The sequence below is a fragment of the Streptomyces griseus subsp. griseus genome, from assembly GCF_003610995.1.
Lineage (GTDB): Bacteria > Actinomycetota > Actinomycetes > Streptomycetales > Streptomycetaceae > Streptomyces.
This window is the reverse complement of the sequence record NZ_CP032543.1, coordinates 3,787,456-3,844,588: the sequence shown is the minus strand read 5'-3', so window position 1 is coordinate 3,844,588 and position 57,133 is coordinate 3,787,456. Positions and strand designations below refer to the sequence as shown.

General features: G+C 69.3%; 53 protein-coding genes and 1 riboswitch (2 of these 54 running past the window's edge). Of the genes, 25 read left to right on the top strand and 28 right to left on the bottom strand.

The window, feature by feature from the left end:
- Positions 1–1,047, bottom strand: the 5' portion of a protein-coding gene (locus D6270_RS17120) for a cytochrome ubiquinol oxidase subunit I (RefSeq protein WP_109164629.1). It extends 465 nt beyond the left edge of the window; only the first 1,047 of its 1,512 coding nucleotides appear in the window; its start codon is at positions 1,045–1,047; its stop codon lies off the left edge, out of view.
- Positions 1,048–1,315: 268 nt separating this feature from the next.
- On the bottom strand, positions 1,316–2,395 hold the full coding sequence (hisC, locus tag D6270_RS17115; protein WP_109164630.1) for a histidinol-phosphate transaminase: 1,080 nt from the start codon (positions 2,393–2,395) through the stop codon (positions 1,316–1,318).
- A gap of 393 nt (positions 2,396–2,788) precedes the next feature.
- Between hisC and D6270_RS17110 the strand changes: the two genes are divergently transcribed.
- The 3 genes from D6270_RS17110 (at position 2,789) to D6270_RS17100 (ending at position 6,233) form a co-directional block, all read left to right on the top strand.
- Positions 2,789–3,901 carry a LacI family DNA-binding transcriptional regulator gene (locus tag D6270_RS17110; RefSeq protein ID WP_076967683.1) on the top strand — a complete coding sequence of 371 codons (1,113 nt, stop codon included), beginning with the start codon at positions 2,789–2,791 and terminating at the stop codon, positions 3,899–3,901.
- Positions 3,902–4,075: 174 nt separating this feature from the next.
- Positions 4,076–5,230 (top strand): metallophosphoesterase, encoded by a 1,155-nt coding sequence (locus D6270_RS17105; protein WP_204117104.1) that lies wholly within the window; start codon positions 4,076–4,078, stop codon positions 5,228–5,230.
- 181 nt (positions 5,231–5,411) lie between these two features.
- Positions 5,412–6,233 carry a hypothetical protein gene (locus D6270_RS17100; RefSeq protein WP_109164631.1) on the top strand — a complete coding sequence of 274 codons (822 nt, stop codon included), beginning with the start codon at positions 5,412–5,414 and terminating at the stop codon, positions 6,231–6,233.
- An 89-nt stretch (positions 6,234–6,322) separates the two neighbouring features.
- Here the strand turns inward: D6270_RS17100 and D6270_RS17095 are convergent, their stop codons facing one another.
- Positions 6,323–6,679, bottom strand: a complete 357-nt coding sequence (locus tag D6270_RS17095) for a DUF805 domain-containing protein (protein WP_109164632.1) — start codon at positions 6,677–6,679, stop codon at positions 6,323–6,325.
- Positions 6,680–6,978: 299 nt separating this feature from the next.
- A complete protein-coding gene (gene thiC, locus D6270_RS17090) occupies positions 6,979–8,781 on the bottom strand; it encodes a phosphomethylpyrimidine synthase ThiC (protein WP_109164633.1) in 1,803 nt (600 codons plus the stop codon).
- Positions 8,774–8,908: riboswitch (TPP riboswitch) on the bottom strand. (Overlaps the previous gene by 8 nt.)
- Before the next feature lie 70 nt (positions 8,909–8,978).
- Between thiC and D6270_RS17085 the strand changes: the two genes are divergently transcribed.
- Positions 8,979–10,322: a YibE/F family protein gene (locus tag D6270_RS17085; RefSeq protein ID WP_109164634.1), complete on the top strand. Its 1,344-nt coding sequence runs from the start codon at positions 8,979–8,981 to the stop codon at positions 10,320–10,322.
- Between the two features lie 30 nt (positions 10,323–10,352).
- Here the strand turns inward: D6270_RS17085 and D6270_RS17080 are convergent, their stop codons facing one another.
- From D6270_RS17080 to D6270_RS17065, 4 genes are all read right to left on the bottom strand, one after another.
- The gene (locus tag D6270_RS17080; RefSeq protein ID WP_015609883.1) at positions 10,353–10,790 is read right to left on the bottom strand and encodes an SsgA family sporulation/cell division regulator; all 438 of its coding nucleotides are present in this window, start codon (positions 10,788–10,790) and stop codon (positions 10,353–10,355) included.
- A gap of 101 nt (positions 10,791–10,891) precedes the next feature.
- Positions 10,892–11,662, bottom strand: a complete 771-nt coding sequence (locus tag D6270_RS17075; RefSeq protein WP_318780023.1) for an IclR family transcriptional regulator — start codon at positions 11,660–11,662, stop codon at positions 10,892–10,894.
- A gap of 269 nt (positions 11,663–11,931) precedes the next feature.
- Positions 11,932–12,144, bottom strand: coding sequence for a DUF5326 family protein (locus D6270_RS17070; protein ID WP_093686876.1), 213 nt, complete (start codon positions 12,142–12,144; stop codon positions 11,932–11,934).
- A 139-nt stretch (positions 12,145–12,283) separates the two neighbouring features.
- Positions 12,284–12,601, bottom strand: coding sequence for a cupin domain-containing protein (locus D6270_RS17065; RefSeq protein ID WP_099173235.1), 318 nt, complete (start codon positions 12,599–12,601; stop codon positions 12,284–12,286).
- A gap of 91 nt (positions 12,602–12,692) precedes the next feature.
- Here D6270_RS17065 and D6270_RS17060 point away from each other — a divergent pair, with 91 nt between their 5' ends.
- The 4 genes from D6270_RS17060 (at position 12,693) to D6270_RS17045 (ending at position 15,776) form a co-directional block, all read left to right on the top strand.
- A complete protein-coding gene (locus D6270_RS17060; protein WP_093686830.1) occupies positions 12,693–13,070 on the top strand; it encodes a phage holin family protein in 378 nt (125 codons plus the stop codon).
- A 49-nt stretch (positions 13,071–13,119) separates the two neighbouring features.
- Complete coding sequence (locus D6270_RS17055; protein WP_109164636.1) at positions 13,120–14,244, top strand: cystathionine gamma-lyase; 1,125 nt, start codon at positions 13,120–13,122, stop codon at positions 14,242–14,244.
- 44 nt (positions 14,245–14,288) lie between these two features.
- Complete coding sequence (locus D6270_RS17050; protein WP_109164637.1) at positions 14,289–14,768, top strand: NUDIX domain-containing protein; 480 nt, start codon at positions 14,289–14,291, stop codon at positions 14,766–14,768.
- 126 nt (positions 14,769–14,894) lie between these two features.
- Entirely contained in the window at positions 14,895–15,776 is an 882-nt protein-coding gene (locus tag D6270_RS17045; protein WP_109164638.1) for a GNAT family N-acetyltransferase, read from the top strand.
- A gap of 80 nt (positions 15,777–15,856) precedes the next feature.
- Here the strand turns inward: D6270_RS17045 and D6270_RS17040 are convergent, their stop codons facing one another.
- Positions 15,857–16,279 (bottom strand): GlcG/HbpS family heme-binding protein, encoded by a 423-nt coding sequence (locus tag D6270_RS17040; protein WP_109164639.1) that lies wholly within the window; start codon positions 16,277–16,279, stop codon positions 15,857–15,859.
- An 80-nt stretch (positions 16,280–16,359) separates the two neighbouring features.
- Positions 16,360–17,571 carry an MFS transporter gene (locus tag D6270_RS17035; RefSeq protein WP_109164640.1) on the bottom strand — a complete coding sequence of 404 codons (1,212 nt, stop codon included), beginning with the start codon at positions 17,569–17,571 and terminating at the stop codon, positions 16,360–16,362.
- 138 nt (positions 17,572–17,709) lie between these two features.
- Between D6270_RS17035 and D6270_RS17030 the strand changes: the two genes are divergently transcribed.
- Both D6270_RS17030 and D6270_RS17025 read left to right on the top strand, forming a co-directional pair.
- Positions 17,710–18,168 carry a MarR family winged helix-turn-helix transcriptional regulator gene (locus tag D6270_RS17030; protein ID WP_109164641.1) on the top strand — a complete coding sequence of 153 codons (459 nt, stop codon included), beginning with the start codon at positions 17,710–17,712 and terminating at the stop codon, positions 18,166–18,168.
- 28 nt (positions 18,169–18,196) lie between these two features.
- Positions 18,197–18,649: a GNAT family N-acetyltransferase gene (locus tag D6270_RS17025; RefSeq protein ID WP_109164642.1), complete on the top strand. Its 453-nt coding sequence runs from the start codon at positions 18,197–18,199 to the stop codon at positions 18,647–18,649.
- Positions 18,650–18,746: 97 nt separating this feature from the next.
- On the opposite strand, the gene D6270_RS17020 is transcribed toward D6270_RS17025, so the two are convergent.
- Positions 18,747–20,126 (bottom strand): serine hydrolase domain-containing protein, encoded by a 1,380-nt coding sequence (locus D6270_RS17020; RefSeq protein WP_109164643.1) that lies wholly within the window; start codon positions 20,124–20,126, stop codon positions 18,747–18,749.
- Positions 20,127–20,427: 301 nt separating this feature from the next.
- Positions 20,428–21,903 (bottom strand): replicative DNA helicase, encoded by a 1,476-nt coding sequence (gene dnaB / locus D6270_RS17010; protein WP_109164644.1) that lies wholly within the window; start codon positions 21,901–21,903, stop codon positions 20,428–20,430.
- A 458-nt stretch (positions 21,904–22,361) separates the two neighbouring features.
- Between dnaB and D6270_RS17005 the strand changes: the two genes are divergently transcribed.
- Positions 22,362–23,699, top strand: coding sequence for an MATE family efflux transporter (locus D6270_RS17005; protein ID WP_109164645.1), 1,338 nt, complete (start codon positions 22,362–22,364; stop codon positions 23,697–23,699).
- Positions 23,700–23,924: 225 nt separating this feature from the next.
- On the opposite strand, the gene rplI is transcribed toward D6270_RS17005, so the two are convergent.
- The 4 genes from rplI to rpsF form a co-directional block, all read right to left on the bottom strand.
- Complete coding sequence (rplI, locus tag D6270_RS17000; RefSeq protein ID WP_018513854.1) at positions 23,925–24,371, bottom strand: 50S ribosomal protein L9; 447 nt, start codon at positions 24,369–24,371, stop codon at positions 23,925–23,927.
- 18 nt (positions 24,372–24,389) lie between these two features.
- Positions 24,390–24,626, bottom strand: coding sequence for a 30S ribosomal protein S18 (gene rpsR / locus D6270_RS16995; protein WP_003967857.1), 237 nt, complete (start codon positions 24,624–24,626; stop codon positions 24,390–24,392).
- A gap of 45 nt (positions 24,627–24,671) precedes the next feature.
- Positions 24,672–25,301: a single-stranded DNA-binding protein gene (locus tag D6270_RS16990; protein ID WP_109164646.1), complete on the bottom strand. Its 630-nt coding sequence runs from the start codon at positions 25,299–25,301 to the stop codon at positions 24,672–24,674.
- 74 nt (positions 25,302–25,375) lie between these two features.
- A complete protein-coding gene (rpsF, locus tag D6270_RS16985) occupies positions 25,376–25,666 on the bottom strand; it encodes a 30S ribosomal protein S6 (protein WP_015609864.1) in 291 nt (96 codons plus the stop codon).
- A 338-nt stretch (positions 25,667–26,004) separates the two neighbouring features.
- On the opposite strand from rpsF, the gene D6270_RS16980 reads away from it, so the two are divergent.
- The 3 genes from D6270_RS16980 to D6270_RS16970 all read left to right on the top strand — a co-directional run bounded on the left by D6270_RS16980 (position 26,005) and on the right by D6270_RS16970 (position 28,720).
- Complete coding sequence (locus tag D6270_RS16980; protein WP_109164647.1) at positions 26,005–26,346, top strand: hypothetical protein; 342 nt, start codon at positions 26,005–26,007, stop codon at positions 26,344–26,346.
- 162 nt (positions 26,347–26,508) lie between these two features.
- Positions 26,509–27,627, top strand: coding sequence for a lipid II:glycine glycyltransferase FemX (locus tag D6270_RS16975; RefSeq protein ID WP_109164648.1), 1,119 nt, complete (start codon positions 26,509–26,511; stop codon positions 27,625–27,627).
- Between the two features lie 61 nt (positions 27,628–27,688).
- Positions 27,689–28,720 (top strand): alanine racemase, encoded by a 1,032-nt coding sequence (locus D6270_RS16970; RefSeq protein ID WP_109164649.1) that lies wholly within the window; start codon positions 27,689–27,691, stop codon positions 28,718–28,720.
- A 15-nt stretch (positions 28,721–28,735) separates the two neighbouring features.
- Here the strand turns inward: D6270_RS16970 and D6270_RS16965 are convergent, their stop codons facing one another.
- Together D6270_RS16965 and D6270_RS16960 are read right to left on the bottom strand one after the other, a co-directional pair.
- Positions 28,736–30,238 carry a glycosyltransferase family 87 protein gene (locus tag D6270_RS16965; RefSeq protein ID WP_109164650.1) on the bottom strand — a complete coding sequence of 501 codons (1,503 nt, stop codon included), beginning with the start codon at positions 30,236–30,238 and terminating at the stop codon, positions 28,736–28,738.
- Between the two features lie 171 nt (positions 30,239–30,409).
- A complete protein-coding gene (locus D6270_RS16960; RefSeq protein WP_204117105.1) occupies positions 30,410–33,112 on the bottom strand; it encodes a transglycosylase domain-containing protein in 2,703 nt (900 codons plus the stop codon).
- Between the two features lie 399 nt (positions 33,113–33,511).
- Between D6270_RS16960 and D6270_RS16955 the strand changes: the two genes are divergently transcribed.
- The 3 genes from D6270_RS16955 to D6270_RS16945 all read left to right on the top strand — a co-directional run bounded on the left by D6270_RS16955 (position 33,512) and on the right by D6270_RS16945 (position 36,729).
- A complete protein-coding gene (locus D6270_RS16955; protein WP_109164651.1) occupies positions 33,512–34,195 on the top strand; it encodes a PadR family transcriptional regulator in 684 nt (227 codons plus the stop codon).
- Positions 34,196–34,254: 59 nt separating this feature from the next.
- Positions 34,255–35,337, top strand: a complete 1,083-nt coding sequence (locus D6270_RS16950) for an inositol-3-phosphate synthase (protein WP_093686807.1) — start codon at positions 34,255–34,257, stop codon at positions 35,335–35,337.
- Positions 35,338–35,460: 123 nt separating this feature from the next.
- A complete protein-coding gene (locus D6270_RS16945; RefSeq protein WP_109164652.1) occupies positions 35,461–36,729 on the top strand; it encodes an MFS transporter in 1,269 nt (422 codons plus the stop codon).
- Positions 36,730–36,830: 101 nt separating this feature from the next.
- Here the strand turns inward: D6270_RS16945 and D6270_RS16940 are convergent, their stop codons facing one another.
- Positions 36,831–38,273, bottom strand: coding sequence for a CCA tRNA nucleotidyltransferase (locus tag D6270_RS16940; RefSeq protein ID WP_109164653.1), 1,443 nt, complete (start codon positions 38,271–38,273; stop codon positions 36,831–36,833).
- A 182-nt stretch (positions 38,274–38,455) separates the two neighbouring features.
- Here D6270_RS16940 and D6270_RS16935 point away from each other — a divergent pair, with 182 nt between their 5' ends.
- The 7 genes from D6270_RS16935 to trxA all read left to right on the top strand — a co-directional run bounded on the left by D6270_RS16935 (position 38,456) and on the right by trxA (position 48,134).
- The gene (locus D6270_RS16935; protein WP_109164654.1) at positions 38,456–40,750 is read left to right on the top strand and encodes a DUF6049 family protein; all 2,295 of its coding nucleotides are present in this window, start codon (positions 38,456–38,458) and stop codon (positions 40,748–40,750) included.
- A gap of 50 nt (positions 40,751–40,800) precedes the next feature.
- Positions 40,801–42,963 carry a murein biosynthesis integral membrane protein MurJ gene (gene murJ, locus D6270_RS16930; RefSeq protein WP_109164655.1) on the top strand — a complete coding sequence of 721 codons (2,163 nt, stop codon included), beginning with the start codon at positions 40,801–40,803 and terminating at the stop codon, positions 42,961–42,963.
- 128 nt (positions 42,964–43,091) lie between these two features.
- Entirely contained in the window at positions 43,092–44,822 is a 1,731-nt protein-coding gene (locus D6270_RS16925) for a protein kinase family protein (RefSeq protein ID WP_109164656.1), read from the top strand.
- A 100-nt stretch (positions 44,823–44,922) separates the two neighbouring features.
- On the top strand, positions 44,923–45,639 hold the full coding sequence (sigM, locus tag D6270_RS16920) for an RNA polymerase sigma factor SigM (RefSeq protein WP_109164657.1): 717 nt from the start codon (positions 44,923–44,925) through the stop codon (positions 45,637–45,639).
- Complete coding sequence (locus D6270_RS16915; protein ID WP_109164658.1) at positions 45,636–46,637, top strand: anti-sigma factor family protein; 1,002 nt, start codon at positions 45,636–45,638, stop codon at positions 46,635–46,637. Before sigM ends, D6270_RS16915 begins: the two co-directional genes overlap by 4 nt.
- A 145-nt stretch (positions 46,638–46,782) precedes the next feature.
- A complete protein-coding gene (trxB, locus tag D6270_RS16910) occupies positions 46,783–47,754 on the top strand; it encodes a thioredoxin-disulfide reductase (protein ID WP_109164659.1) in 972 nt (323 codons plus the stop codon).
- Between the two features lie 44 nt (positions 47,755–47,798).
- Complete coding sequence (trxA, locus tag D6270_RS16905; RefSeq protein WP_018489839.1) at positions 47,799–48,134, top strand: thioredoxin; 336 nt, start codon at positions 47,799–47,801, stop codon at positions 48,132–48,134.
- A gap of 84 nt (positions 48,135–48,218) precedes the next feature.
- Here the strand turns inward: trxA and D6270_RS16900 are convergent, their stop codons facing one another.
- The 9 genes from D6270_RS16900 to rpmH form a co-directional block, all read right to left on the bottom strand.
- On the bottom strand, positions 48,219–48,836 hold the full coding sequence (locus tag D6270_RS16900; protein WP_109164660.1) for a GNAT family N-acetyltransferase: 618 nt from the start codon (positions 48,834–48,836) through the stop codon (positions 48,219–48,221).
- Between the two features lie 322 nt (positions 48,837–49,158).
- Complete coding sequence (locus tag D6270_RS16895; protein WP_109164661.1) at positions 49,159–50,238, bottom strand: ParB/RepB/Spo0J family partition protein; 1,080 nt, start codon at positions 50,236–50,238, stop codon at positions 49,159–49,161.
- Positions 50,235–51,311 (bottom strand): ParA family protein, encoded by a 1,077-nt coding sequence (locus tag D6270_RS16890; protein ID WP_109164662.1) that lies wholly within the window; start codon positions 51,309–51,311, stop codon positions 50,235–50,237. The genes D6270_RS16895 and D6270_RS16890 overlap by 4 nt, the downstream gene beginning before the upstream one ends.
- Positions 51,312–51,628: 317 nt before the next feature.
- Complete coding sequence (gene rsmG / locus D6270_RS16885) at positions 51,629–52,345, bottom strand: 16S rRNA (guanine(527)-N(7))-methyltransferase RsmG (RefSeq protein ID WP_109164663.1); 717 nt, start codon at positions 52,343–52,345, stop codon at positions 51,629–51,631.
- 109 nt (positions 52,346–52,454) lie between these two features.
- On the bottom strand, positions 52,455–52,967 hold the full coding sequence (locus tag D6270_RS16880; protein ID WP_109164664.1) for a Jag family protein: 513 nt from the start codon (positions 52,965–52,967) through the stop codon (positions 52,455–52,457).
- Positions 52,968–52,981: 14 nt separating this feature from the next.
- Positions 52,982–54,241 (bottom strand): membrane protein insertase YidC, encoded by a 1,260-nt coding sequence (yidC, locus tag D6270_RS16875; protein ID WP_109164665.1) that lies wholly within the window; start codon positions 54,239–54,241, stop codon positions 52,982–52,984.
- A gap of 3 nt (positions 54,242–54,244) precedes the next feature.
- On the bottom strand, positions 54,245–54,604 hold the full coding sequence (gene yidD, locus D6270_RS16870) for a membrane protein insertion efficiency factor YidD (protein ID WP_109164666.1): 360 nt from the start codon (positions 54,602–54,604) through the stop codon (positions 54,245–54,247).
- Positions 54,601–54,972, bottom strand: a complete 372-nt coding sequence (gene rnpA / locus D6270_RS16865; RefSeq protein WP_079167220.1) for a ribonuclease P protein component — start codon at positions 54,970–54,972, stop codon at positions 54,601–54,603. Before rnpA ends, yidD begins: the two co-directional genes overlap by 4 nt.
- A gap of 20 nt (positions 54,973–54,992) precedes the next feature.
- Positions 54,993–55,130, bottom strand: a complete 138-nt coding sequence (rpmH, locus tag D6270_RS16860) for a 50S ribosomal protein L34 (RefSeq protein WP_003967884.1) — start codon at positions 55,128–55,130, stop codon at positions 54,993–54,995.
- Between the two features lie 381 nt (positions 55,131–55,511).
- On the opposite strand from rpmH, the gene dnaA reads away from it, so the two are divergent.
- On the top strand, positions 55,512–57,133 hold the 5' portion of the coding sequence (gene dnaA, locus D6270_RS16855; RefSeq protein ID WP_109164667.1) for a chromosomal replication initiator protein DnaA. The gene runs 217 nt beyond the window's last position; the window shows 1,622 of its 1,839 coding nt (coding positions 1–1,622); its start codon is at positions 55,512–55,514; its stop codon lies beyond the right edge, outside the window.

Sequence of the window (57,133 nt, the reverse complement as noted above, 5' to 3'; positions counted from 1 at the left end):
GAGGCCGAAGGAGGCCATCCCGAAGCCGATCATCCAGCGGAAGCTCCAGAACGCGACCGGGATGTTGGGCCGGTAGTCGCCGGGGCCGTACTTCTCCTCCTGGGCCTTGTTGATGTCGTTGATGCCCGGCACGTAGGAGTTCGGGTCGTTGTCGGCGAGGAAGGAAAGCACGCCGGGGAGTGAGATCTCGACGGAGTTGTGGCCCTCGCTGACGTCCCCGTACGCGAAGATCGAGAAGGGGGCGCGCTCCTGGCCGTCCCAGAGCGCCTCGGCGGCGGCCATCTTCATCGGCTGCTGGCGGAACATCACCTTGGCCAGCTGGTCACCGCTGACGGCGGTGAGCAGTCCGGCGATGACGACCGTGACCAGACCCAGCCGCAGCGAGGTCCGCATCACCGGGATGTGCTTCTTGCGCGCCAGGTGGAAGGCGGCGATGCCGACCATGAACGCCCCGCCGACCAGGAAGGCCGCCGTGATGGTGTGGAAGAACTGCGTCACCGCGGTGTCCTGGGTGAGCACCTTCCAGAAGTCGGTGAGCTCGGCGCGGCCGCGCTCCTCGTTGATCCTGTAGCCGACCGGGTGCTGCATCCAGGAGTTGGCCGCCAGGATGAAGTAGGCGGAGAGGATCGTGCCGAGCGAGACCATCCACATGCAGGCGAGGTGGATCTTCTTCGGCAGCCGGTCCCAGCCGAAGATCCACAGGCCGATGAAGGTGGACTCGAAGAAGAAGGCGATCAGCGCTTCGAAGGCGAGCGGGGCGCCGAAGATGTCGCCGACGAAGCGCGAGTAGTCGGACCAGTTCATGCCGAACTGGAACTCCTGGACGATGCCCGTGACCACACCCATGGCGATGTTGATCAGGAACAGCTTCCCCCAGAACTTGGTCGCCCTGAGGTACTTCTCCTTGTTCGTCCGCACCCAGGCGGTCTGCAGGCCGGCGGTGAGCGCGGCGAGCGAGATCGTCAGCGGAACGAAGAGGAAGTGGTAGACGGTGGTGATGCCGAACTGCCATCGCGCCAGGGTCTCCGGCGCCAGAGCGAGGTCCACGTCGTCTTTCTCCTTACGTCGCCGTGGTGACGCCACGTCTCCGTGGCCGCACCGGGCACTCTGCCCCTTTGATTCCACACATCGCGGGACGAATGGGGGCACGCTTGTGAACGCGTTCACATTCACAAGCAATTATGGCGCACGTATTTTCGGGCCGTTCGCCGGGGGTACCCCTTTTCGGTGCGGACGCATAGAGAAGGCCCCGGACCTCGTCGATCGAGGTCCGGGGCCACCCGGCCGTACAGAGGCCGCAGGGTGCGCCGGGGCGCTACAGCTCCGCGCGGAACGCCTCCGCCGCCTTCAGGAAGAGGTCGTTGCCCTCGCTCTCGCCGATCGTGACCCGTACGCCCTCACCCTTGAACGGGCGTACCACCACACCGGCCCGCTCACAGGCGGCAGCGAAGTCGAGGGCCCGCCCACCCAGACGCAGCCAGACGAAGTTGGCCTGCGACTCCGGCACGGTCCAGCCCTGCCGCACCAGCTCCCCGGCCACCCGGCTCCGCTCGGCGACCAGCGAACCGACCCGGCCCAGCAGCTCGTCCTCCGCGCGCAGCGAGGCGACCGCCGCGTCCTGGGCGAGCTGGCTGACGCCGAAGGGGACGGCGGTCTTCCGCAGCGCGGCGGCCACCGGCTCGTGGGCCACGGCGAACCCGACCCGCAGCCCCGCGAGGCCGTACGCCTTCGAGAAGGTCCGCAGCACCGCCACATTGGGCCGGTCCCGGTAGATCTCGATGCCGTCGGGCACATCGGCGTCGCGGATGAACTCCTTGTACGCCTCGTCGAGGACCACCAGCACATCGCCGGGCACCCGGTCCAGGAACCGCTCCAGCTCGGCCCGGCGCACCACAGTCCCGGTGGGGTTGTTCGGGTTGCAGACGAAGATCAGCCGGGTCCGGTCGGTGACCGCCGCGGCCATCGCGTCGAGGTCGTGCACCTCACCGCTGGTCAGCGGGACCTTCACCGAGGTCGCACCGCTCACCTGCGTGATGATCGGGTACGCCTCGAAGGAGCGCCAGGCATAGATGACCTCGTCGCCCGGGCCCGAGGTGGCCTGGAGCAGCTGCTGGGCCACCCCGACAGATCCGGTGCCGGTGGCGAGGTGCGAGAGCGGCACACCGAACCGGTCGGACAGCTCGTTCATCAGCCCGGTGCACGCCATGTCCGGGTAGCGGTTGAAGCTGCCCGCGGCGGCGAGCGCCGACTCCAGGACCCCCGGAAGCGGCGGGTAGGGATTCTCGTTGGAGGACAGCTTGTAGGCGACCGGTCCGCCGGCCGCCGCCGGCCTGCCCGGCACATAGGCGGGAACGCCGTCCAGCTCGGCGCGCAGCTTGGGGCTCGTCTCGCTCACCGCAGGTCCTCCTCGACCGTCCGTACACATCAATACTGCTCACCATATGAGGATTGGGCGCCGCTGCGAATGGGCCGGGCACGGAATCTCCCGCAGTGCCGGGAATGGCCTGTCATCGTGGCCCTTCCCAGGGGGGAGCGTTTTCGGTTGCGGCGCGCGCCCGTGTCTCACGCCGTGGCGCGCGTCCCCCGAAGTGGTGAGTTGAGACCTCTTCGAGACATCGACCATTCAGCAGGCCGCCGGCCACCAACACCTGACACACTAATGTCGAGGCCTTCAACACCCTTTCATTGCAAGGTATTTGACCATTGATGATCATGCAGAAACGTGCCTGTCAATGGGTGCATATGCGACCGGACCGACCGCCCTTCCGAGCCCTACTATCGGCTCGCCATGACAGCAGCAGGGAAGCACCAGGTGAGCCGGACGGAGACCCCCCGGCGCAGCGGCCGGCCAGGACGGGCGGGGATCCGCGACGTGGCCGCCGCGGCCGGAGTCTCGATCACGACCGTCTCCGACGCGCTCAACGGCAAGGGCAGGCTCCCGGACGCCACCCGCAGCCATGTCCGCGAGGTCGCAGAGCGCTTGGGCTACCGCCCCTCCGCAGCGGCCCGAACCCTCCGTACGGGCAAGTCGGGGCTGATCGGCCTGACCGTGACCACGTACGGGGATGAACCTTTCACCTTCACCGAGTTCGCGTACTTCGCGGAGATGGCGAGAGCCGCGACCTCGGCGGCGCTCGCCCGGGGCTACGCCCTGGTCATCCTCCCCGCCACCTCCCGGCACGACGTCTGGTCGAACGTCGCCCTCGACGGGACCGTCGTCATCGACCCCTCCGACCAGGACCCGGTCGTCACCGAACTCGTCCGCCAGGGGCTGCCCGTCGTATCGGACGGCCGCCCGGCCGGGACGCTCCCCGTCACCGCCTGGGTCGACAACGACCACCGGGCCGCCGTACTCGACCTCCTCGACCACCTCGCCGCCGCCGGAGCGCGCCGTATCGGCCTGCTGACCGGCACCACCACCGACACGTACACCCGGCTCTCCACCACCGCCTATCTGCACTGGTGCGAGCGGGTCGGGCAGGACCCCGTGTACGAGTCCTACCCGGCGCACGACCCCTGCGCGGGCGCGGTCGCCGCGGACCGGCTGCTCGCCCGCCCGGACCGACCCGACGCGGTCTACGGGCTCTTCGACCCCAACGGCACCGATCTCCTCGCCGCCGCCCGCCGCTACGGCCTGCGGGTCCCCGAGGACCTGCTGCTGGTCTGCTGCAGCGAGTCCACCGTGTACGCGGCCACCGAACCGCCCATCACGACGCTCTCGCTGAAGCCCCGCCGCATCGGCACGGCCGTCGTCCAGCTCCTCATCGACGCCATCGAAGGCGTCGAACACGACGGGCCGGTCGAGCAGGTGATACCGACGGAGCTCATCGTCCGGACCTCCTCGCAACGCCGTCCACCGCGCACCACGGTCAGCGCGCCACGCTCCCCCAGCAGGGATTGATCGGCTCTTTTCGGACCAATCGGCCGGTGAACCGTACGTGCGCCCGGATTCACCACCCCTGGTGCGTCACACAGATCGATCCGCATTCCTATGATGGGCGCACGACACCGCGGACCACCTCTACCAGGCAAGGCCCGTCAGGTGTACGGCGGCGCGACGGTGGTGGAGGGGTCGATGACTCAGGGGGCCGGTCAGGAACCCGTGGTGCGGACGGCGACGTTGCGTGACTTCAGAGTTCCGCCGTACGCACAGACGCCCGTACCACCGCAGACGCCCGGAGCGGCGCCGCACCCGTCACTGCCCCCGCACGCGCCGGCGCCCGTGCCGCACGCCTCTGTGCCCCCGCACGCCTCCGCACCACCCCACCTGCCGCACCCCGGGAACGCGGCCGTCGGCGACGAACCCCCGGAGGGGTACACCCCCACCGAGCGCGACCTCCCCGTCATCAACCGCGGCGACACCGTCCAGGTGCAGACCGTCCCCGAACCCCGCCCCGACAACGGGGAGGGGCGCGGCCCGCTCTTCGTCGTCGGCGACGTCCACGGCTATCTCGACGAGCTGGTGGCCGCCCTCGCCGCCCAGGGCCTCATCGACGCCGACGGCAACTGGGCCGCGGGCAACGCCCGGCTCTGGTTCCTCGGCGACTTCACCGACCGCGGCCCCGACGGCATCGGGGTCATCGACCTCGTCATGCGGCTCTCGGCGGAGGCTGCGGCGGCGGGCGGCTACTGCAAGGCCCTGATGGGCAATCACGAGCTGCTCCTCATCGGCGCCAAGCGGTTCGCCGACACCCCCGTCAACTCCGGGGCCGGCACCGCCACCTTCCAGGCCGCCTGGCTGCTCAACGGCGGCCAGAAGAACGACATGGACCGCCTCCAGGACGTCCACCTCCAGTGGATGTCCCGACTCGACGCGGTCGTCGAGGAGGACGGGCATCTGCTGATGCACTCCGACACGACGGCCTACCTCGACTACGGCTCCACCATCGAGGACGTCAACGACACGATCACCGCCATCCTCACCCGTAACGACGCCGACGAGTGCTGGGACCTCTTCCGCAAGCTCACCAAGCGGTTCGCCTTCCGCGACGAGGGCGGCGCCGAAGCGGTGCGCGAGCTGCTGGCGACGTACGGCGGACAGCGCGTCGTCCACGGTCACAGCCCCATTCCGTACCTCCTCGGCGAGGTCGGCACGGAGGACGGCGAGGACGGTTCGGGGCCGGTGGTGAACGGTCCGCACGTGTACGCGGACGGGCTCGCCATCGCCATGGACGGCGGAGTGACCATGGCCGGAAAGCTACTGGTCGTCCAACTCCCCCTGCATGACTGAGCCCTGGCCGGGAAGGGGCATCTGGATCGGACCGCGCCGATCATCGGGCCCAATTCCGGAAACACCCTGTCACCACGCGCCGTGAGCGCTCTACCATCGGCTCATCAGTGGCAGGCTCTCCTCCGTTTCCGCCCGATCGCCCGGTCAACGCGGGCTGCCGGGCCCGACGGAGCATCGGGGGATGCAGATGACAAGCGCTCCGCACCTGCAGGCAGAGGACGGTCCCGAGTACGCGCGGATCCTCGGCGACGCACTGCGTCACGCCCATGAGCGCCCGGACCTGGAGGGCGTCGGCGACCGGCTCAACACCGAGCAGCTGCGCACGATGGCGCTCAACGCCACAGCGCTGATAACCGCGGCCGCCGCCACCGAGTACGAGCGCTACGTCAAGGCCCGGGCCGAGCTGCGCGCGGCGAGCGCCACGCTCCCGGAGGGCGAGCGGTACGCGGACGGCTCCGGCGCGGCCGGGCCGGGCGCCGGCATAGGGGCGGTCCTCACGGTCCTCACTCCACTGCTCGCGGGCACCGCCGCCGTCATCTTCCTGCTCGTCGGCTATCTGCTGAAGGCGGTCAGCCCGTCGGTCGCCTTCGGCACCACCCTGGTCGCGGCCGGGTGGTTCTTCGCCGCTGTCGCCGCCGCGGCCATCCTGGTCGCCGCCGTGGGGCTGCTCGTCACCGCCCTGCGCAACGGCTCCACCTCGCGGGCCGCCGAGGACGAGGAGGACGAGCTTCCGGAGGAGGTCGCCCGGGCCCGGGAGGCCTGGCGCCACGCGCTGCTGGAGCGCGGCATCCTGCCGTTCCTGCGGGACGCCCTGGCCGACCCGGCCGCGGGCCCCGCCGCGCGGACCCCGCACCGCTCGCCCCACCGCATCCCGAAGGTCGGCTACAGCAGGCCGGACTTCTCCGGTCCGGAGGACGGTCCGTCGGCCGGACCCCGGCCGACCTTCACGAGCCCCGACTTCACCAGCCCGGACTTCGGCGGGCCGGACCACCGGCCGGAGTAGGGCCCGTTGGGTTCCGGAAACGCCACAGGCCGGGGCGGCGAGTGCCGCGCCCGGCCTGTGCGGTGCTCCGGCCCTGCCGGAGCGGTGGATCAGCCCACCTGCGGGGCGAGCTTCGGGTTGGTGCCGTACTGGTTCGGCTCCTGCTTGCCCTCGGAGGCGAGGAAGACGATCAGGACGATGGCACCGATCAGCGGGATCAGCACGAGCAGCAGCCACCAGCCCGAGCGGCTGGTGTCGTGCAGACGGCGCACGGCGACCGCGAGCGACGGGATGAGGATCGCGAGGGAGTAGATGTAGGAAAGGATCTCCGTGCCGATCAGGCTGGCGATGATCGACAGGACGATGCTGATCACAAAGCTGACCAGCGTGAACATCCAGAACTCCTTGCGGCGCGCGCGCCCGCTGAAGCCTGCGTAGTTCTTGAGTACTGCCAGGTACCAGTCCATGGTGTTTCCCTCCCCGAGGCCCTCGTGCGAGGGCCGCCAAATTTCAGCCAAGCAAGCCGGAAAGTAAGCCACAGATAAGGAACGGGTCAAGCTCAGTTGACGCAGCTGCGAAACGTACATACAGCTGCCACACGACTGTGTCCATACTGTCGCTTAACAAGGTCCGCTATCACACCAGATGATGATCAAGCTCGCAAGATACTCATAGGGGGTGATCTGCGGCGCGAGGTCACCGGCCCGTACGGAGACCGCCCCCGACAACCGCGAACGGTTGCCGGGGGCGGGTGTGAAGGGGCCGTCTACTCGGCGATCGGCAGGTAGACCCGGTTGCCGGACGCTGCGAACTCCTTCGACTTCTCGGCCATGCCCTCCTCGATCTCCTCCTGCGAACCGCCGTGCTGACGGCGGATGTCCTGGGAGATCTTCATCGAGCAGAACTTCGGTCCGCACATGGAGCAGAAGTGCGCTGTCTTCGCCGGCTCGGCGGGCAGCGTCTCGTCGTGGAACTCCCGCGCCGTGTCCGGGTCGAGGGCCAGGTTGAACTGGTCCTCCCACCGGAACTCGAACCGCGCGTCGGAGAGCGCGTCGTCCCACTCCTGAGCGCCCGGGTGCCCCTTGGCGAGGTCGGCCGCGTGCGCGGCGATCTTGTAGGTGATGACCCCGGTCTTCACGTCGTCCCGGTTGGGCAGCCCCAGGTGCTCCTTGGGCGTGACGTAACAGAGCATCGCCGTGCCCCACCAGGCGATCATCGCGGCACCGATGCCCGAGGTGATGTGGTCGTAGGCGGGCGCGACATCCGTGGTCAGCGGACCGAGCGTGTAGAACGGCGCCTCCTCACAGATCTCCTGCTGGAGGTCGATGTTCTCCTTGATCTTGTGCATCGGGACATGCCCGGGGCCCTCGATCATCGTCTGCACGCCGAACCGCTTGGCGATCGTGTTGAGCTCGCCCAGCGTCCGCAGTTCGGCGAACTGCGCCTCGTCGTTGGCGTCCGCGATCGATCCGGGGCGCAGCCCGTCACCGAGGGAGTAGGTGACGTCGTACGTCGCCAGGATCTCGCAGAGCTCCTCGAAGTGCTGGTAGAGGAAAGACTCCTGGTGATGCGCCAGGCACCAGGCCGCCATGATCGACCCACCGCGCGAGACGATGCCGGTCTTACGACGGGCCGTCAGCGGGACGTACGGCAGGCGCACTCCGGCGTGCACCGTCATGTAGTCCACGCCCTGCTCGGCCTGTTCGATGACGGTGTCCTTGTAGATCTCCCAGGTCAGCTCCTCGGCCCGGCCGTCCACCTTCTCCAACGCCTGGTAGAGCGGCACCGTTCCGATCGGCACGGGGGAGTTGCGCAGCACCCACTCACGGGTGGTGTGGATGTTGCGGCCGGTGGAGAGGTCCATGACCGTGTCGGCGCCCCACTTGGTCGCCCAGGTCATCTTGTCGACCTCCTCCTCGATGGAGGAGGTGACGGCCGAGTTGCCGATGTTGGCGTTGACCTTCACCAGGAACCGCTTGCCGATGATCATCGGCTCGATCTCGGGGTGGTTGACGTTGGCCGGCAGCACGGCCCGGCCCGCCGCGATCTCCTCCCGCACGACTTCGGCCTCGACGTTCTCCCGGATGGCGACGTACTCCATCTCCGGGGTGATCTCCCCCCGCCGGGCGTATGCGAGCTGCGTGACGGGCCGTCCGTCGCGGCTGCGGCGCGGCTGACGCGGACGGCCGGGGAAGACGGCGTCGAGGTTGCGCAGCCCGCCGCGCGGCGAGGTGTGCTTGAGCCCGTCGTCCTCGGGGCGGACCGGGCGGCCCGCGTACTCCTCGGTGTCGCCGCGGGCGATGATCCAGTTATCCCGCAGGGGAGCGAGGCCCCGGCGGACATCGGTGTCGATGGCGGGATCGGTGTACGGCCCCGACGTGTCGTACAGCGCCACGTCCTTGCCGTTGGTGAGGTGCACCTGTCGGACCGGCACCCGGAGGTCCGGGCGCGAGCCCTGGACGTACCCCTTGTGCCAGCCGATGGACTTCCCGGCCTCGTCGTCCGGAGTGCCGTCCGGCGTTCCGTCGTTCTGTTTCGAGGCAGGCGTGCGTGCGTCCGCTGTGGTCATGAGACCTACTCCCTACGCCGGCATTACCCGGTAACAGGTTCGGCGGTCGGCGCAGCCATGTCCCGTACGGATGTACGGCGATCAGCGCCCTCTCAGCCCGGTGCTCCGAGCTCCCGCGTGTGCAAAGGTGCCTCCACGCTAGCGTCCTTTCCGGCGAGCTGACCAGAGGGCCCTCCCGTTCTTGCGATGATCGCCCCGTGACCTCCCCCCAAAGCGACCCCGCACCCCAGCCGCCCCAGGGCCACAGCCACGGACATACGCACAGCCATGGTCCCGCCGCCCCGGTCTCCAAGCATCTGCGCAAGGTCATCGCCGCCGTCCTGATCCCGTTCGCCACGGCGGTCGTCGTCGGCCTGATCGCGTTCTGGCCCGGCGGCGTCCCCGCCCACGAGCGCACCGGCGTCGGATTCGACCGGCAGACCCAGGACGGCAAGGTCGTCCAGGTCGTCAAGGTCGACTGCGCCGACGTCAACGCCTCACAGGTACCACCCACCGGTGACACCTCCACCCCCTCGGGCCGCGAGGCCGTCAACGAGCAGCAGGGGGAGTGCGCGAAGGCGACCGTCGAGGTGACCAGCGGCGACGACAAGGGCCGTAAGTTCGTCGAGGTGGTCCAGCCGGACGCGCCCCGCCAACTGCGCGAGGGCCAGGGCGTGGTCGTGGCGTACGCCCCCGACGCGCCCCGCGACCTCCAGTACAGCGTCACCGATGTGAACCGGAAGATCCCGATGACGCTGCTGGCGGCGATCTTCGCCCTGGCGGTGGTCGCGGTGGGCCGGCTGCGCGGGGTGATGGCGCTGGTGGCGCTGGCCGTCTCGTTCGCCGTGCTGACCCTGTTCATCCTGCCGGCGATCCTGCAGGGCTCGAATCCGCTGGTGGTGGCGGTGATCGGGGCCAGCGCCATCATGCTGGCGGCGCTCTACATGTGCCACGGGGTGACGGCCCGTACGTCCGTCGCGGTCATCGGCACGCTGATCTCACTGCTGCTGATCGGGCTGCTCGGCTCGCTGTTCATCGGCTGGGCCGATCTGAGCGGCAACACCGACGACAACACCGGCCTCATCCACGGTCTCTACCCGGACATCGACATGAGCGGTCTGCTGCTGGCCGGTGTCATCATCGGATCGCTCGGGGTACTCGACGATGTGACGGTCACCCAGACCTCCGCCGTCTGGGAATTGCACCAGGCGGACCCGCAGATGGGCTGGCGCGGGCTGTACCGGGCAGGTATCCGCATCGGACGGGACCACATCGCCTCCGTCGTGAACACCCTGGTGCTGGCGTACGCGGGCGCGGCGCTGCCCCTGCTACTGCTCTTCTCCATCGCCCAGTCCAGTGTGGGCACGGTGGCCAACAGCGAGCTGGTCGCCGAGGAGATCGTCCGGACGCTGGTCGGTTCGATCGGTCTGGTCGCCTCGGTGCCGGTGACGACGGTGCTCGCCGCGCTGGTGGTCTCCGCCGACCGTCCGGGCGCCTCCACCCCCTCATCCACGGCCGCCGCCCCCGCACGGACCGGCAGGGGGCGCCGGCGTAAGGCGTGAGAGGCGCGAGGCGGGGCTGTACGGGCCGGCTCAGCCCGCGTTCTGCTCCTCGGCGAGGATGCGGCCGAGCGCCTCCTCCAGGTTCCCGTCGAAGTCACCCAGCGTGTGCTCCTGACCGAGGGGCACCAGCTTGTCGGTCCGGTCGAGAAACGCCACCAGTGGTGCCGTGCCGGCCCGGAACAGCGCGCGGTCCGCGCCGACCTGAAGACGGATGTGCACATCGCCGAGCCCCTCGGGCTCGGTCGGCCCGATGTGCACATCGCCGTCGCCGCTCGGGCTGTTGAGCCCGTCCAGCAGCAGCTCGCGGCCGAATGCCCAGGTCACAGGGGCATCGCCGGGCAGATGGAACGTCATCCGGATGGCGTAGGGATCAGCCACCTCGTACCGGAGCTCCACCGGAATACGGAACGAGAGCTCCTCGGAGACGAGGAAGCTCATCATGACCTCTGCTTGAACCGACTCGCGCATCGTCCAACCCCGGAGTAGATGAAACTGGCCAGGAATGATCCCCCATGGCCCTATTGACGCCATCGTGGTGCACGCGATAGCAGATCACAAGGAGTGATTTTTCAGATACTGATAGAGAACACGAACGAACGCAAGAGGCTCGCCACTTCGCCACGTAGCTGTTCGACTGCGGGCAGCAACCGTTCCTCCCGGTCCAGGGGTACGGAAATGGCCATCGCCGCAATGGTGGCACCGGCTGTGACGGGAATGGCGGCGCAGACGGTACCCAGTGCGTACTCCTGGCGTTCGATGACCGGTTCACCCCGCCGCAGGGTCCGGAGCCGCTCAAGAAGCGCCGCGCGATCTCGCACTGAGTAACGAGTGAGGGGCCGTACGGGGTGCCGGTCGAGGTGGTCCTCGCGGTCCTTCTCGTCCAGCTGGCCGAGAAGACACTGCCCGATCGCGTGCGCGTGGCCGGTCTCCCGGAAGGAGGCCCACTCGTCGACCGCCGGGGCGTCGGGGGCGTCCGCGACCGCGATGAGCTCGATCTCGCCGTCGCGGTAGACCGCGCAGTACACCGGGACCCCGAGGGCGTCCCGCCAGTGCGCGAGGGAGTCGGGGACGGAGGCGGGGCGGCGTCTGGAGGCCCGAGCGGAGGTCAGGTTCTCGGCGGCCGCACCGAAGAGGAAGACACCGTTCTCCCGGCGGAGATAGCCCTCGTGGGTGAGCGTGCGCAACAGGTGGTACGCGGTCGGCAGCGGTAGGCCTGCCTCACGTGCGAGTTGCTTGGCGGGCGCCCCGTCCCGATGGGTGCCCACAGCCTCCAGCAGCCTCAACGCCCGCTGAACCGAACCGATCAACGTCGGAACAGCGGTACTCGATGCCGTGGTCAAAGGTCACCCCCAGGCATGGTGACGGGCCGTCAGCCCTCCCGTGGAGGCCGCCCCCACGGGGCTGCCGCACCAACGACCGGACTGTCGTACAAACCACTGGTCACTCGGTCGGTTCGGTGACAGAAGGTCACATTCCAGATGGCGGCAGCGTTATGTCACTGTATCGGCCGCCTCCGGCAGGAGGGTGTTTTCCTCCGGGACTTAGCTCTGCTGGGCTAATCCGCAGGCCTGTGCGTGCCCCCGCCCCACACCGGCCCGCGGGGCCTCTCCTACCAATCACCACGCGAGGACGAGGAGGATGTGAACTTGCGTACGACGAAGATCAGACCGCCGACCAGCACGACGAAGACCAGCACCTTGAAGAGCAGGCTGATCACGAAGCCGATCACACTGGCGATCAGACCGCCGAACACGAAGATCGCGATGACGGGCACCGCGATCCACTTCACCCACCAGGGCATCCCCGCGTATATCTCCCGCACGGCCATCGCCATCTACCTCGTCTCTCTGGGTTCCTGCCTCGATGCTAAGCGCGCGCCGGGACCCGACAGGGACCTCGCAGCCCTTGAAGACCCCTGATCGAACCCTTAGGGAACCCGGGGCCCCGAGGCGCCGGAACCCTCAGCCCTCCGGAGGCGAGAAGACGACCATCACCCGCAGGTCCTCGGTGATGTGGTGGAACTTGTGGGCCGCCCCGGCCGGCACATAGACGACGCTCCCCCGGCCGACCTGAGTCGTCTCCGTCCCCACCGTGATCGACGCCCGGCCGCTGACGACGAAGTACACCTCGTCCTGCTGGTGCGGCTGCTGCGGATCGAGTGCCCCCGCGTCCAGCGCGTACAGGCCGACGGACATGTTCCGCTCCCGCACGAACTGCAGGTAGGCGCCGTCGTTGGCGGCTCGTTCCGCCTCCAGCTCGTCCAGTCTGAATGCCTTCATGGCCCGTCCGCCCCTAGTGACCCGTACTACCGGTTCCGTGTGCGCCGTCGGTGTCTGTCAACCACCGATCATGTCTGCCACGATCAGACACATGAAGAATTTCGTAGTCAAGACGATCGCCAACGCGGGTGCGCTGGCCGTGGCCATCTGGCTGATCGGGAACATCACGCTGGAGGGCGGCTCCACCGGCCGCAAGATCCTCACCCTGATCCTGGTCGCGCTGATCTTCGGTGTGGTGAACTTCCTGGTCAAGCCGGTCGTCCAGCTTCTGACCTTCCCGCTGTTCATCCTCACGCTCGGGCTGATCACCCTGGTGGTCAACGCGCTGATGCTGCTGCTGACCTCCTGGCTGGCCGGCGTCTTCGATCTCAGTTTCCATGTCGAGGGCTTCTGGACCGCGGTGCTCGGCGCCCTGATCATCTCGGTCGTCTCCTGGGCCCTCAACATGGTCCTGCCGGACGAGGACTGACTGCGGCCTTTCCCCGGACCGCCCGACCACAGACGAATCACGGAGCAGCATGAGCACCATGGGCGACGGAACGCGCGCGGTACGCGCCGGACTTCCCGAACCGGAGCAGTACGAACCGACCCTGCCCGGGCCGGTCTTCGCCGCGCACTTCCACCTCTCCGGCGACCCGGTGGGCCCTTATACCTACGGCCGGGACACCAACCCGACGTGGACCCATCTGGAACGGGCCATCGGCGAGCTGGAGGCACCCGGTGAGGACGTGAGCACCACCGTCTTCGCCTCGGGCATGGCGGCGATCACCGCCGTGCTGCTCTCGCAGGTCCGCACCGGGGACACCGTCGTGCTGCCGGACGACGGCTACCAGGCGCTGCCGCTCGTACGGGAGCAGCTGACGGCCTTCGGCGTCGAGGTCCGGACCGCGCCGACCGGCGGCGACGCCCAGCTGGCGCTCCTGGAGGGCGCGAAGCTGCTGTGGATCGAGAGCCCCTCCAACCCGGGCCTGGACGTCTGCGACATCCGCCGGCTCGTGGCCGCCGCACACGAGGCGGGTGCGCTGGTCGCCGTCGACAACACCCTGGCGACCCCGATCGGCCAGCGCCCGCTGGAGCTCGGCGCGGACTTCTCGGTGGCCAGTGACACCAAGGGCATGACCGGGCACGGCGACATCCTGCTGGGCCATGTCACCTGCCGTGACCCCGGACTGACCGCCAACGTACGCCGCTGGCGCAAGGTGGCCGGTGCGATTCCGGGCCCGATGGAGGCCTGGCTCGCCCACCGCTCGCTCTCCACGCTCCAACTGCGGATCGACCGGCAGTGCACCACGGCCCTGGCCCTCGCCGAGGCACTGGCCAAGCGGGCCGAGGTCACCGGGCTGCGGTATCCGGGGCTGCCCACCGACCCGTCGTACGGGACCGCCGTGGGCCAGATGCGGCGCTTCGGTTCGGTGGTGTCGTTCGAGCTGGCCGACCGGGAGACGGCGGAGCGCTTCCTCGCCGCGCTGCGGCTGGTCGACGACGCGACGAGTTTCGGGGGCGTACGTTCCACCGCCGAGCGCCGGGGCCGTTGGGGCGGCGACGCCGTTCCGGAGGGGTTCATCCGCTTCTCGGTCGGCGCGGAGGACCCGGAGGACCTGCTGGCGGACGTGGCGCGGGCGCTGGACGAAGCGGTCCGGTAGGCCGGAGGAGTTTCAGACGGGCGCGTGCGGGCCACTCTCTTGCCATGACCGAACGTCCTGTGGTCAAGCGCACCGCACGCGCCATCCTCCTCGACGGCGACGACCTCGTCCTCATCAAGCGCACCAAGCCGGGGGTCGATCCGTACTGGCTCACGCCCGGCGGCGGGGTGGAGCCGGAGGACGCCACCGTCGTCGAGGCCCTGCACCGGGAGGTCGACGAGGAGCTCGGCGCCAAGATCGTCGATGTGGTGCCCTGCTTCGTCGACACCGTGGAGCACATCGCGGACGGGGGCGTCACGGGGGTGAAGGTCCAGCACTTCTTCGTCTGCCGGCTCGCGTCGATGGACATCACCCAGCGGCACGGCCCGGAGATCGACGAGCCTCTCGGGGAGTACGAGATCGTACGGGTGCCGTTCAGCCGGGTCGGGATCGCCGCCGTGCATCTCGTACCGCTCTCCCTGCGCCACTATCTGGACGGCAACATCGAGGGCGTACGGGCGATGCACGCCCCCGACCTGAGCTGACGGCCCCGGACTCGGCCGCGGCCACGCTCCATGTTTCACGTGAAACCGAGCGGCGGACGCTTCGGTTCTCGGCCAGTTCCGGGAAACCGCTGGACGGGCGATCACCGGGTCGGACAGCCTGACCCCATGCACAGCCCATCACCCCTGCCCCTCGTCGACCTGCCCGTACGGCGCCTCACGCGGGGAGATCTGGTCTCCTGCGCCGACCTCTCCGAAGACCGGGGCTGGCCGCGCGACGAGCACCGATGGGGGCTGCTCCTCTCCGCGGGTACGGGATACGGGATCGCGGAACCCGACGGGAGGGGCCTGGTAGCGGCCTGTGTGGTGATGCCGTACGGGCCCCGCCTGGCGACCGTCGGCATGCTGCTCGTCGCCGGACGCCACGCCCGTCAGGGGATCGCGCGGCGGCTCATGCGCCATGTGATGGAGGAGGCCGGGCCGACCCCGCTCGCGCTGTACGCCACACCCGAGGGGCAGCCGCTCTACGAGAAGCTCGGCTTCGCCCATGTGGGCGGCGCCCAGCGGGTGCTGGGCCGGTTCCGGGCGGGGGACGGGGCTGCGGCGGCTCCGGAGCCGGCCGTGGCCACCCGCCCGGCGGCCGCAGATGATCTTCAGGCGATGGTCCGCCTCGACCTGCCGGTCTTCGGTATCGACCGTACGCACCTCATCGCCCGGCTCCCGGCCTTCTCCGACCGGCTTCAGGTCGCGGAGGAGAACGGCGAGCTGACCGGTTACGCGGCCCTCTGGCCGAGCGGTGAGGCCCATGTCGTCGGCCCGCTGGTGGCGCGGGACACGGCCACCGCCAAGGCCCTCGTCACCGCGCTGGCGGCCACGACGGACCGGCCGTTGCGGACCGATGTGGACGCGCGCCACGAGGAGCTGCTCGGCTGGCTGGTGGAGCGCGGCCTGGAGCCGGGCTCCCGGACCTCGGTGATGACGTACGGCATCGACGACCTCCCGGGCGACGCCTCCCGCAGGTTCGCCCCGCTGACCATCGCGACGGGCTGACGCGCGGCAGCCGCACCGCCGGATCGGGGGGTGCGGCTGCGCTGCGGTCCTTCTTCAGCCCAGGACTCCGGTTCTCCGTCTCAGACGAGCGCGTCGGCCGCGGCCGACGCGAACCCGTGGTCCTGCTCCGGCGCTCCGCCGCCGACGCCGATGGCCCCGATCAGCCGGCCGTCACGGTGCAGCGGGAGGCCGCCGGCGATGAAGAGGAGCGGGCGGTCCAGTGCGGTCGGCAGGGTATGGAAGAGCCCGCCGGGCCGCACCGCGTCGACCAGGTCCGCGGTGGGGGCGTCGAGTTGCAGCGCGGTGAACGCCTTACAGGTGCTGGTCTCTCCGGCGATGAGGACCGCCCGGTCGTCACGCCGGAAGGCCAGCAGGTGGCCGCCCGCGTCCACGACACTCACGGCGACGGCGGCCCCGGCCCCCTCGGCGGCGCTGCGGGCCGCTGTGACGAGGGCCTCGGCGTCCTGGATGGTCAGCGGGGCGACAGCGGTGGTGGTGCTCATGGAACTGCTCCTCATTCGTTGCTCGGTGCGGTGGGAGGGGGTGGTGGGTGGTGCGGTGAAGGGAGGCCCTGGGGTGGGGCTCAGTGCCGGGCCGGGGCGGTGACCGGCGCTGGGGTGCTCCCGGCGACGATGCGGCCTCCGGCGGTGGCGCCACGGCGCTCCAGCAGGCTGGAGACCACGGCCAGGACCAGGGCGGAGGCGGCGAGGGCCGCGCCGGCCCAGTTGGGGGCGGTGTAGCCGAGACCGGCGGCGATCACGAGGCCGCCGAGCCAGGCGGCGAGGGCGTTGCCGAGGTTGAAGGCCCCGATGTTGACGGCGGAGGCCAGGGTGGGGGCGCCCGCCGCCTGGTCGAGGACCCGCTTCTGCAACGGGGGCACGGTCGCGAAGCCCAGGGCGCCGATGAGGACGATGGTGATGGCCGCGGTCGCCTTGTTGTGGGCGGTCACGGTGAACAGGGCCAGGACGAGGGCGAGCGCGCCGAGCGAGACGTACAGCATCGGCATCAGATGACGGTCGGCGAACCGTCCGCCGACCAGGTTGCCGCCCACCATGCCGAGGCCGAAGAGGACCAGCAGCCAGGTGACGGAGGAGGCCGAGTAGCCGGCGACCTCGGTCATCATCGGGGTGATGTAGGTGATCGCGGCGAAGACTCCGCCGAAGCCCAGGACGGTCATGGCCATCGCGAGGAGGACCTGGACGTTGCGGAACGCGGCCAGTTCGTGGCGGATCCGGACGCCTTCGGGCCTGGGCTGCTCGGGGACGAGCCTGGCGACGCCGAGGAGTCCGATCACGCCCAGCAGCGCCACGATGACGAACGTGGTGCGCCAGCCGGCGGACTGCCCGATGTAGGTGCCGAGCGGGACGCCGACGACGTTGGCGACGGTGAGCCCGGTGAACATCATGGCGATGGCACCGGCCTTCTTCTGCGGGGCGACCAGATCGGCGGCGACCACCGAGCCGATGCCGAAGAAGGCGCCGTGCGCGAGGGAGGCCACCACCCGGCCGGCGAGCATGACGCCGAAGACGGGGGCGAGGGCGGACACCAGGTTGCCCACGATGAACAGCCCCATCAGGAGCATCAGCATCCGCTTACGGGTGACCCGGGTGCCCAGGAGGGTCATCAGCGGGGCACCGAGGACGACTCCGAGCGCGTAGCCCGTCACCAGGAAGCCTGCGGTCGGGATCGAGACCTGGAAGTCCGCGGCCACCTCGGGGAGCAACCCCATGATCACGAACTCGGTCGTCCCGATCCCGAATGCCCCGATGGCCAGGGCCAGGAGCGCGAGCGGCATGGGTTTCACCTTCCTGAAGATTGCGTCTGCGCCTTACGAGCGTCGACAATAATTGCATGCGCTGGTTAATTGCAAACGCGGGCTATTGCAGGCGTCCCCTATCCTGGAACCACGCAGCTCCGGCCCGGAGGAGAGACCATGACCGCGACCGACCCCGCTCTGACCGCCCTCGCCCAGAGCTGGTGCGCCCTCTCCCTGCTCCACGGGAAGATCGAGGCCCGCATCGAGCGCGCCCTCCAGTCGGGCCACGGGCTCAGCGCGCGCGAATACTCGCTCCTCGATGTGCTGAGCCGACAGCACAGCGGCCCCGGCGGCCATCTCCAGATGAAGCAGGTCGCCGACGCCGTGGTCCTCAGCCAGAGCGCCACCACCCGGCTGGTCACCAGGCTGGAGGACCGGGGGCTGCTGACCCGGTACCTGTGCGACACCGACCGCCGGGGCATCTACACCGATGTCACCGAGACGGGCCTCGCCCTGCTCGCGGAGGCCCGGCCGACCAACGACAGCGCCCTGAGGGCGGCGTTGGACGAGGCCTCGGAGAACCCCGAGCTCGCGCCCTTGGTCCGGGCCGTGGAAGAGCTGAAGGTCCCGGTCTGACCGCCGAGGAGCGCGTAATCTGCCGATCATGAGTGATCTTGAGATACGCCCCGTTGCCGAGACCGACCTCGACGCCGTGGTGGCCATGCTGGCCGACGACCCACTCGGCGCGCAGCGCGAGTCGCCGGACGACCTCGCCCCGTACCGCGCGGCGCTCCGGCGGCTGGCCGACGACCCGAACCAGCATGTCGTCGTCGCCGTCCGCGAGGGCCGTGTGGTCGGGACCCTCCAGCTGACCGTGGTGCCCGGGCTGTCCCGGCGCGGTGCCATCCGGTCGATCATCGAGGCCGTCCGCATCCACGCCGACGAGCGGGGCAGCGGCCTCGGCACACAGCTGATCCAGTGGGCGGTCGACGAATCCCGCCGTCAGGACTGCCAGTTGGTGCAGCTGACCTCGGACGCCACCCGTAAGGACGCGCACCGCTTCTACGAGCGGCTCGGGTTCACGGCCAGCCACGTGGGCTTCAAGCTCGCGCTCTGAAGGGCTCTTTGAAGGGCTTCCCTTCCGAACGGCAACGGGCGGTGGGGTGGGTGTTTCACGTGAAACACCCACCCCACCGCCCGTCACGGCTCAGGCGTCAGCCGCCGAGCCCCCGCCAGCCCGCCGGGTCCAGCCCCCCGGGAACGTCCGCTCCCGCCTCATAGGGCTCACGGGTGAAGACGAACGAGCCGAGGTCGAGGTGGTCGACCGAACCGTCCTCCCTCCGTACGACACTCAGCGTCTCCCCCGCGTAGTAGTCGTCCAGCCCCGTCCAGGTGCCGTCCGGCCGGGGAACGAAGGCGGCTCCGCGCCCGGCGCCGCCCAGTGGCCTGAGATCAAGGCTCCGGCCGCCGGTCAGCCTCAGCGTGAACGTGTGGGTCCCCCAGTGCCAGATCCCGGTCAGGGCCAGCAGCTCCTCGTCGGCCTCGGGAAGCGGGCACCAGGGCTCCGGGATCCGCGGCTCCGCGTCCGCGACGATGCTCAGGAGTTCGGCCGCCACCGTGGCGACCGGCAGCCCGGAGGTGGCATTGGCGAGGGCGACCGCGGCGACGTCGTCCTCCTCACTGAACCAGAGGCCGGCGACGAACCCGGGCAGCGAACCCGCGTGCCCGAAGAGGACACGGCTGTCGGCCTTCACGATCTGGAGGCCGAGGCCGTATCCGTTGCCCCCGGCCTCGGCGGCGGGTACGGCGGGCGTCCTCATCTCCCGTACGGAGGCAGCCGACAGAACCCGGTCGTCGCCCTCGGCCAGGAAGGCGGCGAACCGCATCAGGTCGGCAGCGGTCGACCAGAGCTGACCGGCGGGCGCCATCAGTCCGAGGTCCTCGGCGGGCTCGCTCAGCACCACGTCGGCCCACGGATGGACGGCCCAGCCCTCCGCGTACGGAGCGACCGGACCGCCCGTCGTACGGTGCATCCCCAGCGGCTCCAGGACCTCGCGGCGCAGCGCCTCCTCCCAGGAGACCCCCCGCACGGCTTCGACCAGCGAACCGAGCAGGGAGTACCCCGGGTTGGAGTAGTGGAAGCGGTGGCCCGCCGGGTGCATCTGCGGCTGCTCACCGAGCACATCGGCCAGCTCGGGACGTAGCGTCCCCGGGGTCCTCTCCCACCAGGGGGCGGGCGCCTCGGCACCAAGTCCCGCGCTGTGGCCGAGCAGCTGGAACACGGTCGCCCCGCCCGCACCGGTGCCGGGAAGGTGCTTCTCCAACTGGTCGTCCAGGTCGATCAGCCCCTCGTCGCGCAGCCGCAGGACCAGAACAGCCGTGAACGTCTTGGTGATCGACCCGATCCGGTACTGCCTGTCGGCATCCGGGGCCCGCCCCTCCAGGCCCGTACGCCCCCCGCTCCACAGGATCCGGCCCTTCCGCTGCACCGCGCCCACGAGCGAGGGCGCACGCCCCTCCCGCTGTGCGGTGGCGAGACGGTGGAGGAGGGCACGGCGGGTGCCGGGGAGCAGTTCTTCACTGGGAGAAGTCATGGACAACCCATACCTGACGGGCTGCCACCTGACGAGAGGATTACCGGGCGCGACGCGCACTCCCCACGCGTTGTTCGGCGAGGTCCAGCCGATCCTCCCCCTCCGCCGCGGTGAAGTGACTGACGGCCCGGTCGATGGCGCCGGTGATCGGTCCACCTGCCGCCAGAACGTTGCCGGGAAGGAAGTCCATGCGCGCGGCGTCGTGCCCGGCCAGGCGAAGGCGCTCGGCAGGAGCCCAACTCTGGGGTGGAGAAGTCGCCAGGCCGAGTATTTCCCAGGGCGGAGCGGCCCTGCGGGGCCCTCAGGTCTGCGCCATGTCCACGAAACGCGAGTAGTGGCCCTGGAAGGCCACGGTGATGGTGGCCGTCGGGCCGTTTCGGTGCTTGCCGACGATGATGTCGGCCTCGCCCGCGCGCGGGGACTCCTTCTCGTACGCGTCCTCGCGGTGGAGCAGGATGACCATGTCCGCGTCCTGCTCGATGGAGCCGGACTCACGCAGGTCGGAGACCATCGGCTTCTTGTCCGTGCGCTGCTCGGGGCCACGGTTCAGCTGCGAGAGCGCGATCACCGGGACCTCCAGCTCCTTGGCCAGGAGCTTCAGGTTTCGGGACATGTCCGAGACCTCCTGCTGGCGGCTCTCGGACCGCTTCGACCCACCGGCCTGCATCAGCTGCAGATAGTCGATGATCACGAGCTTGATGTCGTTGCGCTGCTTGAGCCGGCGGCACTTCGCGCGGATCTCCATCATCGACAGGTTGGGGGAGTCGTCGATGTAGAGCGGGGCGGCCGAGACCTCGGGCATCCGGCGGGCGAGCCGTGTCCAGTCCTCGTCCGTCATCGTGCCGGACCGCATGTGGTGCAGGGCCACCCGCGCCTCGGCCGACAGCAGGCGCATCGCGATCTCGTTGCGCCCCATCTCGAGGGAGAAGATGACGCTGGGCAGGTTGTTCTTGATCGACGCGGCGCGTGCGAAGTCCAGCGCCAGCGTGGACTTGCCCATGGCCGGGCGGGCCGCGATGACGATCATCTGGCCGGGGTGCATGCCGTTCGTCAGGGCGTCGAGGTCCGTGAACCCCGTCGGGACACCCGTCATCTCACCGCTGCGCGAGCCGATGGCCTCGATCTCGTCGAGTGCGCCCTCCATGATGTCGCCGAGAGGGAGGTAGTCCTCGCTGGTGCGCTGCTCGGTGACCGCGTAGATCTCGGCCTGCGCGGAGTTGACGATCTCGTCGACGTCCCCGTCCGCCGCGTATCCCATCTGCGTGATCTTCGTGCCGGCCTCCACGAGCCGCCGGAGGACCGCCCGCTCGTGGACGATCTCCGCGTAGAAGGAGGCGTTGGCCGCGGTCGGGACGGACTGCACCAGGGTGTGCAGGTACGGCGCCCCGCCGACCTTGGTGATCTCCCCGCGCTTGACCAGCTCGGCGGCGACCGTGATCGGGTCGGCCGGCTCGCCCTTGGCGTAGAGGTCGAGGATCGCCGTGAAGACGGTCTCGTGCGCCGGGCGGTAGAAGTCGTGCCCCTTGATGACCTCGACGACCTCGGCGATGGCGTCCTTGGACAGCAGCATGCCGCCCAGGACCGACTGCTCCGCGTCCAGGTCCTGGGGCGGCACCCGTTCGAAGGAGGGGGAGCCGCCCCAGCCCTCGTCCGAGCCCCGGTCGTGCCGGTCCTCGCGGCCCCCCTTGCGCTCCCCGCGACGCTGGCGGGAGGCGGGCAGACGGTCGCCGGGACCAGCCTCGGTCCAGGGGTCGTCCAAAGGCTCGGGAATGCTCACCGGGCCCACCTCCTCCCGTCCGCTTCGCGGACCTAGCCGTGCCACTCTTTCTTACGGCACGGCACCGACAAACAAGTCGCCCGACTCCGCTTCCGGCGCGTCTGGTTCTGCTGATTCCGGTGCCGGAACGGAGTGCGGGCGCCGGACCACGGTAGGCCTGTCTCCACCGTCAGCCAATCTGGTTATCCACAGGGCATGTGGATGAAGGGCCAGATGCTGTGGAGAACTCCTCAGAACCTGTGCACGGACCGGGGGACAGCACTGTGGACAAACTCATAGCAGGATCCCCATCACCCGCTTGACCTGCATGTTCTCCGTCCACTGACTGTGGGGGAGAAAAACTTTCACCCCGATTTCAAGATCACTGCGAACAGCGCCCGGATGAGCGCCCCATGGGAGCTCAAGTAAGGGACAGTAGGCCATTGCATCTCTTACCTGTGGAAGATTAGATTGACCCCATGACCCCGGCCCCCACCACCCCCCGAACAGGCCGCCGACGGCACGACCGCGAGATCATCGCCCTCGCCGTACCCGCGTTCGGCGCGCTGGTCGCCGAGCCCCTGTTCGTGATGGTCGACAGCGCCATCGTCGGCCACCTCGGCACCCCGCAACTGGCCGGTCTCGGGATCGCCGCGGCCCTGCTGATGACCGCCGTGAGCATCTTCGTCTTCCTCGCCTACGCCACCACGGCAGCCGTCGCCCGACGCGTCGGAGCCGGCGATCTGCCCGCCGCGATCCGCCAGGGCATGGACGGGATCTGGCTCGCCCTGCTCCTCGGTGGCGTCGTCGTGGCGCTCGCCATCCCCTCGGCCCCCTGGCTCGTCGACGTCTTCGGCGCCTCCGATACCGCCGCCCCGTACGCCATCACCTATCTACGGATCTCCAGCTTCGGCATCCCGGCGATGCTCGTCGTCCTCGCCGCCACCGGCGTACTGCGCGGGCTCCAGGACACCCGTACCCCGCTGTACGTCGCCATCGGCGGTTTCACGGCCAACGGCATCCTCAACGTGGTCCTCGTCTACGGGGCCGGGCTCGGCATCGCCGGTTCCGCCTGGGGCACGGTGATCGCCCAGGTGGGCATGGCCGTCGCCTATCTGATCGTGGTCGTGCGCGGAGCCCGTAGACACGGCGCCTCCCTGCGCCCCGACGCCGCCGGCATCAGGGCCAGCGCCCGCGCGGGCGTGCCGCTCCTGGTCCGGACACTCTCGCTCCGGGCCGTCCTCATGATCGCTACCGCCGTGGCCGCCCGGCTCGGGGACGTCGACATCGCCGCGCACCAGATCATCCTCTCCCTCTGGAGCCTGACCGCGTTCGCCCTCGACGCCATCGCGATCGCGGGGCAGGCGATCATCGGCCGCTACCTGGGGGCGGATGACGAGGAGGGGGCGCGCGAGGCGTGCCGTCGCATGGTCGAGTGGGGCATCGGCTGCGGCATCGCGCTCGGGGTGCTGATCATGCTGGCCCGGCCCCTCTTCATCCCGCTCTTCACCAGCGATCCGGCGGTGAAGGACACCCTGCTCCCCGCCCTTCTGGTCGTGGCCGTCTCGCAGCCGATCGCCGGAGTGGTCTTCGTCCTGGATGGCGTACTGATGGGCGCGGGAGACGGACGCTATCTCGCGTGGGCCATGCTCGCGACGCTGGCCGTCTTCGCTCCCGTCGCGCTCCTGGTGCCTTCCCTGGGCGGTGGCCTCACCGCACTCTGGTGGGCGATGACGCTGATGATGGGCGTCCGGCTGATCACCCTCTGGGTGCGCACCCGCTCCGGCCGGTGGATCGTCACCGGAGCGACCCGCTGAGCCGCGGCCTCCACGGACCGTTTCACGTGAAACGGAAACGGTCCGCCCGAGCCTGAGCCCAACCATGACGCGAACCACGAGCCCGACCGACGAAGCGAACCATCCGCGCTGTTTCACGTGAAACACGTCGTCCTGTTTCACGTGAAACGGGCCCACACCCCCGCATTCAGCAAAGGGCCGCATCCCCAACGGGATGCGGCCCTTCACCTCTGCCTAGCTCTGCCCTTAGGCAGCAACGACCTCGACGGCCAGCTTCGCAGCGACCTCGGGGTGCAGACGGACGGACACCTGGTGTCCGCCCAGCGTCTTGATCGGCGAACCGAGCTCGACGCGACGCTTGTCGACGTCCGGACCACCGGCGGCCTTGATCGCCGAAGCGACGTCAGCCGGGGTGACCGAGCCGAAGAGACGGCCGGCGTCGCCGGAGCGAACAGCCAGACGGACCTTCACGCCCTCGAGCTTGGCCTTGATCTCGTTGGCCTGCTCGATCGTCGCAATCTCGTGGATCTTGCGGGCGCGGCGGATCTGCGCCACGTCCTTCTCGCCGCCCTTGGTCCAGCGGATGGCGAAGCCACGCGGAACCAGGTAGTTGCGGGCGTACCCGTCCTTGACGTCGACGACGTCGCCGGCGGTGCCGAGGCCGGAGACCTCGTGGGTGAGGATGATCTTCATGCTGTTGTCACCCTTCCCTTATCGCGCGGTGGACGTGTAGGGCAGCAGCGCCATCTCACGGCTGTTCTTGACAGCCGTGGCGACGTCACGCTGGTGCTGCGTGCAGTTGCCGGTGACGCGGCGGGCACGGATCTTGCCGCGGTCGGAAATGAACTTCCGCAGCATGTTCGTGTCCTTGTAGTCCACGTACTGGGTCTTGTCCTTGCAGAACGCGCAGACCTTCTTCTTAGGCTTGCGCACAGGCGGCTTCGCCATGGTGTTTCTCCTGTGTGATCAAGAAGTGGGGGTACGAGCCCGCCCCTAGAAGGGGGGCTCGTCCGAGTAGCCGCCGCCGGAACCACCGGAGCCGCCGGAGCCACCGGGGCTTCCGCCCCAGCCGCCTCCGCCGCCCTGCTGGCCCCCGCCCTGCGGGCCGCCTGACGGCGCGCCGGTCGCCCACGGGTCGTCGGCGGGAGCACCGCCGCCGCCCTGCTGGCCACCGCCACCGGAGCCGCCGCCCCAGTTGCCGCCACCCTGCTGGCCGCCACCGCCGCCGTATCCGCCCTGGCCGCCCTGACCGCCGCGACCGGTGGTCTTGGTGACCTTGGCCGTGGCGTTCTTGAGGCTGGGGCCGACTTCCTCGACGTCCAGCTCGTAGACCGTGCGCTTGACGCCCTCACGGTCCTCGTAGGACCGCTGCTTCAGCCGGCCCTGCACGACGACGCGCATGCCTCGCTGGAGCGACTCCGCGACGTTCTCCGCCGCCTGACGCCAGACCGAGCAGGTGAGGAACAGGCCTTCGCCGTCCTTCCACTCATTGGTCTGCCGGTCGAAGATGCGGGGAGTGGACGCGACACGGAACTTCGCGACCGCCGCACCGGACGGGGTGAAGCGCAGCTCGGGGTCGTCGACGAGATTGCCGACGACCGTGATGACGGTCTCGCCTGCCATGGGTGAACCTCTCGGCGGGGATTGCTTCTGGCTGCTTGCTGCTACTCGGACCCGAAAACCGCTGAGCTAGGAGCTCAGTGGATCTCGGGACGGAGGACCTTGGTCCGGAGGACCGACTCGTTCAGGTTCATCTGGCGGTCGAGCTCCTTGACGACCGCAGGCTCGGCCTGCAGGTCGATGACCGAGTAGATGCCCTCGGGCTTCTTCTTGATCTCGTAAGCGAGCCGACGACGGCCCCAGGTGTCGACCTTCTCCACCTTTCCGTTGCCCTCACGGACGACGGAGAGGAAGTTCTCGATCAGCGGGGAGACTGCTCGCTCCTCGAGATCGGGGTCGAGGATGACCATCACCTCGTAGTGACGCATGTGGAACCCACCTCCTTTGGACTCAGCGGCCACGGTCGTTCCGTGGCAGGAGGGTCGTGATGCGTATGCGCAACGGTGTCTCCGAGGAGAACACCCGGCACTGACAATCCGCTCCCGGGAAGATTCCTTGGGGAGGGGTTCGCCGCGCTGGCCTGGGCAGACACCGGTGCAGACCGTACAGACTACCTGTAGACCGGCTTCCGGTTGAAATCCGGAGGTCAGCGAGCACATCCGGTCCGGATTCGGAGGGCGGATCCGAAGCCTCGGAGGCACAATCGAGACAGATGCGGTGTGAGAGGCGCTACATTCCACCGCCCGTCCGGCCAGGAGGTCCATCCATGGCACAGACCATTCGTCCCGCCGGCTCCCGCTCCACGACCGGCCGCCCCGCCACCGGCTCGCTCTTCGCGACGGACGGCAGGCCGCACCCCGTACAGGACGTCCTGATGCTGGTGACCGGGGTGCTCGGCGTCCTCGCCTTCGTGACGGCGATGTTCCACAACCTGCACCTGATCAGCTCGTGGGCGGGGCTGGTCGGGATCGTCACCGGCCTCTACGGCCAGTTCATCTCGAAGACCACCTGGGAGAGGTTCGGCCTGATCATGGGGATCGGCGCCTCCGCAGTCGGTTTCTACCTCGGCATGGCGCACGGCGGCCTCTTCGGCGGCGTCATCACCTGACCGGCGCAGGACTCGGTGCGGCCGTCCACGGGGCCGCACCGGTCCGTCGCGGGCGTTCCGGCCCTACGCGGCCAGGCCGGGTGCCCCTCGGTCACAGTAGGCTTCGGCGCGAGAGCCGGAGCCCCTGACCGATGGGGACACACCTGCCGAGGAGCGCCCCGCATGAGCCTGACCCTGAGGACCATCAGCCGAGAGCAGCATCTGGCGTACATCCAGAGCCTGTCCTCGGCCAGTCACTGCCAGGTCCCGGCGTGGGCTGACGTGAAGACCGAATGGCGCTCGGAGAGCCTGGGCTGGTTCGACAAGAGCGGCGAGATCGTCGGCGCCGGCCTCGTCCTGTACCGCCAGCTGCCGAAGATCAAGCGCTACCTGGCGTACCTCCCCGAGGGCCCGGTCATCAACTGGTACGCGCCCAACCTGAGCGACTGGCTCGAGCCGATGCTCGCCCACCTCAAGCAGCAGGGCGCCTTCTCCGTGAAGATGGGCCCGCCGGTGGTCATCCGGCGCTGGGACTCGGCGGCCATCAAGTCCGGCATCCAGGACCCGGACGTCAAGCGCCTGCGCGACGTCGAGGCCACCCACATCGAGCCGCGCGCCTTCGAGGTCGCGGACCGGCTGCGGAAGATGGGCTGGCAGCAGGGCGAGGACGGCGGCGCCGGATTCGGCGACGTACAGCCGCGTTACGTCTTCCAGGTACCGCTGGCCAACCGCTCCCTGGAGGACGTCCTCAAGGGCTTCAACCAGCTGTGGCGCCGCAACATCAAGAAGGCCGACAAGGCCGGTGTCGAGGTCGTCCAGGGCGGCTACGAGGACCTGGCCGAGTGGCAGCGGCTGTACGAGATCACGGCCGTGCGCGACCACTTCCGCCCGCGCCCCCTCTCCTACTTCCAGCGCATGTGGACGGTCCTCAACTCCGAGGATCCCAACCGGATGCGGCTCTACTTCGCCCGGCACAACGGCGTGAACCTCTCCGCCGCCACGATGCTCGTCGTCGGCGGGCACGTCTGGTACTCCTACGGCGCCTCCGACAACATCGGGCGCGAGGTCCGGCCCTCCAACGCCATGCAGTGGCGGATGCTCCGCGACAGCTACGCGATGGGCGCCACCGTCTACGACCTGCGCGGCATCAGCGACTCGCTGGACGAGAACGACCACCTCTTCGGCCTGATCCAGTTCAAGGTCGGCACCGGCGGCGAGGCGGTCGAGTACGTCGGCGAGTGGGACTTCCCGCTGAACAAGGTGCTCCACAAGGCGCTCGACATCTACATGTCGCGCCGCTGACGCGCTGCACGACAGCACCACCCACCGCATCCACAGCCACCAGAAAGGTTCCGGGCCGGCCATGGCGCTCTCCCTCTACGTCGACACCGCGCGCTGGCGGGCGCACCAGAAGTCCGTGATCGACCAGTTCCCCGGGCTCGTACCGGTCTGCAAGGGCAACGGTTACGGTTTCGGCCACGAGCGGCTCGCCGACGAGACGATCCGCTTCGGCTCCGACACCCTCGCCGTCGGCACCACCTACGAGGCCGCCACGATCAAGGACTGGTTCAGCGGCGATCTGCTCGTTCTGACCCCGTTCCGGCGGGGCGAGGAGCCGGTCCCGCTGCCGGACCGCGTCATCCGGTCCGTCTCCTCCGTCGACGGGGTGCACGCCCTGGTGGGCGCCCGGGTCGTCATCGAGTGCATGAGCTCCATGAAGCGCCACGGCGTCAAGGAGGAGGAGCTCGGGCTGCTGCACGCGGCGATCGAGGACGTACGGCTCGAAGGCTTCGCGCTGCACCTGCCGCTGGACCGCACCGACGGCTCGGACGCCGTCGAGGAGGTCATAGGGTGGATGGACCGGCTGCGCGCGGCCCGGCTGCCGCTGCACACGATGTTCGTCAGCCATCTGCGCGCCGAGGAGCTGGCCCGGCTCCAGCAGCAGTTCCCGCAGACCCGTTTCCGCGCCCGTATCGGGACCCGGCTCTGGCTCGGTGACCACGAGGCCACGGAGTACCGGGGCGCCGTCCTGGACGTCACGCCGGTGGTCAAGGGCGACCGGTTCGGCTACCGCCAACAGAAGGCCGCGTCCGACGGCTGGCTGGTCGTCGTCGCGGGCGGTACGTCCCACGGGGTCGGCCTGGAGGCACCCAAGGCGCTGCACGGGGTGATGCCGCGGGCCAAGGGCGTCGCGCGCGCCGGTCTGGCCACGGTCAACCGGAACCTGTCGCCGTTCGTCTGGGCGGGCAAGCAGCGGTGGTTCGCCGAGCCGCCGCACATGCAGGTGTCGATCCTGTTCGTGCCCTCGGACGCGCAGGAGCCGCGGGTCGGTGACGAGCTGGTCGCCCATCTGCGCCACACGACCACGCAGCCCGACCGGCTCGTCGACCACTGACCGACCCGCCGCGGGTCACCGCTCCCGGGCCGCGCCCCACTCCACCTGAGTTCCCGTGACCGTCGGGGCCGCGTGCCCGGAGGGCCGGGCGTCGGGCGCGAACACGAACGCGTCCGGCGCCCCGTCGAGGACTCCGCCCGACGGGTCGTCCGACCCGTCCTCGCGCACCGGGTCCTTCTCCGGCAGCAGGATGTCCCGTACGACCAGGGCGCACAGGTACAGCGTGCCCAGCAGGTGCAGGGCGATCGCGAGGTGGTACCCCTCCTGCGGCAGCCCCTGGTGCTTGTCCCCGCCGCTGGTGTACGCGAGGTAGAACCAGATCCCCAGGAAGTACATGACCTCGCAGGCCTGCCAGATGAGGAAGTCGCGCCAGCGCGGCCTGGCCAGCACGGCGAGCGGGATCAGCCAGAGCACGTACTGCGGTGAGTAGACCTTGTTCGTCAGGACGAAGGCGGCCACCACCAGGAACGCCAGCTGGGCGAAGCGCGGCCGGCGGGCGGCGGTGAGTGCCAGGCCGGCGATGCCCGCGCAGAACACGACCATTAGGACCACGGACGCGGTGTTCACCGTCTCCACGTCGATGGGCTTCCCGGTGCGCTGGGTGATGATCAGCCAGAACGAGCCGAAGTCGATGGGCCGCTCCTGGCTGAAGGTGTAGAACTTCCGCCACCCCTCGGGGGCGTAGAGCATCACCGGCAGGTTCACCGCCAGCCAGGCCGCCCCCGCACCGAGCAGGGCCGTGCCGTACTCGCGCCACCGGCCCGCCCGCCAGCAGAGCACCAGGAGCGGGCCGAGCAGCAGGACGGGGTAGAGCTTGGCGGCCGTCGCGAGGCCGATGAGGATGCCGAACGCGAGCACCCGGCCCCGCGACCACATGAGCATCGCCGCGGCCGTCAGGGCGACGGCCAGCAGGTCCCAGTTGATGGTGGCGGTGAGGGCGAACGCGGGGGCCAGGGCGACCAGCAGGCCGTCCCAGGGGCGCCGCCGGTGGGTGCGTACGGTGCACACGGCGATGACCACCGCGCAGATCATCAGCATGCCCGCATTGACCATCCAGTACATCTGCTCGCGCTGCTGGATGGGGTCGCTGTCCGGCGTGAGGGTCAGCCAGGAGGCGACCTGCATGAAGACCCCGGTCAGTACGGGGTACTCCAGGTACTGCATGTCGCCGCTCAGCCGGTCGAAGTACGGGATCAGCCCGTCGGCGAAACCGCGTCCCAGGAAGAGGTGCGGGATGTCGGAGTAGCAGGCGTGCGTGTACTGCGAGGTGGCTCCGCGGAACCAGGCCCACTCGTAGCAGGGGATCTTCTGGACCATGCCGAGGGCGAACATCCCGATCATGGTCAGGACGACGACGCGTACGGGTGTCAGCGGACCGTCGCCGAGCCGGGCCCAGCGCCCCACCCGGCCGCCGAACAGTTCGCTGCCAGCCGCCGCGACCTCGTCCTGATCCGTGGGCCGCACGACGGGCCGCTCCTGCTGCTGCACGCTCGTGTCCTCTGCACTGGGGCTTGGCATGCCGCACATCCTGCCGTACGGGGCTGTGGCCCGGGCATGGACCGGCCCGGGACACGTCAGGAGGGCTCACGTCTCCCCGAACGCGGCGAGGGCCGCCGCACCCCGTCCGGGTGTCGGCGGCCCTCGTCCTGCGGGCGTCCAGGGCCGGTCACGGCCCCTGCTGCGGTGCGGCTATCCGCCGGTGGTGCCGCTCCAGAACCCGCCACCACCGCTGTTGTTGCCGCCGTTCCCACCGGTGGCACCTTCGGTGGTGCCTTCGGTGGTGCCGGTATTCGCCCCGCCGTCCGCTCCCGCGTTCGCACCGCCATCGGCACCGGCGTTGGCTCCTCCGCCGTCCGCTCCCGCGTTCGCACCGCCGTCCGCGCCGGCGTTGGCCGCACCGCCGTTGGGGTTCTGGCAGTTCCAGTCCCAGGCCTCACAGGTCTTGCTCGGTGTGGGCGAGGGCGTGGTGGGCGTCGGGGACGGCGTCGGCGGCTCCGGCTCCTCGCTGGTGGGCGTCGGAGAAGGCGTCGGGCTGGGCGTCGGGCTCGGGCTGGCCGCGCCACCGCCCCAGACGGTCTCACCGATGGGCTGCGGCTCCGGGAACGAGAGGACCTTCTTCCCCTTCATCGCCGCGGTCATGTAGTCGTGCCAGATGGACGCCGGGAACGAGTTTCCGTGGATCTTCTTCTCGCCGCCGGTGCCGAACATCTTCTCGAACTGGCGCTTCTTGTTGGTCTCGTCGTCGTCCAGGCGGAACATGCTGATCGCCGTCGAGAGCTGCGGGGTGTAGCCGACGAACCAGGCGGACTTGTTGCCGTCCGTCGTACCCGTCTTCCCCGCCGCCTCACGTCCTTCGAGTCGCGCGGGCTTGCCCGTACCGTTCTCCACCACGTTCTTCAGCACGTCCGTGACGTTGTCCGCGATCAGCGGGGAGAAGGCGCGCTTGGCCTGCTTCTTGTGCTGGAAGACGACCTTGCCCTCGTACTTCACCTCTCTGACCGAGTACGTGGGGTTCTGCTGGCCGCTCGTGGCGAAGGTGGCGTAGGCGCCCGCCATCCGGATGGCGCTGGGCGAGGACGTTCCGATGGAGAACGACGGAACGGTGGCGTCCGCCATCATGTCGTCGTCCTTGAGACCGGCGGCGACGGCGGCTTCCTTGACCTTGTCCGTCCCGACGTCCATACCGAGCTGGACGAAGGGGGAGTTGGCCGACTGCTCCATCGCGTGCCGCAGGTCGATCTCACCGTGGTCGAAGTCACCGTCGTTCGTCTGGAGCCACTCGTTGTCGTCCTTGTCCTTCCAGACCTCGCCGTTGTAGTTCTTGATCTGCAGCTTGTTGTCGCCGTTGTAGATGCTCTTCGGCGAGACGATGGTCCGCTCGGACAGGCCCTGTTCCTGCGGGCCCTCCGGGTCACGTACGCCGTACTGCATCGCCGCGGCCAGGACGAAGGGCTTCCAGGTCGAGCCGACCTGAGCGCCGGTCGCGTCGGCGTTGTTGGTGAAGTGCTTCGTGGCGTCCTGCCCGCCGTACGTGGCGAGGATCGCGCCCGTCTTCGTGTCCACCGAGGCACCGCCGAACTCCACATGGGTGTCCGTATCGGGACGCTCCTCGGGGCGGATCTTGGCCTTGTAGACCTTGTCCACCGCCTTGGCGAGCTGGTCCACCTTCTTCCTGTCGAAGGTGGTGTGGATCTCGAAGCCGCCGAGTTCCATCTCCTTGGCGGTGTAGCGCTTGTTGTTGGCGAGGAAGTACTTGCGCGCCAGCTCCACCAGGTAGCCGGTCTGACCGCCCAGCTTGGCGTCCTTCTTCAGCGGCTTGGGCATGGGGAACTCGGTGTACTTGGCCCGCTCCGCCGCCGGCATCTTGCCGTCCTTGACCTGCTCGTCGAGGATCCACGCCCAGCGCTTCTTGGCACGGTCGAGGTTCTTCTCCGGCGTCGCGTTGTTGCGGTCGATGTCCATGGCACCGGCCGGGTCGTAGTAGCTGGCGCCCTTGAGCAGCGTCGCCAGGAAAGCGCACTCGCTCGGGTTGAGCTTCGTGGCTTCCTTGTCGTAGTACGTACGGGCCGCGGCCTGCAGACCGGAGGCGCCGCGCCCGTAGTACGAGACGTTCAGGTAGCCGGCCATGACGTCCCGCTTGTCCGTCTCGTCGGCCACCTTGAGGGTGATGAAGAGCTCTTTGAACTTACGCGTGAACGTCTGGTCCTGGTTGAGCCGGGAGTTCTTCACGTACTGCTGGGTGATGGTCGAACCACCCTGGGTCTGGCCGCCCGTCGCCATGTTGAACACGGCACGGCCGATGCCCTTGGGGTCGATGCCCCGGTCCGTCCAGAAGCTCTTGTTCTCGGCCGAGACCACGGCGTTGCGCATCGCCACGGGAATCTGCTCGTAGCTGATCTCCTGGCGGTTGACCGAACCACCGGTCGCCACCATCGGCTTGCCGTCGGCCCAGTAGTAGACGTTGTTCTGCGCCTTGGCCGCGTCCTGGATGTTCGGCTTGCTCACCAGGGCGTACGAGACACCGGCGATGCCCATCAGCATGCCGAGGAAGCCGACGCAGAGACCGGAGACCAGCTTCCACGAGGGCAGCCAGCGACGGAATCCGTACCGGCCGTACCGCGGGTAGTCGATCAGTCGCTTCTTGCCGGGAGGCCCCGCGTCGCCGCCGCCCCGCCGCCTGCCACCGCCGCGCTGAGCCGCGCGGCGGGCCTCGGCGCGGCTGCTGTACTGGCGCTCTTCGCCGTGCGAACCGGACGGCGATTCGGAAGGTGACGCGGACGTTGCTCTACGTGACGGGGCCGCTCGGCGTCCTGTCGACTGCTGGGCGGCTCGTCTGGCCGCGGCCCGTCCGCCACCTTGCGGCTGGGACGATTTGCGACGGTGCTCGCTCATGGAACGACTACTCCTCGGGCAGGCGAGAGCGCCTGGAAGCGGCAGTTGAGATCCGGTCCCCCCGAATTACGGACCAGCCCTGCGGAAGGCTCATCCGCAGTACATCCGGCAGTCCGCGATGACTGACGTACAACGACGCCTCACGGTTCCCGGTGGTCTGCATGCCGCACAGACTACGCACGGTCAAAACCCTCCTAGGGCCGAAGTTCACCCCAAACAACGCAAGTCGCTCCCTACGAATTGATGATGTGACGCCGCTCACGAAGGTCACCCTTGTCGAACCCGGCGGACCGATCTATCGTGCTGATGTATCGAATCGATACATCAGGGCGGCATAAGTACGTCAGTGGATCCGGCAGACGGTTGCCGCGGAGCCGACGGCAGAAGGAGGAGACACCCGTGAGCCGACGCTCCGGCATCCTCGAGTTCGCCGTTCTCGGGCTGCTCCGCGAGTCTCCGATGCACGGCTACGAGCTGCGCAAACGCCTCAACACCTCGCTGGGGATCTTCCGTGCGTTCAGCTACGGAACGCTCTACCCGTGCCTCAAGACGCTGGTGGCCAGCGGCTGGTTGATCGAGGAGCCCGCCGGTGACCCGGTGGACACGACGACCGCCTCGTCCCTCACCGGACGCCGGGCCAAGATCGTCTACCGGCTGACGGCGGAAGGTAAGGAGCACTTCGAGGAGCTGCTCTCGCACACCGGTCCGGACACCTGGGAGGACGAGCACTTCGCGGCCCGCTTCGCCTTCTTCGGGCAGACCGAGCGCGAGGTGCGGATGCGGGTGCTCGAAGGCAGGCGCAGCAGGCTGGAGGAGCGTCTGGAGAAGATGCGCGCCTCCCTCGCCCGCACACGTGAACGACTCGACGACTACACACTTGAGCTGCAGCGACACGGCATGGAATCCGTGGAGCGCGAAGTGCGCTGGCTGAACGAGCTCATCGAGAGCGAGCGGTCGGGACGGGATCGGAGACGGTCCTCGCCCGAGGGCTCCGCTCAGCAGGACACATCAGGAGAGACGGGCGGCCTGCCCCGGCGCCGGGGTGACACCCCGCCGGATCCGTCCGACGACACCGCCAAGTGAAGTCACCGCACCCCGCGGGGACTTCATCGGAAACACCGATTACACAGGGAGCAACCGGAATGGGTTCGGTTCGCGTAGCCATCGTAGGCGTGGGCAACTGCGCCGCCTCGCTGGTGCAGGGCGTCGAGTACTACAAGGACGCAGATCCGGCCGGCAAGGTGCCCGGTCTGATGCACGTCCAGTTCGGCGATTACCACGTCAGCGACGTCGAGTTCGTCGCCGCCTTCGACGTCGACGCGAAGAAGGTCGGCCTCGACCTCGCGGACGCGATCGGCGCCAGCGAGAACAACACCATCAAGATCGCGGACGTGCCGAACACGGGCGTCACCGTCCAGCGCGGCCACACCCACGACGGTCTGGGCAAGTACTACCGCGAGACGATCGAGGAGTCCGCGGACGCCCCGGTCGACGTCGTCCAGGTCCTCAAGGACAAGCAGGTCGACGTTCTCGTCTGCTACCTGCCCGTCGGTTCCGAGGTCGCCGCGAAGTTCTACGCGCAGTGCGCCATCGACGCCAAGGTCGCCTTCGTCAACGCCCTCCCGGTCTTCATCGCCGGCACCAAGGAGTGGGCGGACAAGTTCACCGAGGCCGGTGTCCCGATCGTCGGCGACGACATCAAGTCCCAGGTGGGCGCCACCATCACGCACCGTGTGATGGCGAAGCTCTTCGAGGACCGGGGCGTCGTCCTGGACCGCACGATGCAGCTGAACGTCGGCGGCAACATGGACTTCAAGAACATGCTCGAGCGTGAGCGCCTGGAGTCCAAGAAGATCTCGAAGACGCAGGCCGTCACCTCGCAGATCCGTGACCGCGAGCTCGGTGCGGACAACGTCCACATCGGCCCCTCGGACTACGTGGCCTGGCTGGACGACCGCAAGTGGGCGTACGTGCGCCTCGAGGGCCGCGCCTTCGGTGACGTCCCGCTGAACCTGGAGTACAAGCTCGAGGTGTGGGACTCCCCGAACTCGGCCGGTGTCATCATCGACGCCGTCCGTGCGGCGAAGATCGCCAAGGACCGCGGCATCGGTGGCCCCATCCTCTCCGCGAGCAGCTACTTCATGAAGTCGCCGCCCGTGCAGTACTTCGACGACGAGGCCCGCGAGAACGTCGAGAAGTTCATCGCCGGCGATGCCGAGCGCTGAACCGGCCTTTCGGCTGACAGCCTCATCTGAGCGCTGAGCGGAGACGCTCACCTCTACCTGCCGCACGTCGGGGGTCCCGGGCAATGTGCCCGCGGACCCCCGACGTGTGTGACGCTTGCTCCCATGTCTGTCGCGCGTGATCTGCGCACCCTCCTGCGCCTGCGGAACTTCCGCCGCCTGCTCACCGTGCGGCTCCTCTCCCAGTCCGCCGACGGCGTCTACCAGGTCGCCCTCGCCGCGTACGTCGTCTTCTCGCCGGAGAAGCAGACCTCGGCGGCCGCCATCGCCTCGGCCATGGCGGTACTCCTCCTCCCGTACTCGCTGATCGGCCCCTTCGCGGGCGTCCTGCTGGACCGCTGGCCCCGCCGCCAGATCTTCCTGTACGGGAACCTCCTGCGGGCCTCGCTGGCCTCCTGCACGGCCCTGCTGATCCTCGCCTCGGTACCGGACTGGCTCTTCTACGCCTCGGCCCTCTGCGTCACCGCCGTCAACCGCTTCGTACTGGCCGGGCTCTCCGCCGCACTGCCGCGGGTGGTCGACGACGAGCGGCTCGTCGTCGCCAACTCGCTCTCCCCGACGGCCGGCACACTGGCCGCCACCGCGGGTGGTGGCCTCGCCTTCGCCGTACGACTGGTGGCCGACGAGTCCGATGCGGCGGTCGTCCTGCTCGGGGCCATGCTCTATCTGCTGTCCGCGCTGGCGTCGCTGAGCCTGCCGCGCACGCTGCTGGGGCCCGATCGCGACGGAACACCCCTCCGGCTGCGGGCCGCGCTGACCGTCACCGCACAGGGGCTCGTCGCCGGACTGCGCCACCTGGGAGAGCGCACCCATGCGGCCCGGGCGCTGGCCGCGATGACGGTGCTCCGCTTCTGCTACGGCGCGCTCACCGTGATGGTGCTCATGCTCTGCCGCTACGCCTGGTCGGACGAGGAGTCCGACGGGCTGGCGCTTCTCGGCCTGGCGGTCGGGGCCTCCGGTGCGGGCTTCTTCGTCGCCGCCGTGGTGACCCCCTGGGCCGTGGGACGGCTCGGGCGGTACGGATGGATCGTCGCCTGCTCCGGAGCCGCGGCCGTCCTGGTGCCGGCCCTGGGGCTCTCCTTCGCCCCGGTCCCCATGCTGATCGCCGCCTTCGTGCTCGGCGTCGTGACCCAGGGGTCGAAGATCGCGACGGACACGGTCGTCCAGACCTCGGTGGACGACTCATTCCGCGGCCGGGTCTTCTCGCTCTACGACGTGCTCTTCAACGTCGCGTTCGTGAGCGCGGCGGGGGTGGCGGCGCTGATGCTCCCGCCGGACGGCAGGTCCGTCGCCGTGATCGCGGGAGTGGCCGTGCTGTACGCGGCCGTGGCGGTGGCGATGTTCCGCCGGCGGTACCGCAGCAGCGGCGGGTAGCCGGTCCTGGATGGGCTGAGGGGCGTTGTTTCACGTGAAACAACGCCCCTCAGCCCATCGGGTGCGGGTGATGTTTCACGTGAAACGTCACCCGCACCGATTCAGCTCTGTTCCACCCACCACGCCTTGAGCGCAGCCACCGCCGCGTCGTGCTCCATCGGCCCGTGTTCCAGCCGCAGCTCCAGCAGGAACGCGTACGCCTTGCCGATCACCGGCCCGGGGCCCACCCCGAGCGTCCGCATGATCTCGTTGCCGTCCAGATCCGGGCGGATGGAGTCGAGTTCCTCCTGCTCCTGGAGCAGGGCGATCCGCTCCTCCAGCCCGTCGTAGGTACGGGAGAGGGCATTCGCCTTGCGCTTGTTCCGGGTCGTGCAGTCCGACCGGGTCAGCTTGTGGAGGCGTTCGAGGAGCGGTCCGGCGTCGCGCACATACCGGCGGACGGCGGAGTCGGTCCACTCCCCGTCGCCGTACCCGTGGAAGCGCAGGTGGAGCTCGACGAGCCTCGACACATCCTTGACCAGCTCGTTGGAGTACTTCAGCTCGGTCATGCGCTTCTTGGTCATCTTGGCGCCGACCACCTCGTGGTGGTGGAAGGAGACCCGGCCGTCCTTCTCGAACCGCCGCGTCCTCGGCTTGCCGATGTCGTGGAGCAGGGCCGCCAGCCGCAGAACGAGGTCGGGACCCTCCTCCTCCAGGTCGATGGCCTGCTCCAGAACGGTCAGCGAGTGCTCGTAGACATCCTTGTGACGGTGATGCTCGTCACTTTCCAGTCGCAGCGCGGGAAGCTCGGGCAGCACATGGTCGGCCAGACCGGTGTCGACGAGGAGCCCCAGGCCCTTGCGGGGGTGGCCGGAGAGCAGGAGCTTGTTGAGCTCGTCGCGGACCCGCTCCGCGGAGACGATCTCGATCCGGCCGGCCATCTCCGTCATCGCGGTGATGACATCGGGGGCGACCTCGAAGTCCAGCTGCGCCGCGAACCGGGCGGCCCGCAGCATGCGCAGCGGGTCGTCCGAGAAGGACGCCTCGGCCGTCCCGGGCGTACGCAGCACCCCCTCGGCAAGGTCCTTCAGACCGCCGTGCGGGTCGATGAACGCCTTCTCCGGCAGCGCCACGGCCATCGCGTTGACCGTGAAGTCCCGGCGCACGAGGTCGTCCTCGATGGAGTCGCCGTAGGAGACCTCCGGCTTGCGCGAGGTCCTGTCGTACGCCTCCGACCGGTACGTCGTGACCTCGATCTGGTAGCCGTCCTTCTGGGATCCGACGGTGCCGAAGGCGATCCCCACCTCCCACACCGCGTCGGCCCACGGACGGACGATGGTGAGCACGTCCTCGGGGCGGGCGTCGGTGGTGAAGTCCAGGTCGTTCCCGAGCCTGCCAAGCAGCGCGTCGCGGACCGAGCCGCCGACCAGCGCGAGGCTGAATCCGGCCTCCTGGAAGCGGCGGGCGAGGTCGTCGGCGACCGGGGACACTCGCAGCAGCTCACTCACCGCGCGATGCTGCACCTGGTTCAGTGCACTGGCGTTCTCTTCGTTGGCGTTCGGCACAACAGAAAAGGGTACGTGCACCGACCGGTCGCGACGGCATCGTTTATCCGGACCCTGCGGGCCTCCCGCGATCATGTGAGCCGGACCCCAGCACTTCGGCCCTCCGCACCTCGTTACCATGCGGGGACGCAAGACCGACAACGATCGACGGACTCCGATGACGACGAGGGACGGGTAGGCGCGTGGCCCAGGCGGCAGACATCCAGGGGATGCCCCCCTCTCCTGCCCGCCGATGGCTGCGGCGCACGGCCTCCGTGGTCCTCGGAGCGCCCCTGCTGGCCGGTCTGCTGACCGTCCCGGCCGCCGGGAGCGCGGGCGCCGCCGAACCGGTGAAGGCCCTCACGGGCTCCCGCACGGTCGATGTTTCCCTGGACACGCTCTCCCCCGCCGCCCCGGTGGAGGGGGACACCCTGACCGTCTCCGGCACGCTCACCAACGAGGGCAAGGAGACGATCGAAGACGCCGAAGTCGGCCTGCGGGTGGGCCCCCGGCTCTCCGGCCGGGGAGAGGTCGACGACGCCGCCAAGCGCAAGGGGTACACGCCCGGCGCCGACCCGGCCACGATCGACGACGAGTACACGGTGAAGATCCCTAAGCTCGCCAAGGGGATCAGCCAGAACTTCACACTCGCCGTTCCCGTCGGCAAGCTGGACCTCGACGCGTCGGGCGTCTACCAGCTGGGCGTCTCGGTCTCCGGCCGCACCTCGGCCGCCCCCTACGAGCAGGTGCTGGGCATCGAGCGCTCGTTCCTTCCGTGGCAGCCCGAGAAGAGCGACAAGAGGACGAAGCTCACCTTCCTCTGGCCGCTGATCGCCTCCCCGCAGGTCACCGCGGAGACCGGTTCGGACGAACAGCAGACGCCGGTCTTCACCGACGACAAGCTGGCCGAGGAGCTGGCGCCGGGCGGACGGCTGGAGCAGATGGTCGCCCTGGGCAGTCGGCTCCCCGTCACCTGGGTCATCGACCCGGACCTGCTGGCGAGCGTCGCCGCCATGGCCGGGGGATACCAGGTCAAGTCCGGTGACACGACCGTCCCGGGCAAGGACCGGACGGTCGCCAGACAGTGGATCACCGCCCTGCAGAAGGTGGTGGAGGACGGCAAGGTGATCGCGCTGCCGTTCGGCGACACGGACCTGGCCTCCATCGCGCACCGCGGCAAGGGCGTCTCGGGCACACTCAGCCATCTGCAGAAAGCCTCCACGGTGGGGGCCACCACGGTGGAGACGATCCTTCATGTGAAGCCGTCCACCGACTTCGCCTGGCCCGTGGACGGCGCGGTCGACCCGGGCATCGTGGATGTGGCGACCTCCGCGGGGGCCCACCATGTGATCGCCCGCAGCGACAGCTTCCAGGAGACCGGCAGCCTGCCGTACACCCCGACGGCGGCCCGGCCGGTCGGCGGCGGCACCACCGCCGTCGTCGCCGACTCCCGGCTGTCGACCGCGTTCGGCGGCAGCCTGCTCCGGGCGGGCGCCTCCACCCTCGCGGTCCAGAAGTTCCTCGCCCAGACCCTCGCGCTGACCGAGCAGGCACCGGACAACGAGCGCTCCATCGTCGTGGCCCCGCAGCGGATGCCCACGGCCGCCCAGGCGCAGTCGATGGCCCGCGCCCTGGAGGCCCTGTCGGGCGACCGGTGGACGCAGCCGCAGGACCTGGTCGCCGCCTCCGAGGCCAAGCCGGACCCGCTGGCGACCACCAAGGTGCCGCGCGCCTCCGCGTACCCGAAGAAGCTCCGCGACCAGGAGCTGCCCACCCAGGCGTTCCAGGACATCCGGACCACCCAGGGCTCCATCGACAGCTTCGAGACCATCCTCACGCAGCCCGAGCGTGTGGTGACGCCCTTCGGCAACGCGGTCAACCGCTCCATGTCGACGTCCTGGCGGGGCCGCCCCCAGGAGGCGCAGGACTACCGGGACGACGTGCTGGAGTACCTGAAGGACCTCACCGGCGAGGTCCAGCTGATCGACAAGTCGGACGTCACCCTCTCCGGCCGCAGCGCGACGATCCCCGTGACGGTCCAGAACAAGCTGGTACAGGGTGTCGACCGGCTCGTCCTGAGGCTGACCTCGGACAACATCCGCCTGAAGTTCAACGACGACGGCACGATGGCCGAGCTGCCGGTCCGTATCGGGGGCGGCCACAGCCAGTCGGTGAAGTTCGACACGGCGACCAGCGCCAACGGACGCGCCCAGGTGACCGCCCGCCTCTTCACCGAGGACGGCACACCGTACGGCGAGGAGATGACCTTCACCGTGAAGGTCTCCGAGGTCACCCCCACCGTCCTGCTCGTCATCGCCGGCGGCCTGCTGCTCCTGGTGCTGGCCGGGGTCCGTATGTACACAGCCCGCAAACGCGCCGTGGCAAGCGACACGGCGAACGGCGACGGCGGCGAACCCGAGCAGCCGAGTGACCCGACCCCGGACACCGGACCGGAAAGCGGGGCCCCGTCGGGAACGGGTGAGAAAGTGGACCGTTGAGCGATGTCTGTCGTGGCCGGTCGGCCGGGGACGATGAGGTAGGGGTTTCGATGAACGCGCCGTACGACGGTGACCGCGGCCAGGGCGCCGGCGGAGCGGGGTCTCCGTCCGGCCCCCCGGTTCCTCCGGGCCCGGGCCAGGACGGCCAGGTGCCGCCCGACCCGTACCTCCAGCACGCCTACGAGGACGACCCCTACCGGGCTCAGGACCTCGCGGCCCAGGACCCGGTGGGTGAGGCGCTCTACGACCGGGCCTCGCACCCGCCGCCGCCCCCCGGCACCTACCAGGAGCCGCAGGCGCTGTACCAGCAGCCGCCCGCGGCCCCGCACGCCCCCGACCCGCGCATCTGGGCCCAGACGCCGCCCCCGGAGCCCTCGGGGCCCTCACGGCACCTCCCCTACGGCGACCGTCCGGCGACCACGCAGTTCGTCGGCGTCGACGACCTGGTCACACAGGCGTCGGACGACCGGCGGGAGCCTGACGCCTTCGCCCACCTCTTCCGGGACCAAGAGGGGTCGGGGAAGGTCCCGGGCCCGCCCGAGCCGGAACCGGCGCCCGCCCCCGTCCCGCCGAAGTCCGGCGGCGGCCGGGTCTCCGGAGTGCTGAAGTCCAGCGCGCTGATGGCGGCCGGCACCCTGGTCTCCCGGCTCACCGGCTTCATCCGGTCCCTGGTGATCACCGCCGCCCTCGGCGCCGCGCTCCTCGGTGACAGCTTCACCATCGCGTACACCCTGCCGACGATGATCTACATCCTCACCGTCGGCGGCGGCCTCAACTCGGTCTTCGTCCCGCAGCTCGTCCGCGCCATGAAGGACGACGAGGACGGCGGCGAGGCCTTCGCCAACCGGCTGCTGACCCTGGTGATGGTCGCGCTCGGGCTGATCGTGGCCATCGCGGTCCTCGTCGCGCCGGTGCTGATCCAGCTGATGTCGAACACCATCGCCGACGACGTCGCTGCCAACAGCGTCGCCGTCACCTTCGCCCGGTACTGCCTGCCCACGATCTTCTTCATGGGTGTGCACGTGGTGATGGGTCAGATCCTCAACGCCCGTGGCAGGTTCGGGGCGATGATGTGGACCCCGGTCCTCAACAACATCGTCATGATCATCACGTTCGGCCTCTTCATCTGGGTCTACGGCACCTCCGCCGAGTCCCGGATGGGCGTGGACACCATCCCGCCGGAAGGCGTCCGGCTGCTGGGTATCGGCACCCTTCTCGGGCTGGTCGTCCAGGCGCTGGCGATGATCCCCTACCTGCGCGAGGCCGGCTTCCGCTTCCGCCCCCGCTTCGACTGGCGGGGCCACGGGCTCGGCAAGACGGTCAAGCTGGCGAAGTGGACCGTACTGTTCGTCCTGGCCAACCAGGCGGGCGTCCTCGTCGTCACCCAGCTCGCCACCTCGGCGGGCAAGCTGGCCGGCAAGGACGGTACCGGCTTCCTGGCCTACTCCAACGCCCAGCTGATCTGGGGCATGCCGCAGGCCATCATCACCGTCTCCGTCATGGCCGCGCTGCTGCCCCGCATCTCCCGGGCCGCCCACGACAACGACCCCGGAGCGGTCCGCGACGACATCTCGCAGGGGCTGCGCAACTCCGCCGTCGCCATCGTCCCGGTCGCCTTCACCTTCCTCGCGCTCGGCCTGCCGATGTGCACCCTGCTGTACGCCTCCAGCGGCGCCGAGGCCGCCCGGTCCATGGGCTTCATCCTGATGGCGTTCGCCCTCGGCCTGATCCCCTACTCCGTGCAGTACGTCGTCCTCCGTGGCTTCTACGCGTACGAGGACACCCGCACCCCCTTCTACAACACGGTCATCGTGGCGGCCGTCAACGCCGCCGCCTCCGCCCTCTGCTACGTCGTCCTGCCCGCCCGCTGGGCCGTCGTCGGTATGGCGTTCTCCTACGGTCTGGCCTACGCGGTCGGTGTCGGTGTCGCCTGGCGCCGGCTGCGCACCCGGCTCGGCGGCGACCTGGACGGGGCGCATATCGTGCGGACCTACGCCCGGCTCTGCATGGCGGCGGTACCCGCGGCCGTCATCGGCGGCGGCATCGGCTTCGCGATCCTGGAACTTCTCGGCACCGGCGCCCTCGGGTCGCTGGCCGCGCTGATCTGCGGCGGCGTCCTCCTCATGGGCATCTTCTTCGTCGCGGCGAAGAAGATGCGCATCGAAGAGGTCAACGGCCTGGTCGGCATGGTCCGTGGACGGCTCGGACGCTGAATGGACGCACGGCCGCACAACCATCGCCGGACTCCGCGTGTCGTGGATAGCGCCGGAGTGTGGGCACAATTGGCGTGACTGTGGCGAGCTGGCCGGCTTCGCGCAACGGATGGGGAGGCAGGACGACGGTGGCGGAACGTAGCACGGCTGCCGTCGACGTGGCCCACAACGGCGGCGACGAGCCGCCGGCCGCCAAGGCGGACGAGGCCACGAACGACGGAACGGCGCAGGCCGAGGAGACCGAGAGCACGAGCCCCGAGAAGCCCGAGAGCGACGGCGGCGGGCGGGCACGTTCCGAGGCCGTTCCGGCGACCCCCGACGTACACAGCGGCCACAAACTGGCCGACCGCTACCGCCTGGAGGAGTGCGTCACCCGTCTGGACGGCTTCAGCAGCTGGCGGGCGGTCGACGAGAAACTGCGCCGCGCGGTCGGCGTCCACCTGCTGCCCGCGAACCACCCCCGAGCACGCTCCGTGCTGGCCGCGGCCCGGTCCTCCGCGCTGCTCGGCGACCCCCGCTTCGTCCAGGTGCTGGACGCCGTGGAGGAGGACGACCTCGTCTACGTCGTCCACGAGTGGCTCCCGGACGCCACGGAGCTCACCGCCCTGCTGGCCGCCGGGCCGATGGAGGCCCACGACGCCTACCAACTCGTCAGCCAGCTCTCCCAGGCCATGGCTGCCGCCCACCGCGAGGGCCTGACGCACCTTCGGCTCACCCCCGGTGCCGTGCTGCGCAGCTCCACCGGCCAGTACCGGATCCGCGGCCTCGCGGTGAACGCCGCCCTGCGCGGCGTCACCTCCGAACGCCCCCTGCGTCAGGACACCGAGGCGATCGGCGCGCTCCTGTACGCGGCACTGACCCAGCGCTGGCCGTACGAGAGCGATGCGTACGGCCTCTCCGGACTGCCCAAGGGCATGGGACTCATCGCTCCGGACCAGGTCCGCGCCGGCGTCCACCGCGGCCTCTCGGAGCTCGCCATGCGCGCACTCGCCAACGACGGGGCCACCGCCTCCCGGCAGGAACCGCCCTGCACGACCCCGGACGAACTGGCCAAGGCCGTCGCGGCCATGCCGCGCGTCCTGCCGCCGGAGCCGACGTTCGCCGCCCAGCCCGTCTACCAGCAGCCGGTCTACCCGACGACCTATCAGCAGGGCACCTACGGGAGGCCGTCCAGCCACGCGTCGTCCGCGCCCCAGCCGGTGCTGGCGGCCCCTCCTGCGCCCCTCCAGAGCCGCACCGGACGGGTGCTCAAGTGGGGTGTCTCGGCCCTCCTCATCGCCGCCCTCGGCCTCGGCAGCTGGCAGCTCGCGGAGACCCTTCTCGACCAGCGCAAGGGCTCCGACGACGGCGTCACCGAGACGACCGAGGACAAGAAGGATCCGGCACCCGCACCGCCCAAGCCGCTGACCATCGCGGAGGCCACCGAGTTCATGCCCGACGGCTCGGGCATCCAGCCGGGGGACGTACCGAACGCCATCGACGACGACTCCTCCACGGCATGGATCACCAACCGCTACCTGGGCTTCGCCAACTTCGGCAACCTCCCGCAGCGCCGGCAGGGCAGCGGGATCATCGTCGACCTGGGGAAGGTCCAGGACGTCCGCGCCATCGATGTGGACATGTACCGCAGCGGCCAGACGGCCGCGGTGTTCGCCGCGGGACCGAACGCCTCGTCACCGTCCTCCTCCGCGGACTTCCCCCAGCGGATCGTCCCGAAGAAGGTCGCGGGGAAGACGCTCAAGGAAGAGCTGGAGAAGCCCGTCCGGACGCGTTATCTCCTCATCCACATCACGGAGCTGCCCGCCGACGGCACCGGGGGGTACCGCGGCGGGATCACCGACATCTCCGTACTCGGCTGATCGGGAGCCGGTGTGGAGACTCCGCACCGACCCTGATCACCGGGCGCCCGGCCGGTTAATGTGGCACCCGACATCGGATCCGGTTCGGAGGGGGAGCACGGTGGATTCCGTTCCACCAGAGGCACCGGGCGACTCGGACCTGCTCGCCCTGCATGTGGCGGGCGACCCCGACGCCTTCGGTGAGCTCGTACGCCGCCACCGCGACCGGCTGTGGGCCGTGGCGCTGCGCACTCTCGGGGACAGGGAGGAGGCTGCCGACGCCGTCCAGGACGCCCTGGTCTCCGCCTTCCGCGCAGCCCACACCTTCCGCGGCCAGTCCGCCGTCACGACCTGGCTGCACCGCATCACCGTCAACGCCTGCCTCGACCGGGTCCGCAAGGCCGCCTCCCGCAAGACGTCACCGGTGGACGACGCGGATCGCCTCGACCAGCTCCTGGAACCCCACGAGTCGGCCGAGGCCCCTGCCGAACGGCAGGATCTGCACCGCCAGCTCTTCGCCGCCCTGGCCACCCTCCCCGCCGAACAGCGCGCGGCCCTCGTCCTGGTCGACATGCAGGGCTACCCGGTGGCCGAGGCCGCACGCATCCTCGACGTCCCGACCGGGACCGTGAAGAGCCGGTGCGCCCGGGGACGGGCGAGACTGGCCCCCCTGGTCCGACACCTGCGGGGCGCGACAGGCGACGAGGAGACCGAGGGAGAGACCCGCGTCACGGCAAGGAACCGGACGCCCGGTCCATCCGTCCCACCTGCGTCAGGACCGAAGGACGCAGGAGCGAACGACCCGGCCGCTGCGAAGGGAGGAGGTGGACGCCCGTGACATCCACGACCGACAGGGATCAGCACCCGGAGGTCTCCGAGATCTCCGATCTCACCGAAGGGCTGCTCTCCGCTTCCCGCGCCGACGAAATCCGCGACCACCTCGACCGGTGCACGCTGTGCTCCGAGGTACGGGACTCCCTGGAGGAGATCCGCGGGCTGCTCGGCGACCTCCCGGACCCCGAGCCCATGCCCGACGACATCGCCGCCCGTATCGACGCGGCGCTCGGCGCCGAGGCCCGTACGGATGCCTCCGACGGTGAGGCGGCCGATGGCCCCCGCGCCACAGCCGTTCCACCCGATGGCGATGTTTCACGTGAAACGCTCTCTGTTTCACGTGAAACAGAGACGACGGAGACCGCCGGCGCAGCCCCCGTGACGGCTCGCACCGGCTCCGCCCAGAAGCGCCCGGCAGGTCGCCCCCAGGGCTCCACAGGCCCCGGGCGCAGCCGTGCCCGGCGCAGGGGGCGTGCGGCGTTCCTCGGCACCGCATGCGGCGCCGCACTCATCGGCCTCAGCGTCCTCTTCCTCCAGAATCTGCCCTCGTCCCAGGACTCGGCGACATCGGCCGACCTGCCTGCCGCCGCCTCCGAGGACGGAACCCACAGCTACGCCCGGAGCACACTCGAAACCAAGGTCCAGGAGCTCCTGGCCGGCGGGGCGAGTACCGAGGATTTCCACGGGCAGAAGCAGTCGCCCAGCGGGGACGAGCGGGCGGTGCCCGAAGCAAAGACGCCCAGCGCCACCGCCTCCAGGAACCCGCTGAGCGCCCCTGTCGTCGCCGTACCCCCATGCGTCCAGCAGGCGACCGGCCGCACCACACCGGCCCTCGCCGTCGACGAGGGGACCTACCAGGGGAAGGACGCCTTCCTCGTCGTCCTTCCGCACCCGAGCGACCCCACCCGCGTGCAGGCCTATGTCGTCGCCGCCTCCTGTGTGGACACCACTCCCGGCGGCACCGGTCGGCTGCTGCTCACCGAGGCGTACGACCGCTCCTGAGCGCCGCCACGGCACATCCCGCGGTGTTGCAACACGGGATGGCCACACGGGAATGCATCACCCGTAGGATCCGTTGGGTGGGGTGAGAGTCGTTGAACCGACCCCCGTAGGCAGTAGGCAGTCTGCAGAGACGAGGAAGAAACCCGTGAGCGACGTCCGCAATGTGATCATCATCGGCTCCGGACCGGCCGGGTACACCGCAGCGCTCTACACCGCTCGTGCCTCACTGAACCCGCTGGTCTTCGAGGGCGCGGTCACGGCCGGCGGCGCACTGATGAACACCACCGACGTGGAGAACTTCCCCGGCTTCCAGGACGGCATCATGGGCCCCGAGCTCATGGACAACATGCGGGCCCAGGCCGAGCGCTTCGGCGCCGAGCTGATCCCCGACGATGTCGTCGCGGTCGACCTCACCGGTGACATCAAGACGGTCACCGACACGGCGGGCACCGTGCACCGCGCCAAGGCCGTCATCGTCACCACCGGCTCCCAGCACCGCAAGCTCGGCCTCCCCAACGAGGACGCCCTCTCCGGCCGCGGTGTCTCCTGGTGCGCCACCTGTGACGGCTTCTTCTTCAAGGACCACGACATCGCCGTGGTCGGCGGCGGCGACACGGCCATGGAGGAGGCGACCTTCCTCTCCCGCTTCGCCAAGTCGGTCACGATCGTCCACCGCCGCGACACCCTGCGTGCCTCGAAGGCGATGCAGGACCGGGCCTTCGCCGACCCGAAGATCAAGTTCGCCTGGGACAGCGAGGTCGCCGAGGTCAAGGGTGAGCAGAAGCTCTCGGGCCTGACCCTGCGGAACACCAAGACCGGCGAGACCTCCGAGCTCCCCGTGACCGGCCTCTTCATCGCCGTCGGACACGACCCGCGCACCGAGCTCTTCAAGGGCCAGCTGGAACTGGACGACGAGGGCTACCTGAAGGTCCAGGCGCCCTCCACCCGTACCAACCTGACCGGTGTCTTCGGCGCCGGGGACGTGGTCGACCACACCTACCGACAGGCCATCACCGCCGCGGGGACCGGCTGCTCCGCGGCGTTGGACGCCGAGCGCTTCCTCGCCGCGCTGGCCGACGCCGAGCCCGCCGAGCCGGAGAAGACCCCGGCAGTCTGAACCTCCCCACCGCACGCCCACCCCGAAAGACTAAGGAGGCCGCCGTGGCCGGCGACCTGAAGCACGTAACCGACGACACGTTCGACGATGTCGTCCTCAAGAGCGAGAAGCCCGTTCTGGTCGACTTCTGGGCTGCCTGGTGCGGCCCGTGCCGTCAGATCGCTCCCTCGCTGGAAGCGATCGCGGCCGAGCACGGCGACCAGATCGAGATCGTCAAGCTCAACATCGACGAGAACCCGGCCACCGCCGCCAAGTACGGCGTGATGTCCATCCCCACCCTGAACGTCTACCAGGGCGGCGAGGTCGCCAAGACCATCGTCGGCGCCAAGCCGAAGGCCGCGATCCTCCGCGACCTCGAAGGCTTCATCAGCGCCAAGTAGCCGCGCGCCCCGGCGCGATGTTTCACGTGAAACGGGCCCATCCCCTCGCCGGGGTGGGCCCGTTCTCGTGTCTGCCGGGTCCGATCAGAGCGGGCGGAGGACCGGCTCCTTCTGCACTGCTCCCAGCAGGCGGTCGAGAGCCATCTCGACGTCCTCCTTCCAGGAAAGCGTCGTCCGCAGCTCCAGCCTCAGCCGCGGGTACCGGGGATGGGGCCGTACGGTCTTGAAGCCGACCGCCAGCAGATGATCCGCCGGGAGCACACAGCCGAACTCCTCCGCCCGGGCATCCCCGAACGCCTCGATCGCCTTGAAGCCCCGGCGCAGGACGTCCTTGGCCACCGTCTGCACCATGACACGGCCGAGACCCTGGCCCTGGTACCCCGGAACGATCAGCCCGGTGATGAGCTGAACGGCATCGGGGGAGACCGGACTGGTGGGAAAGGCCGTGGAGCGCGGGACATAGGCCGACGGCGCGTAGAGAACGAATCCCACGGGGACGTCGTCCACATAGACCACCCGGCCGCAGGAGCCCCATTCCAGGAGCACCGCGGAGATCCAGGCCTCCTTCTCCCGCTCCGGCTTCCCCGCCTTTACCGCGGCTTCTCCGCTGACCGGGTCAAGCTCCCAGAAGACGCATGCACGGCAGCGCTCGGGGAGATCCTGAAGGTTGTCCAGGGTGAGCGGTACAAGCCGACGCCCCATGGCGGCGATCCCTCACTTCTCTCGCCTGCCGCATCACGTGCGGCCGCCAGCGCGTTCCGTTCGTGGAACAGGCTGCCGACGAATCCCCCGACTGCTCCCAGGCCCAGCCCGACCGTCACCAGCCGGCTGCGGCTCACTGCTCGCAAGGTACCCGCCCTCCTCCGAGGTCGATCACCGTGGATGCGCCATCCCAGATCGCATCGTATCCACCCAGACGTGATGCGGATACCGAGAAAGGGCAAAGGGCGGGCTGTGTTCCGGTGAGTACCGGAACACAGCCCGCCCTCCATGCGGTCCTACGGTCAGGCGGCTGCCAGGGAGTTCAGCTCTCGTCGTCCTCGTCGGACGCCTCGGAGAGCCCACGCTCCAGCACCTTTCCCTCGCCCGGGGCGAGGGAGCCGAGAATCCGCTCCAGATCCTCTATCGAGGCGAACTCGACGGTGATCTTCCCCTTCTTCTGGCCCAGGTCGACCTTCACCCGGGTCTCGAAGCGGTCGGAGAGCCGCGTCGCCAGATCGGTCAGAGCGGGGGAGAGTCGCGCACCGGCCCGCGGGCCCTTCGGCTTCTGCGCGCTCGTGGGCCGCGAGCCCATGAGCGTCACGATCTCCTCGACCGCACGGACCGAGAGCCCCTCCGCCACGATGCGGTGGGCCAGCCGGTCCTGCTCCTCGGAGTCGTCCACCGACAGCAGGGCCCGGGCGTGGCCGGCCGAGAGAACGCCTGCGGCCACCCTCCGCTGCACCGGCGGCGAGAGCCGCAGGAGCCGCAGCGTGTTGGACACCTGGGGCCGGGACCGCCCGATCCGGTCGGCCAGCTGGTCATGGGTGCACTTGAAGTCCTTGAGGAGCTGGTCGTACGCGGCAGCCTCCTCCAGCGGGTTCAGCTGAGCCCGGTGCAGGTTCTCCAGCAGCGCGTCCAGGAGGAGCTTCTCGTCGTCCGTGTCCCGGACGATGGTCGGAATCCGCTCCAGGCCCGCTTCACGGCAGGCCCGCAGCCGACGCTCACCCATGATGAGCTCGTAGCGGTCCGCCCCCACCTTGCGTACGACGACCGGCTGGAGAAGACCCACCTCCTTGATGGAGGTGACCAGCTCCGCCAGAGCGTCCTCGTCGAACACCTCACGGGGCTGGCGAGGGTTCGGCGTGATCGAACCGATGGGCAGCTCGGCGAAGTACGCACCGGACGTCCCCACCTCCTGCTCCGGCGCGGACGCCGGCTCCGGCACCACCGGGGACGACGGGAGTGCGGTCACCTTCGCGGCGGCCACCCCCCGCTCCGCCGTCAGAACCGGCCCCCCGCCGGACGCCGAAGTACCTCCGGGCCCCGGCACCTGCTTCTCCTGGGGAGCGGCGGGGATCAGCGCACCGAGCCCACGCCCCAGCCCTCTACGTCGCTCACTCACTGAATGCCCTCCGAAACGTTCTGCTGGCTGTTCTGCAGGCCCGTGTGGGCGTGCTGGGCCTCGTAATGCACCCCGACGCCCCGCAGGGCGATCTCCCGGGCGGCTTCGAGGTAGGAGAGAGCGCCGCTGGACCCGGGATCGTAGGTCAGGACGGTCTGCCCGTAGCTCGGCGCCTCGGAGATGCGTACGGAGCGCGGGATGCTCGTCCGCAGCACTTCATTGCCGAAGTGGGTACGGACCTCATCGGCGACCTGGGAAGCGAGCCTGGTCCGGCCGTCGTACATGGTCAACAGGATCGTGGAGACATGCAGCTCGGGGTTGAGGTGGCCCCGCACCAGATCGACGTTGCGCAGCAGCTGGCCCAGGCCCTCCAGCGCGTAGTACTCGCACTGGATGGGGATCAGCACCTCCGCTCCGGCCACCATCGCGTTCACGGTGAGAAGGCCGAGGGAGGGCGGGCAGTCGATGAGGATGTAGTCCAACGGCTGCTCGTACGCCTGGATGGCGCGCTGGAGCCGGCTCTCCCGCGCCACCAGCGACACGAGTTCGATCTCCGCGCCGGCGAGGTCGATCGTGGCGGGGGCGCAGAAGAGACCCTCGACGTCCGGGACCGGCTGGACCACCTCGGAGAGCGGACGACTCTCCACCAGGACGTCATAGATCGAGGGAACGTCGGAGTGGTGGTCGATCCCCAGCGCCGTGGAAGCATTGCCCTGGGGGTCGAGGTCGACCACCAGGACACGCGCACCGTGCAGGGCCAGCGAAGCAGCGAGGTTGACCGTCGTGGTCGTCTTACCGACCCCGCCCTTCTGGTTGGCCACCACCATGACGCGGGTCCGGTCAGGGCGAGGCAGCCCCTCACCGGCACGGCCGAGGGCCTCGACGGCCAGCTGGGCAGCGCGACCGATGGGGGTGTCGTCCATCGGCGGCGGTGTTTCACGTGAAACACCCTCCCCCACGGACTCGGTTCGGGGACCGGGGACCGGATCGGTCATCGGTCCCGCGATGTTGGCGTCGGACCGCAACGGTTCACTCTCCTCGACTACAGGCTCGCAATGAGCAGAGCCTGCCATGCTTTCGGGGTCGTGAACCAGCGAGGCCCGCTGATCTGTGGATGAATCCGCATGTGTGGACAACTCGGTAACCCGTACGGGCTTCCGGTCGCGCGGTGTGGCAGCCGCACGACCGCGGCCGATGATTCCCTGCAGCAGAGAGCGACGTTTCACGTGAAACACGATGCCCTCGCAGCGCAACTACCAGGCCACGACACTCCGCAGGGGGTGCGAATGGCTACTTTCCCGACATTTCCCTGCTAGACGACAGAGATCATCTGGAAGGGGCCACGAGGGACCGTCCTCCATCGGGTCGGCCGTTGCGCAGCAGGTGGCCCTCAGCGGCGCCGACGGGCGCGGCCCACCCGCGCGGCCTTGGCCCTCTTTGCGGCGAACCTCACACCACCCGGGCTCTCGCCCACCACCACACGTACGACCGTGGAGAGCGGATCGACCACACCCTCACCGACCTGGAGCACCTCGGTCTCCAGCACGCCGAGCTTGCTCAGCGCGGCCCTGGCGCCGTTGATCTCCTCCTCGGCCGTGTCGCCCTTCAGCGCGAGCATCTCGCCGTACGGGCGCAGCAGGGGCACGCCCCAGCCGGCCAGCCGGTCCAGCGGCGCCACGGCGCGGGCGGTCACCACATGGACGGGCTGGAGCGTCCCGAGGACCTCCTCGGCCCGCCCGCGTACGACCGTCACATGGTCCAGGCCGAGCAGTTCGACGACCTCCTGGAGGAAGTTCGTCCGGCGCAGGAGCGGCTCCAGCAAGGTGATCTTGAGGTCGGGACGTACCAGAGCCAGCGGGATGCCGGGCAGGCCGGCGCCCGAGCCCACATCGCAGACCGTGACGCCTTCCGGTACCACCTCGGAGAGCACCGCGCAGTTCAGCAGGTGCCGCTCCCACAGCCGGGGCACCTCACGCGGGCCGATCAGGCCACGCTGCACCCCGGCATCGGCGAGCAGCTCCGCGTACCGGACAGCCTCCGGGAAGAGCTCTCCGAATACCGCCCGCGCCTCTTCAGGGGCCTGGGGGAGCTCTGCAGCGTCCGTCACGGGGACCGTCCTTCCGTACCGCACTAGCGCACTGTGGGTGGCTGACTATCAGGCTGACAAAGATCGGCCCCGCCTGCGAACAGACGGGGCCGACAGTACAAGGATCCGGTCAGGCCGGGAGAACGACGACGAAGCGCTGCGGCTCCTCGCCCTCCGACTCGCTCCGGAGACCGGCTGCGGCGATCGCGTCGTGCACGACCTTGCGCTCGAACGGCGTCATCGGGTCCAGCCTGACCGGCTGCCCCGAGGTCTTGACGTCGTTGGCCGCCTTGGCGCCCAGCTCGGCAAGGATCTCCCGCTTCTTGGCCCGGAAGCCGCCGATGTCCAGCATCAGACGGCTGCGGTCACCGGTCTCCCGGTGGACCGCCAGCCGGGTCAGCTCCTGGAGCGCCTCCAGCACCTCACCGTCGCGGCCCACGAGCTTCTGGAGCTCACGCGCCGAGTCGCTGATGATCGAGACCGCGGCCCGGTCCGCCTCGACGTCCATATCGATGTCGCCGTCGAGGTCGGCGATGTCCAGCAGGCCTTCGAGGTAGTCCGCTGCGATCTCCCCCTCCTGTTCCAGGCGGGTCAGAGTGTCGCTGCCCTCGGCGGCGGCCGTGGAGGTGGTGCCTTCCGTCACGGGTGGACTCCTTCTTACTTCTTGGACGGGTGCTTGGGCCGCTGCGGGCCCTTGCGCTGTCCGGACTTGGCTTGGCGTGAGGAACCGGAGGCGGACTTGCCCGCCGACGTCGGCTTGTCGTCCTGCGGTGCGTCCTGCTTCTGGAGCGAGGGCTTGGAGCCGGCCGCGGGCTCGTCCTTGGCGGCCGCACCGGCGGTGGCGGCCGTCTGGCGCTTCGCCTTGGTCTGGCGCTTGGGCTGCTGACGCTTGGGAGCCGCACCGCCCTCGGCTTCGAGAACGGCCGTCTCGCTCTTCTGGACGGTGCCGTCCTCCTGAGCCGCGAGACCCTTCTTGCTCAGCCCGGTGATGAACTTGCGCTCGATGTCGTTACGGTCGGGGCCCTTGGCCACGATCGCCTTGACGGTCCTGCGCTGCGTCCGGCCGCGGACCTGACCACGGGAGTCCACGGTCTTGAGCACCCGGTTCAGGTAGGCGTCCTGCGCCTTGCTGCCCGGCGTCGGGTTCTGGTTGATCACGTACATCTGCTGACCCATGGTCCAGACGTTCGTGGTCAGCCAGTAGACGAGGACACCGACGGGGAAGTTGACACCCATCACGGCGAAGATGACCGGGAAGATGTACATCAGCATCTTCTGCTGCTGCATGTACGGGGTCTTCACTGTCAGGTCGACGTTCTTCGTCATCAGCTGGCGCTGGGTGAAGAACTGCGAAGCCGACATCAGCACGATCATGACGGCGGTGACGACCCGGACGTCCAGCAGCGTGGCGTCGAGGGAGGTGAGCTTGTCGACGCTGTCGGTGAACTTCGCGGCCAGCGGGGCACCGAAGATGTGCGCCTGTCGGGCGCTGTCCAGCAGGTCCTGGTTGATCGCGCCGATCTTCTTGCCCGAGGCGATGGACGACAGCACGTGGTACAGGGCGAAGAAGAACGGAGACTGCGCCAGGATCGGAAGGCACGAGGAGAGCGGGTTGGTGCCCGTCTCCTTGTACAGCTTCATCATCTCTTCGGACTGACGCTGCTTGTCGTTCTTGTAGCGCTCCTGGATCGCCTTCATCTTCGGCTGGAGCACCTGCATGTTGCGGGTCGACTTGATCTGCTTCACGAAGAGCGGGATCAGGCAGATCCGGATCAGCACCACCAGGGACACGATGGACAGTCCCCAGGCCCACCCGGAGTCATCGCCGAACAGCGCTCCGTAGACCTTGTGGAACTGGACGATGACCCACGAGACAGGCGTGGTGATAAAGCTGAACAGACTGGCAATCGTGTCCACTAATCAGGCTCCTTGAGCATTGGGCGAGGTCTCTGTGGCCGGGTTCGGGGGTTCGGAGACCGGCCCCCCGGACGGCACATCAGCGGCGGGCTCCCCGCCCTTGCCGCCGCGCAGGCGGTCGCGCAGCAGCTCGTGCCACCGCGGACGCTTGCGTTGCGGGACATGGTCCACACCGCCGGGTGACCACGGATTGCACCGCAGGATGCGCCAGGCGGTCAGCGCTGTTCCCTTGATCGCACCGTGCCGGTCGATAGCCGTATATCCATAGTGGGAACACGACGGGTAATAGCGGCAGACAGGCCCGAGGAGTGGGCTGATCGTCCACTGGTACAGCTTGATGAGGGCAAGCAGCGGGTACTTCATCTCGCGCCCCCTCCCAGCAGCCGCTGAAGGGCGGCGTCCAGGTCTCGGGCCAGCTGTGCATGGTCGGCGTCGCCCGCACCGGGCAGCGCTCGTACGACAACAAGGCTACCGGGGGGCAGCTGCGCCAGCCGGTCGCGGACCAGATGGCGAAGCCTGCGCTTCACCGCGGTGCGGACGACCGCGCCTCCCACCGCCTTGCTGACAACGAAACCCGCACGCGGCGCGGGGAGAGTCTCCCCCGTCACGTGCGGGTCCGTTTCACCGCTGCGTAGATGGACGACGAGCAGTGGACGTCCGGCTCGACGTCCTCGTCGTACCGCGGTCGCGAAGTCCTCGCGCCGCCTCAGCCGATTCTCGGTAGGCAGCACGTCATGGACCTGTTGAGCGATCAGGCGGAGAGGCTGCTGCGGCCCTTGCCACGGCGGTTGGCGAGAATCGCGCGGCCGGCACGGGTACGCATGCGCAGACGGAAGCCGTGGGTCTTGGCGCGACGGCGGTTGTTCGGCTGGAAGGTGCGCTTGCTCACTCGGGGGCTCCAGAAATGATTCGTGTCTTGGCGGGACATCGCCTGGCTGTCACCGTGCGCCCACGAGGAACTCGCGTAAACGCCTTAGTGCACCGCTTCACAATCACAGATCGTGATCTTTGCCCATCGGAGGCAGGCGGCAGCAGCCATCGACAACTCGACCTGGTCACGGTACGCGCGGCTACGCCATCCGGTCAAACCGGCTCCGCACGACCCCCCATTGTGCACAGCCTGTGGACAACAACTTGAACCGCGCGGCCCGGCCTGACTACCGTGGCTGAACTCCGGTTCTTTTCCTTCCCGACTGCCGGGCCTCACCCATCCCGACCCATCCCGTCCCGAGAACCACACATTCGTGGGACATGCGAGAGAGCGTGCCTTGTGGCTGACGTACCTGCCGATCTTGCCGCAGTGTGGCCACGAGTGCTGGAACAACTCCTCGGGGAGGGCCAGCAGGGCATCGAGCCGAAGGACAAGCAGTGGATCGAGCGCTGCCAGCCGCTGGCACTCGTCGCCGACACCGCACTCCTGGCCGTCCCCAATGAATGGGGCAAGCACGTCCTGGAGGGCCGGCTCGCGCCGCTCCTCAGCGAGACGCTGACCCGCGAGTGCGGCCGCCCCATCCGGATCGCGATCACCGTCGACGACTCCGCGGGCGAACCGCCCTCCCCGCCGGCGCCTCCGATGCACCAGTCGCACCAGAGCCAGCAGGGCCACCGCTACCAGGGCCAGCCGCGCGACGACGGCCGTGACGACGGCTACGACGGATACGGCCACCGCCCCTCCGACGACGGCATGCCGACGGCCCGCCCGGCCTACCCCGACTACCAGCAGCAGCGCCCCGAGCCGGGTGCCTGGCCGCGTACCCAGGAGGACCTCTCCTGGCAGCAGCCGCGCCACGGGGGCTACCAGGACCGCGAGCAGCCCGCGTCCGACACCTACCGCGAGACCGAGTCGTACCGCGACCAGCCCTCCGAGCAGTGGCGGGAGCCCTACGGCACCGGCCGCCCCCAGCAGCCGCAGCACGACTACCGGTCGCAGCCGCCCGAGCGCCAGGGGTACGAGCAGCAGCGCGACCGGCACGACCAGCAGCACCGCCAGGGCGGGCCCGGCCCCGGGCGCACCGGCGGCCCGGGCCCCGGCCCGATGGGCGCCCAGCCGGCGCCCGCGCCGGGACCGGGGGAGCCGCACGCCCGGCTGAACCCGAAGTACCTCTTCGACACCTTCGTGATCGGCGCCTCCAACCGGTTCGCGCACGCCGCGGCCGTGGCCGTCGCCGAGGCGCCCGCCAAGGCCTACAACCCCCTCTTCATCTACGGGGAGTCGGGGCTCGGCAAGACCCACCTTCTGCATGCGATCGGGCACTACGCGCGCAGCCTCTACCCGGGCACCCGGGTGCGGTACGTGAGCTCGGAGGAGTTCACCAACGAGTTCATCAACTCGATCCGCGACGGCAAGGGCGACACCTTCCGCAAGCGGTACCGCGATGTCGACATCCTCCTGGTCGACGACATCCAGTTCCTGGCGAGCAAGGAGTCGACGCAGGAGGAGTTCTTCCACACCTTCAACACGCTGCACAACGCGAACAAGCAGATCGTGCTCTCCTCGGACCGGCCGCCCAAGCAGCTGGTGACGCTGGAGGACCGGCTGCGCAACCGCTTCGAGTGGGGCCTGACCACCGACGTCCAGCCGCCCGAGCTGGAGACCCGGATCGCCATCCTCCGTAAGAAGGCGGTGCAGGAGCAGCTGAACGCGCCGCCGGAGGTGCTGGAGTTCATCGCCTCGCGGATCTCGCGCAACATCCGTGAGCTGGAGGGCGCCCTGATCCGGGTGACGGCCTTCGCCTCCCTCAACCGGCAGCCGGTGGACCTCGGGCTGACCGAGATCGTGCTGAAGGACCTGATCCCGGGCGGCGAGGAGTCGGCGCCGGAGATCACCGCGCCGGCCATCATGGCGGCCACCGCGGACTACTTCGGCCTCACAGTGGAGGACCTGTGCGGATC

What these genes read in the sequence shown, in the direction of transcription:
- D6270_RS17040 (WP_109164639.1), bottom strand. Translation starts at nt 16,279, where the DNA reads ATGAGCACCACCACCGCTGTCGCCCCGCTGACCATCCAGGACGCCGAG.
- thiC (WP_109164633.1), bottom strand. Translation starts at nt 8,781, where the DNA reads ATGACCACAGCGGACGCACGCACGCCTGCCTCGAAACAGAACGACGGA.
- D6270_RS16950 (WP_093686807.1), top strand. Translation starts at nt 34,255, where the DNA reads ATGGGTTCGGTTCGCGTAGCCATCGTAGGCGTGGGCAACTGCGCCGCC.
- D6270_RS17100 (WP_109164631.1), top strand. Translation starts at nt 5,412, where the DNA reads ATGCAGATGACAAGCGCTCCGCACCTGCAGGCAGAGGACGGTCCCGAG.
- D6270_RS16965 (WP_109164650.1), bottom strand. Translation starts at nt 30,238, where the DNA reads ATGCCAAGCCCCAGTGCAGAGGACACGAGCGTGCAGCAGCAGGAGCGG.
- D6270_RS17025 (WP_109164642.1), top strand. Translation starts at nt 18,197, where the DNA reads ATGAGTGATCTTGAGATACGCCCCGTTGCCGAGACCGACCTCGACGCC.
- D6270_RS16890 (WP_109164662.1), bottom strand. Translation starts at nt 51,311, where the DNA reads ATGGCAGGCTCTGCTCATTGCGAGCCTGTAGTCGAGGAGAGTGAACCG.
- D6270_RS17020 (WP_109164643.1), bottom strand. Translation starts at nt 20,126, where the DNA reads ATGACTTCTCCCAGTGAAGAACTGCTCCCCGGCACCCGCCGTGCCCTC.
- D6270_RS17095 (WP_109164632.1), bottom strand. Translation starts at nt 6,679, where the DNA reads ATGGACTGGTACCTGGCAGTACTCAAGAACTACGCAGGCTTCAGCGGG.
- D6270_RS17105 (WP_204117104.1), top strand. Translation starts at nt 4,076, where the DNA reads ATGACTCAGGGGGCCGGTCAGGAACCCGTGGTGCGGACGGCGACGTTG.
- yidD (WP_109164666.1), bottom strand. Translation starts at nt 54,604, where the DNA reads ATGAAGTACCCGCTGCTTGCCCTCATCAAGCTGTACCAGTGGACGATC.
- D6270_RS17065 (WP_099173235.1), bottom strand. Translation starts at nt 12,601, where the DNA reads ATGAAGGCATTCAGACTGGACGAGCTGGAGGCGGAACGAGCCGCCAAC.
- D6270_RS17055 (WP_109164636.1), top strand. Translation starts at nt 13,120, where the DNA reads ATGAGCACCATGGGCGACGGAACGCGCGCGGTACGCGCCGGACTTCCC.
- D6270_RS17060 (WP_093686830.1), top strand. Translation starts at nt 12,693, where the DNA reads ATGAAGAATTTCGTAGTCAAGACGATCGCCAACGCGGGTGCGCTGGCC.
- D6270_RS17080 (WP_015609883.1), bottom strand. Translation starts at nt 10,790, where the DNA reads ATGCGCGAGTCGGTTCAAGCAGAGGTCATGATGAGCTTCCTCGTCTCC.
- D6270_RS17030 (WP_109164641.1), top strand. Translation starts at nt 17,710, where the DNA reads ATGACCGCGACCGACCCCGCTCTGACCGCCCTCGCCCAGAGCTGGTGC.
- D6270_RS16990 (WP_109164646.1), bottom strand. Translation starts at nt 25,301, where the DNA reads ATGGCAGGCGAGACCGTCATCACGGTCGTCGGCAATCTCGTCGACGAC.
- D6270_RS17110 (WP_076967683.1), top strand. Translation starts at nt 2,789, where the DNA reads ATGACAGCAGCAGGGAAGCACCAGGTGAGCCGGACGGAGACCCCCCGG.
- D6270_RS16980 (WP_109164647.1), top strand. Translation starts at nt 26,005, where the DNA reads ATGGCACAGACCATTCGTCCCGCCGGCTCCCGCTCCACGACCGGCCGC.
- rpsF (WP_015609864.1), bottom strand. Translation starts at nt 25,666, where the DNA reads ATGCGTCACTACGAGGTGATGGTCATCCTCGACCCCGATCTCGAGGAG.
- murJ (WP_109164655.1), top strand. Translation starts at nt 40,801, where the DNA reads ATGAACGCGCCGTACGACGGTGACCGCGGCCAGGGCGCCGGCGGAGCG.
- D6270_RS16960 (WP_204117105.1), bottom strand. Translation starts at nt 33,112, where the DNA reads ATGAGCGAGCACCGTCGCAAATCGTCCCAGCCGCAAGGTGGCGGACGG.
- D6270_RS17005 (WP_109164645.1), top strand. Translation starts at nt 22,362, where the DNA reads ATGACCCCGGCCCCCACCACCCCCCGAACAGGCCGCCGACGGCACGAC.
- rpsR (WP_003967857.1), bottom strand. Translation starts at nt 24,626, where the DNA reads ATGGCGAAGCCGCCTGTGCGCAAGCCTAAGAAGAAGGTCTGCGCGTTC.
- D6270_RS16975 (WP_109164648.1), top strand. Translation starts at nt 26,509, where the DNA reads ATGAGCCTGACCCTGAGGACCATCAGCCGAGAGCAGCATCTGGCGTAC.
- rplI (WP_018513854.1), bottom strand. Translation starts at nt 24,371, where the DNA reads ATGAAGATCATCCTCACCCACGAGGTCTCCGGCCTCGGCACCGCCGGC.
- D6270_RS17045 (WP_109164638.1), top strand. Translation starts at nt 14,895, where the DNA reads ATGCACAGCCCATCACCCCTGCCCCTCGTCGACCTGCCCGTACGGCGC.
- D6270_RS17035 (WP_109164640.1), bottom strand. Translation starts at nt 17,571, where the DNA reads ATGCCGCTCGCGCTCCTGGCCCTGGCCATCGGGGCATTCGGGATCGGG.
- D6270_RS16900 (WP_109164660.1), bottom strand. Translation starts at nt 48,836, where the DNA reads ATGGGGCGTCGGCTTGTACCGCTCACCCTGGACAACCTTCAGGATCTC.
- D6270_RS16945 (WP_109164652.1), top strand. Translation starts at nt 35,461, where the DNA reads ATGTCTGTCGCGCGTGATCTGCGCACCCTCCTGCGCCTGCGGAACTTC.
- D6270_RS16970 (WP_109164649.1), top strand. Translation starts at nt 27,689, where the DNA reads ATGGCGCTCTCCCTCTACGTCGACACCGCGCGCTGGCGGGCGCACCAG.
- D6270_RS17050 (WP_109164637.1), top strand. Translation starts at nt 14,289, where the DNA reads ATGACCGAACGTCCTGTGGTCAAGCGCACCGCACGCGCCATCCTCCTC.